Source organism: Brevibacillus sp. HD3.3A, from assembly GCF_013284375.2.
Taxonomy (GTDB): Bacteria; Bacillota; Bacilli; order Brevibacillales; family Brevibacillaceae; genus Brevibacillus; species Brevibacillus parabrevis.
This window is the reverse complement of sequence record NZ_CP085874.1, coordinates 2366609-2423732: the sequence shown is the minus strand read 5'-3', so window position 1 is coordinate 2423732 and position 57124 is coordinate 2366609. Positions and strand designations below refer to the sequence as shown.

The following is a 57124-nucleotide window of genomic DNA, read 5'->3' as shown; positions in this document are numbered from 1 at the left end:
TCGTGGAGAACGGCGCGTCCGCCTGTTGCCCGGCGCACAAAGCCAAGTCCGCGCCGCTGTACTTCCTCCAGGTTGATTTCCTTGATCGCCTTTTGAAAATATCCAATCGACAAAGTAGCCGGGTCCCACGTATAAAAACGAACGGTCGGCGGTACCTTGCCTTCGCTGTGCAGTTGCAAAATCGCTTCGTCTACAGCCATATTCATCGCCGGAGACATCGGCTCCGTTACGACATAGCGCCACTGTTCCATATGTATGTACCTCCTTCTCACAACGATTTCATTGTACGCTTCTCCCAAAAGGGCGGCAAGACTTGGATGCGCTGTTTCAATGAGCCGCTTCCTCGATGATCGCGACGACTTGCGCCAAGGCGTCTTTTGGTTTTCCGATCGCGGCGCGCTGCTTTTCCGCGATGGCGCTTCGCTTTTCGGCAAGGCTTTTCAACGCTTGCAAAAAGCTCGCCTCGTTCAGCGCCTCTTCCTGCAAGACGGCACAAAAGCCTTGCTGCTCAAATGAGCGTGCGTTCAACAACTGATCTCCCCTGCTGGCTGCAAGAGACAACGGCACAAGCAGCATCGGCTTTTGCAGTTCGAGAAACTCGTAAATCGCATTGGAACCCGCGCGCGAGACGACCAAATCCGTCATCGCCAAAAGGTCGGGAAGCTCCTCCTGGACGTACTCGAACTGCTTGTAGCCTTTCTTTTGCAAGCTTTCGTCCCGTTGGTTTTTGCCGCAAATATGTACGATGGAATACTGTTTGAGCAGCTCATCGAGCGTTCCCCTGATCACTTCGTTCAAACGTTTTGCCCCGAGACTCCCGCCCATGACGAGCAGCACAGGCTTCCCCGGAGAAAAATCACACAGGGCCAGCCCTTGCTCTTTTCGGCCTTTTTTCAGTTCCTCGCGCACGATGGCTCCTACGTGCATTCCCTTGCCTGCTGGCAGATGCTTCAATGTATCAGGAAAAGTCACGCATACTTTGTCGGCAAAAGGCAGCGACAGGCGATTGGCCAGTCCTGGCGTCAAATCAGACTCGTGCAGGACGACAGGCAGCCGATTCAGCCAGGCGCCGAACACAACCGGGACGGAGACGAAGCCGCCCTTGGAAAAGATTACGTTCGGCTTCCAGTCAGCGAGGAAGCGGTACGCCTGCCAAGCCCCTTTGCTCACACGTAGCGGGTCCGTGAAGTTTTTCCAAGCAAAATATCGGCGCAGCTTGCCTGTAGCAATCCCGATGTAGCGCACGCCGTCCAGCTTCTCGACCAGCTCCCGCTCAATCCCCTCTGTCGAGCCGATGTAGGCCACCTCCCAGCCCCGCTGCAAAAAATGCGGGATGAGGGCGAGGTTGAGCGTGACGTGCCCGGCAGACCCGCCGCCAGTAAATACAATTCGTTTGCTCATGTTTGTCTTCTCTCCCCGAAAGTCGGATCAACCCCATCTGTTCATGATAGCATCATTCGGAAAGAAAAACCGCCCTGTAAAAAGGCGGCTTTTCCCAAAGAGAGTTATTAAGCTTGTGGCTGATAGCGCAGGATCGGCTTGCGCGCCGCAGTCGCTTCATCCAGACGTTTTACCACGGTCGTGTGCGGAGCTTCCTGTACAAGCTCAGGTGTTTCTTCACACTCGCGGGCAATTTGCAGCATGACGTCGATGAACTCGTCGAGCGTTTCTTTTGTCTCGGTTTCAGTCGGCTCGATCATCAGGCACTCATCGACAATCAGCGGGAAGTAGATCGTTGGCGGATGGTAGCCGAAGTCGAGCAAACGTTTTGCGATATCCAGCGTGCGCACGCCGAGTTTCTTTTGATTCACGCCAGACAAGACAAATTCGTGCTTGCAGACGCGGTCAAACGGCAGGTTGTACGCCGTAGCGAGACGACGCATCATGTAGTTGGCGCTGAGCACCGCATTTTGCGAAACTTGCAGCAAACCTTCCGGACCCATCGTGCGGATGTAGCTGTAAGCGCGAACGAGAATGCCGAAGTTTCCGTTGTAGCCTTTTACGCGGCCGATCGATTCCGGACGGTTGCTGTCCCAGTAGAAGCTGCCGTCTTCTTTTTTCGCCACGATTGGCGTTGGCAAAAATGGTTCGAGAACCTTTTTCACGCCGACTGGTCCAGCACCTGGGCCGCCGCCGCCGTGTGGTCCGGTAAATGTTTTGTGCAAGTTGAGATGCACGACGTCAAAGCCCATGTCGCCTGGACGGGCAATGCCGAGGATCGCATTCGCATTGGCTCCATCGTAGTACAGCAAGCCGCCTGCTTCGTGGACGATTTTCGCCATCTCGACAATGTCTTCCTCGAACAGACCGAGTGTGTTCGGGTTGGTCAGCATGAGCGCTGCCGTGTCAGAGCCAACCGCATCGCGCAGAGCTTGAATGTCTACCAGACCGCGCTCGTCAGAAGCAATCGTAACGGTATCCAGACCTGCTACAGCCGCAGACGCCGGGTTTGTACCGTGCGCGGAGTTCGGCACGATTACTTTTGTACGGTGAGCTTCTCCACGGCTTTCATGGTAAGCGCGGATCATCATCAGACCCGTCCACTCGCCTGCCGCTCCGGCAGCCGGTTGCAGGGTAACGGCGTCCATTCCGGTGATTTCAGCCAGTTCTTCTTGCAGGTTGTACAAAAGCTCCAGTGCGCCTTGTACGGTTTCTTCCGGCTGGTACGGGTGAGTTTGCGCGAAGCCGGCATAGCGAGCCACGTCTTCGTTGATTTTCGGATTGTATTTCATCGTGCAAGAACCGAGCGGGTAGAAGCCGTTGTCTACCCCGTGGTTGCGACGGGACAACTCGGTGTAGTGGCGAACGAGTTGCAGCTCGGATACCTCTGGCAATTCAGCAGGGGTTTCACGAATGAGGTGCTTTGGCAAAAGGCTTGCGACCTCTACTTCCGGTACATCCAATGCCGGCAGATTGTAGCCCACACGGCCCGGTTTGCTCATTTCAAAAATCAGTGCTTTCTCCTGGTCGTTACGCACGTGTGATCGCCTCCAATTCAGCCGCCAATGTGTCGATTTCTTCCTTGGTCCGAAGCTCGGTTACTGCGAGCAAGGTGTGGCCTGCAAATTCTGGGTAATCCAGCCCCAGATCGTAGCCGCCGATGATTCCTGCCTGGAGCAGTTGCTTGTTGGCTTCTGCTACTGGCTTGGACAGCTTGACCACGAACTCGTTGAAGAACGGGGAAGTAAAGACGACTTCCAGCCCTTTGGCTTGCAGGGCTTGCTTCGCGTAATGCGCCTTTTGCAGGTTCATCATCGCCATTTCCTGTACGCCTTGTTTTCCGAGTCCAGTCAGGGTGATCGCAGCCGCCAGTGCCAACAGCGCCTGGTTGGAGCAAATGTTCGAAGTCGCTTTTTCACGACGGATATGCTGTTCACGAGCTTGCAGCGTTAGTACGAAACCGCGCTTGCCGTTCTCGTCTTTCGTTTGCCCGACGATGCGTCCTGGCATTTTGCGCATCAGCTTGCTCGTCGTCGCAAAATATCCGCAGTGCGGTCCGCCAAACGATGCCGGGATACCGAACGGTTGCATGTCGCCTACTACGATGTCAGCGCCCAGTTTGCCTGGCGCTTCCAATACGCCCAGTGCAAGCGGGTTGGAAGAAACGACGAACAGGGCGCCTTTGCCATGAGCAATCGGCTCAACTGCTGCCAAGTCTTCCACGTTTCCGAAGAAGTTAGGATATTGCACGATCACAGCCGCTGTGTTTTCGTCAATCAGCGCTTCCAGAGCTTGTGTGTCGGTTACGCCATCGCTGTTGATGCCGACTTCAACCAGCTCTACACCTTGACCGTACGCGTATGTTTTCAGAACGCCGCGCGCTTCCGGATGCACAGCGCGGGAAACGATGACGCGCTTTTTGCCAGTGTGACCAGCCGCCATCATAGCCGCTTCGGCCAAGGAAGTCGCTCCGTCGTACATGGAGGAGTTCGCTACTTCCATTCCTGTCAGTTCACACACCATTGTCTGAAATTCAAAAATCGCTTGCAGCTCGCCTTGGCTGATTTCAGGCTGGTAAGGCGTATAAGCCGTGAAAAATTCTCCGCGGAGCAGCATGTGGTTGACTGTGCTTGGCGCATAGTGCTGATAAACGCCAGCACCCAAAAAGTTGACGTGTGTGCTGAAGTTGACGTTTTTGTTAGCCAGGCGAGTGAAGTATTTGACCAGATCAGGCTCGGACAGAGCTTCTGGAATGTTCAGCGCACCTTTGAAACGCACCTCTTCCGGAATGTCTGCAAACAGTTCTTCTACACTGGAAATGCCCAGAGTTTCGAGCATTTCGCGCTTGTCCTGATCAGTTTGGGGCAGGTAGCGGTATTTCACGAACGTTGTCCTCCTCAAATAGGATGTATTGTGGGCTTATGCTTGGTTATTTCGCACGTTTATAAAAAGGAGCGGCAACAACAACAGCTTTCAGTCGTTTTCCGCGAATTTCCACTTCAACCTCTGTGCCAATCGCCGTGTGCTCGCTTTTGACCAGGGCCAGACCAACGTTTTTCTTCAAGGTCGGGGATTGTGTCCCTGTGGTCACTTCTCCTACCAGCTCTTCTCCGACATAGACCGGATAGTGCGTGCGCGGAATGCCGCGATCGATCATCTCGATCCCTACCAGCTTGCGAGGCGCGCCGTTTTCTTTTTGCGCTTTCAACACCTCTTGGCCGATGAACGGCACTGCTTTATCTACCTTCACCGCGAAGCCGATACCCGCTTCGATCGGTGTAATGTCCTTGCTCAGTTCCTGACCGTACAGTGGCAGCTTGGCTTCAAAGCGCAGCGTGTCACGCGCCCCCAGTCCGCAAGCAACCAGACCGTCTTCTTTGCCTGCTTCAAGCAGGGCGTCCCACAGCTCTGCCGCACGATCCGCAGCCAGGTAAATCTCGAAGCCATCTTCGCCCGTGTAGCCTGTACGGGATACCAATGCCGGAATACCGCTAACCTCTACATCGCGCTCAAAACGGAAAAAGCCGATTTGGGACAGATCCGTTTGGGTCAGCTTTTGCAAAATCGATTCAGCCAAAGGCCCCTGGATCGCAATCTGCGCCGTTTGCGGCGAGATATTTTCGATCGTGACGCCCGGAATCAGGTGCTCCTGCAGCCATGCATAGTCTTTGTCAATATTGCCAGCGTTGATGACAAGCAGGTAATGGTCGTCTGCGTATTTGTAAACGAGCAAATCGTCGACCGTACCGCCGTCCGGGTAGCAAAGCACGCTGTATTGAGCTTGTCCCACTGCCAGCTTGGAAACGTCGTTGGTTGTCACGCGCTGCAAGTATTCGAGCGCGCTCTCGCCTTTTACGTCCACCTCTCCCATGTGGGATACATCAAACAAACCTGCTTTCGTGCGAACAGCTTCATGCTCCTGACCAATGCTGGAAAACTGTACAGGCAGCTCCCAACCGCCGAAGTCGATTGTTTTGGCGCCGTATTTTGCATAGGAATCAAACAGTGGCGTTCTTTTCAGATTGGACATGTGTGGCACCTCCTAAAGGCAGATAGTCGGCATTTTTCCCCATGAAAAAACAGAGGCGAAAAAACGGGTACACCAAAAGAAAGGTGCCCATTTCTCCTCCTCTGTCCTTGGTACCTGAGAGTTACCTTGCCAATCAAGCTCGGCGGGGATCACCGGGCTTGCAAGTTTCCCCTTTGGTGGCTCGACATGCGAGCTCTCTCCAGAGTTGCGTCCAGTAGAGGTTCTTTTGCCTGAGAGATTCACCGTTACCGGCTTGCTCCTTCGGCGCTGCAGTGGTTCACGCAGTCTCTCCCTGCTACTATCATTCGCGTTGGTTAGATGGTCATACATAAGTTTTTGCTATGATTTCCATACTAATGAACGAACTTCCTCTATATCCTACCATGAGAGTCGACAGTTGAAAATATGCAAATTAACAGTCAGATCAAGAAATACTTAACAAAGTGATGAACATTACCCATAATGTTAAGTTTTTTGTTAAAACGCATGAAAGTTATGGCAGAGCTGTGTAAAGGAGTAACGTATATGCCGAATGTTCCTGTTTCATTTGACACGAGCTGGATATCGCCGCTGACCGAGCGGCTGCACGAAGATGGTCCATGGGACAAGTGGGAGCTGTTCAAGCTGGCGCTGGAAGCAGAAGAAGCGATGGCGGTTCGCGAGTTCGATTCTTTGCAATGCCTGAACTACTTGCCGCTGCTCTCGCCTTTTCCCCATCAGCTCCAGACGGCGGAACGCGTGCTGAATGACATGCGCGGCCGCGCGATTCTCGCGGATGAAGTCGGATTGGGCAAGACCATCGAGGCAGGGTTGATCATGAAAGAATACATGGTCAGAGGCTTGGCGAAAAAAATTCTCGTCCTCGTTCCCGCCTCTCTCGTCATTCAGTGGACAAAAGAACTGCAACAAAAATTCGGCATTCCTGCCGTCGCGCAAAAAAAAGAGTACATGTGGCGTCAGCACGAAGTCGTCGTCGCCTCCATCGACACGGCCAAACGCGACCCGCATCGCCGCCATGTGCTTGATATCGACTACGACATGCTCATTATCGACGAAGCGCACAAGCTCAAAAACAAGCGAACCCGAAACTATCAATTCGTGAAGGAAATTCGCAAAAAATACTGTTTGCTGCTCACCGCCACCCCTATCCAGAACGAGATGGACGAGCTGTACAACCTGATCAATTTGCTCAAACCGGGGCATCTGGGCCACTCGACGTCGTTTTCCACCAATTACGTCGAGGGAAAGCGCCAATCGAAAAACAGCGAAAAATTGCGCGAAGAAATCGAAAAGGTCATGATTCGCAACAAGCGAAGCGACGGCGGCATCCAGTTCACCAGCCGCCGCGTGCAGTCGATTCCCATCGAGCTGACGCAGGAGGAGATGGAGCTGTACGAGGGCGTCACGCGCTTTGTCCACGATCAGTACAAGACGGGAACCGGGCTGTTCAATTCGCTCGCTCTCATCACGCTCCAGCGCGAGGTTTGCTCCAGCAAGGAAGCCTCCTTCATGACGCTGTACAACATGCATCAACGCACCAGCGAGGAGTCTTTGCTGCGGGCGCAAATACTGGAACTGGTGGAGATGATCAAGCGGATCGAAACGCATTCCAAGGCCGCCAAAACGGTCGAGCTGATTCAGCAGATCAACGACAAAGTGATCGTTTTCACCGAATATCGGGCCACGCAAAATTACTTGCAAAAATATTTGCATGACCACGGAATTACCTCTGTGCCGTTTCGCGGCGGCTTCAAGCGCAGCAAAAAAGACTGGATGACCGATCTGTTTCAAAACCGCGCACAAGTGCTGATCGCGACAGAAGCAGGCGGCGAAGGGATCAACCTGCAATTTTGCAATCAGGTGATCAACTACGACATGCCGTGGAACCCGATGCGTGTCGAACAGCGAATCGGCCGCGTTCACCGTCTCGGGCAAAAGCGGGATGTGCACATTTACAATCTGTCCACGGTCGGGACGATCGAAGAACATATTCTCAAACTGCTGTACGAAAAAATCGATCTGTTTGAAATGGTCATCGGCGAACTCGATGATATCGTCGAACGCCTCAACCTGAGTTCCTCGCTGGAAGAAAACTTGACGCAAATTATTATGGACTCCGCATCCACGCGCGAAATGGCTTTGAAGCTGGACAACATGGGGCACGCGATTCGCGCAAGCCGCCAGCCGCACGTCGCCCCTGCTCTCTCGGAAGCCGCCGAGCAGTAGTCTGGATGCCCCCAACTAGCCAACAAGAAAAGAGGTTCCCTGATGCAAGCCAACCAGGTCAGGCAATTCGTAGAGCGCTATCTCGCGACTTTTTCTGCTCACATCGTCGAATCCCACCCCGACTACTTGACGGTCAAGCTGCCTGTCGAGGTCGACAAAGATATCGGCAACCGGCCTTTTTACTGGAGCTGGGTCGACAAAATGAATCTGGCGTACCAGCCGCTCGTGCTCACCTTCGCCTTTCATCCCGACCGCATGCCGGATGGGCTGCGTGCCGAACACCTGCACCTCGGCGCCGGGCGCATGCAGCAAATTTTTGCCTCGGCGAAAAAGCACGGTCAATTCGTCTGCATGTACGAGCAAAATACCGCTTCGCTCCCCGCCACGGGCAAACGCCGTTCTACGCCGCTCGTTCCGTGGCTGGGCATCAATCTAAAAGTGTCGTTTCTGTGCGACAAGCGGCGCGATCTCATGCTCTACCTCGGGGTCAACCTGCACCAGCCGCGGGTCGTGCACGACTTTTCGACGTACTTGTTTCAGTTGCCGCTCTCCCCGGCCATCCCGGACTATTTCTATACGCTTGATCGGAAAATTTCCGTAGAGGATGCGCTCCAGATGGCTCGCCAGGAAGCCGAAGCGGTCATCGCCAAGGAAGACCAGGCGTGGGCTGCCGAGGCAAAAGCCCGCTTGGCGGAAGAACTGGACATTCTCGCCGCCTACTACGAAGAACTGGCGAAGCGGGAGCCGCAAGCAGAGCAGGCTGATGCGGACGACGAAGAAGCGGAAAAAGCCGAGGAGCCGCAAGCAGCGCAAGCCATCGTTCCCCTCCCGCAAACAGAAGCTCCTCCTGTCGCGGAGCCTGTTGTCGAAGCAACGCAAACCATTGACGAATACCGCTCATCTGGCGGACGAATCCTCGACTTTTTACGTGCGAATGGCATTCAGGTGACACCACGGGAAGAAATCAATCAGGAAGAGTGGAAAAAAAGCACGCCGGAAGAAGAAAAACAGCGGCGAATGGACGAGCTGCGCTGGCAGTATGAACCCCGCATCGAGGTTCACTTCATTAACGGCGGGCTGTTTTACTTGCACTCGAACCCGCCTGTTCAAAAGCTTTCTGGCGCAAAAACAGTGCGCCATCTTCCCGCAAACGGGCGAATCATGTAAAAGATCAACGAGAAGTAGTGTGAGAGGAGTGACAAGTTGCAACAAATCTTTTTGTCATAGCTGGTTACAATAGGAATAGGATAGCCAGCGCAAAAGGTGGTGCATGTTTGTGACCAGACGATTTCTGCCCTTTCTCGGGGTCCTCTTGTCTTTCGTATTGATCTCCTGGCCCGTTCATGCCGAGGAGCAAGGCGGCTGGGAAAAAGCGTTTCAGGCTCAAATCCAGACCTGGATGAAAGAGCTCGCAAGCCGTGATCCGCAATTCAAAGAGTGGCAAAAAGCTGATACAGAAGTACAGACGCTCGGCCCGAACCAGCATCAATGGCTGGTCAGCATCAAAAAAGCCGACAAGCAAGTAGGCTATCTGGTCGTCGGAGAAACAGTCGAATCGAATGTCCCGGAAAAATTCGTCTTGCTCGAATACGGCGTCGGGGAATACATTTTGTTCGACGATGCCTTCGCTCCCCGGGAAATTGCCGCTGAGCCAGTCTACGACGGATTCGCTTCCCACTGGCTGATTGCCCGCCAGTCTTCGGCGCAAATGGTGAACGCCAAAACAGGCGAAGCTTATCCCGCTTCGTTTGCAGCCAACGAACCAACCGTGCTGCAAAATCTGGTGCAGACAGGACAAAAACTGACCCAGACCCGCACTTTGCAATCGGCGCAGACAGACCCGTTCGACCAGATCGGCTGGTTCAACCAAATGCAACGCGGCAGCGCCGTTACGTGGTCAGAGCTGTGGCAACAGCAAAACAACGCGTCAGTTACCCTCACTGTTTCCTTGTACCACGCCCAGGTGCTGGCTCCTTACGCTGTCGGCTCGCTCCATTTGTGGAACGACCAATCTGCCTATGTGGGGGTCTGGGATGAAGGACTGCGCTTTATCCCTTACGTCTACGCTGACAAGATCGGCAAATTTTACGTATCCAGCCCGCAGGTGCGGCCGCCTCAAAGCTGACACACGCTTCGCAATGTATCAAATGCATAAAAAACAAGCTCCCCTGCCAGCGTGCAGAAGAGCTTGTTTTTTCGTTGTTTGCGCCGTCGGACGCCATTTTTTCGATCAGTGATGATCTGTTGGAGAAAGGCGTTCATGCACGGCGTGGAAAACTTCCGCGGCTGTCATGCCCTCCGCATTGATTATCGGCGCACCCGTAATCGTCTTGTTTTGATCGCCAAGAACGTTCACATCCTGGCCAGTGATCACGATCGCATCGACCACTTGCTGCCAGTTTCCCAAATCAACCACATCGTAGCCGTTATCGCACAGCATTTTGCGAATTTGAGAAAGGGAGTTTTCTACCGCTACTCTCGCCATACGCACGCACCCTCCGTCCGCTTACCATGGTGTAGGATTATTTGCGCCACAACAGCCGGATCGCCATGGGAATTGCCCCAAACCAGCGTGCAGACCAAGGCTCACGTGGAGCCTTTCGCTGACGCCGTTCGTCTTTTGGAGTATCCATGTACTGCACAAACAATTTCGTCAGGTACTTCAAATATTCTTGAAAGGACATCGCACGTGACCTCCTTCGTACTCGCAGATGCACGCCGTCGTTCACCGGCAAAAGCGCTGTCCTTTTTATTGTTTCCCGTCTTCTGTGCTTTCAACCACGCGCTGCTTAATTTCCTCCACGATTGCTTCCAGGCTTTTTCCGGTCGTATCCACCTGAATCGGGGCAAAATCGTACGCTCCTGCGCGTTCTGCCATGAGCGCCGTCACCCGTTCTGCCACCCCTGTGGCAAGCAAAGGACGAGCTGTGTCGTTTTTCAGCCGTCGTATCAGTTCTTCTACGGTTGCATGCAGGGCGATGACGATTCCTCGTTCCAGCATGACTTTTACATTTTGCTCGCGCAGGACGACCCCTCCGCCCGTTGTCAGCACTTGCGGCCCTTCATTCAGCAGCCTGGACAGCTCAGCCGACTCCACATCGCGAAAATAAGTTTCTCCTCGCTCTTCGAAGAGCTTTGGGATCGAGCGGCCTTCCTTATCCACGATGGCGGTGTCCAGGTCTGTATGCGCAAGCCCCAAAGAAGCGGCCAGCGCAGCGCCAACGGTCGTCTTGCCTGTTCCCATAAAACCGACCAAAATCAGGTTTTTCATTTTGTTTCCGACACCTTTCCACTCGATCTGCGCGTTTGTATTTTGACTGTTCTCTCATCGGGATTGTACTGGGTATCAAATTCCAGAATCGTCGCGAAAAACGACAGCGGCACCATCGTCCGCTCCTTGATCTCCATCAGCGGATGGCCGAGATCGAGCTTCTTGCCGTCGCGAATGGCAAAACGCTCGCGTTCTTTTACGTACACCTCGTAGCCGTTGCCCGTGATGCGGATCATTTGTTTTTCCTTGTCCCAGCTAATGGCAAGCCCCATCTTTTCCCCCAGCTCGCGCAACGGGAAATACACCGTGCCGCCCGTTGCCCGCGCCGAAATGGACGGATAGTAGCTCATATTGTTGATGACAGTCGTAATATACGGCTCCAGCTGAACCGTTCCCATGCCCTCGCGGTTCGATTTTTTCGTTGCCGTGACGAAGTATGAAGCCTCGCCTTGCAACGTCTGGCCCAGCGCCTGATCCAGATGCTCTGCCCCGATCACGCTGCCGTGGTAATTTTGCTGGACACGGTGGAGAAAACGCTTGTAGGCGTCATCCCCGATCTGCTTGCGCAAATGGTCGAACAAAAGGGCACCTCGGGAGTACCACGTCCAATGAAATTCTTCTTCCGTGGCGAACTTCTGCAACGGCTTGTCCAGCTTGCCGTCCGGATAGCGCTCCTGCAAACGGCGGGCGTCATGACTGTACTCTTCCAGCAAGGTCGTTGCCGATTGCGCCCCGTACCGATTTTGCAAATAGTGGTACACGCTCAGCTCCACAAGCCCCTCGTCCAGCCAGCCGTGAGACGCTTCCAATGTCGCTACGCTGTTATACCACCACAGATGGGCAATCTCATGCGGAAGCCAGTGGTCAATCAGATTGCGCTGGTACATGTCGCGCTTGAACACGGCGAGATTGGCGTATTCCATCGCATAAGTTGTCCCCGTGCTCGTCTCCGCGATGGCAACATGCGGATAAGGAAGCGGCCCGTACCAGTCGGTGTACGTCGGAAAGACCGATCCGGCGATCGCCTTGATCCGCTCGATGTTTCCTTTGTCTACAGACGCGATATCAACAGACAGGTTTGGAGTAATCTGAACGGTTTCCACCTGGTACAGCGGACTGCCGATCAAGGCGAAATTCAACAGCTTTTTGCCCTCGTAATGAATTTGCTGCTTGCTGCCATCAATCGCTTTCGCATTTCCTCTGCCCCAGGAACTGACCCAGTTGTAGCCTTTTGGCGAGACAAAGGACACGTTGTAATCGGCGTAATGGTAGACAAACGGATCGCCAAAATCAACGCGTTGCGGCGGATCGTACCACTTTCCTTGCTGATTTTGGGCACCGAGCATCGGGTACCACGTCGTCAACGTCCAAATGTCATCCTTGACACCAAACCTGGTTCCTCTCCGCGGAACCGGATTTTCGAACTCAATGGCAATAGCTCCACGCAATTCCGAGCCTAGCGGGTTTGCCAGCTTGACGGTCGACAGCCCCCGCTCAAAGGCAAGCGGTTTGTCTTTATAGCGAATCGATTTGACTGCCAGCTTGTTCCACAAATAATCGTAGACGAAGAGGCGTACATCCGCTGTTCCCGGATTGTCAAATTCGATCGTCATTTTTCCGGTAATTTTTGCTTCCGACGTATGCAACTCGGCTTGAATGTTATACACGGGATGCAAGTCTTTCACAAGGGAAGGCAACGGCGGATCGTAGGAAAACGGATCGACCCCCGGCTGCTCTGCCACGGTCGCCTGGCTCGTTTGAAAAAAGCCCGAGATCTGCGGCCAGTAGCTGATGATCCCGATGGAGCCAAACATGACGAGAATGGTGATGCATACTAATAAGCTTGTTTTTTGCAAAGTCTTCATGACAGCCCCCAAAAATCGCTCGGCTGCAAGCGTGCGTTTTTTATCGTAATGGATAGGATAGACCGCTTGCGGGTCGACAAAACAGTCGTACCGTTTTGTTCCATTGTAGCAAATAACGGGCAGGGTGAGTAGAAATTCAGGAGATTCTGTCGAGAAAAAGCCGTCCGCCCTCGCAACAGCAAGGGTGAACGGCTCCGTGTGCTACCACGTCTCGTACATGATTTTTCCCGTTTGGGACAGGTCGTAGCCGCCAACTGCCTCAAGCTCCTTGGAAAAGGCAGCGGAGTGGAGAATATCCATGACCGTTTTCAGCAGCGCCTCGTTTTCCCCCGTTTTGAGAATGACGAGGTCGTATCGTTCCTTGATCAGCGGAACAAACTCAACGCCGACCATGCGAGCCGCTTTTTCAATGCCCACTCCCACATCCGCTTCCTTGCGTGCGACCACTCCCGCTACAGCCAGATGGCTGTTCTCCTCCCGCTCGTAGCCATTCACGTCCCGCCCTGTGATGGACGCCAGCCGAAACTGCTCCTCGATCAGCGTGCGTGCCCCCGATCCTTTTTCCCGGTTGACCATCCGCACCCCGGACTTGGTCAGATCGGTCCAGGACAAAAGCTGTTTCGGATTGCCAGGCTGCACATAAAAGCCGGCCCAACGAGCCAACATGTTAACGACGACAAAGCGATGGCCGGATAAAAGACGGCGGACGTAAGGAACGTTGTAATCCATCGTCTCGCCATCAAACAAATGGGTGCTGACGATATCGGCTTTGCCTGTATACATGGCGACCAGACTGTTCAGCGAGCCTTGGTAGGAGCGCAGCGGACGAAGCGCTGCATCGCTTTTTTCCAGATGGCTGGAAAGCAAGTCGAGGCTGACATCCTGACCGCTGATGATGACATTGCGTCCGGTTGTCGGCTGGGCTTGTCCCGGCGCCTGCTGCGCTTGCCCCGGCACAGGTAACGTGTACGCCACCGGCTGCGCAGCCGCACGGTATCCCCCTTTGGCGCGCGTTTTGTACGCCTCCAGGTCGCTTTCGTCCACGCGCATCTGTCTCCCGACCCGATAAGCCGGCAGTTCTCCTTTTTTAATCAGATCGTAAACGGTCAGTTTGGAGATGCGCAAAAGCTTGGCAATTTCTTCTGTTGTGTACGACTTTTCATGGCTCATGTCATGCCTCCGCTCGGTTCTTTCCTTTCATTTTCTTTCAATTCTCGTAAAATCGCAATTGATTATTCACATATAGGAACTATAATCTATTTATATCCAGTTATAATTAAATATAACGAAACATCACATTGGAGGTTAGTTTTGATGAAAAAGCAATGGCTCGCTTTATGCGCAGCATTTACCCTGATGCTCGGCGCGTGTTCGACTTCCCAAACAGCTCCGCAGGCAAATGAGCCTGCCAAAACAGAGAACAGCCAACAACAACAGGCTCCACAGGCAGAGCTGATGATTTCCGCAGCGGCAAGCTTGACAGATGCCCTGAACGAACTGAAAACGGGCTTTGAAGCAGAAAATCCGGGAACAACCCTTACTTTCAACTTCGGCAGCTCTGGCAAACTGGCGACACAAATTGCCCAAGGCGCTCCTTCCGACGTCTTCCTGTCCGCCAGCAAAAAAGACATGGACGGACTGGACGAAAAACAACTGATTGTCAAAGACACGCGCCAAGACTTTACGAAAAACTCGCTCGTCCTGATCGCGGGAAAAGACAGCTCGATCGCGATTACTTCTTTTGAAGAACTGAACAATCCAGACATCAAGCACATCGCTGTCGGTGAGCCTGAGTCGGTTCCAGCGGGACGTTACGCCAAAGAAACGCTGGACACGCTGAAAATGTGGGAGTCGTTGAACGGCCGCATGGTATTCGGCAGTGACGTTCGTCAGGTACTGACCTTCGTGGAATCGAAAAATGCGGAAGTCGGAATCGTCTATTCCAGCGACGCCGCGATCTCCAAAGACGTGAAGGTACTCGCTACAGCGAAGCCGGAATGGCACAAGCCAATCGTCTATCCAGGTGCGGTCATCAGCGCTTCCAAACATACAGATGCAGCAAAAGCTTTCCTCGCCTACTTGACAAGTGACAAAGGAAAAGCGATCTTACAGAAGTACGGATTCCAATAAGCAGCAAAAGTTTATGACCGTTTGTGATTCACACAAGCGGTCACATTCTATTTCATGAAAAACGTCGAGACGTTCTCGCAGAAAAAAGGTGGGTTAGCGATATGGAAACGAATCTGACACCTTTGATGCTGTCGTTAAAAGTGGCTGCGCTATCCACCTCCTTTGTTTTTGTGCTTGGCATGCTTGGCGCGCGCTGGATGACGCAAAAAGAATTTTGGGGCAAAAACGTGCTGGAGTCTTTTTTCCTGCTCCCGCTCGTCTTGCCCCCTACTGTTGTCGGCTTCGGTCTGCTGTTGCTGTTCGGAAAAAACGGATTTTTGGGCCAACTGCTTGAGCAGTGGTTCGGTATCCAGGTCGTCTTTACGCTGTCGGGAGCGGTGATCGCCTCGATCGTCGTCTCGTTTCCGCTAATGTACCAGAGCGCCGCCGCAGCTTTTACCGGAGTCGACCAACGCCTGGAAAATGCCGCACGCACGATGGGCGCATCCGAGTGGCGCGTTTTTTGGACCGTCGCTTTCCCGCTGGCTTGGCCAGGGCTTTTGGCAGGACTTGTGCTGTCGTTTGCCCGCGGCTTGGGAGAATTTGGGGCCACGCTGATGCTCGCAGGCTACATCCCGGGAAAAACGGACACGATTCCGGTCGCCATCTATTTTGCCGTGGAAGCCGGACAAATGGAAAAAGCGCTGTTTTGGGTCGTCATCATCGTATCGCTCGGCATGGGCACCACCCTATGGCTCAACTGGTGGAGCCGACGCAACGTGCGCAGGTACGCCAATCAAAAGTAAGGCAGGAGGGAGAGCGTCATGCTGGAAGTAGACATTCAGAAGCGCTTGCCAGATTTTGTGTTGGATGTCTCCTTTTCAACCGAACAGGAGATTGTCGTCCTCTTCGGCCCATCCGGTTCGGGCAAGACGACCATTTTGAACAGCATAGCCGGGCTTGTCCATCCCGATGGAGGGCACATTTCCTTGAACGGCCGCACGTTTTACAGCGCGGGGCAAAAACCGCTCGCCGTGCAGAAGCGCAACGTTGGCTACTTGTTTCAGGATTACGCCTTGTTCCCGCACATGACCGTTTCCCAAAACATTCGCTACGGTCTGCGAAAAGGGCACGAACTGCATCTGGAACCGCTTTTGACGACAGTCGGAATCGATCATCTTCTGGACAAGTACCCGCACCAGCTTTCGGGTGGGCAAAAGCAGCGTGTCGCGCTTGTGCGGGCACTCGCTACGGAGCCGGACATCTTGCTGCTGGATGAACCGCTTTCCGCGCTGGATACAGCCACGCGCAAGCAATGTCAGGACGAATTGCTCCGGCTTCACGAAATGTGGGGCATTCCGTTTCTGCTCGTCACCCACGACCGGGACGAAGCGGAAAAGCTCGGAGATACGATCCTTTTGATGGAAAACGGGAGAATCGTGGAAGCAAGCGCGCAAAAAAGCCATACAGCAACGTCGTCTTCCTGAATCGCAGGAGTTGGCGTTGCTGTATGGCTTTCTTTTATTACGGGATGGCTGCCAGTATGACTTTTACCGGGCAGTGATCGGCTCGATTTTCACATCGTTCTGCTTTGCCCATTTATGCACTTCCACCAAAAATTGCAGCACGTCGTGACTCTCATGATGGACGCAAAGCGTATCGGCTGCAAGCTCGATGACCTCGCCATTGACCGTCGTTACTTTTTGCTTGAGCACGAGCTGGCGCGTCTGCTCCATCCGCTCTTCCTTGCTGATGAGCACGCTGCCTTCCAACTCGCGCGGAGCCAGACGGCCATTCGGCATGTACGCCCGTTCCGCGAAAACTTCCTCGGCTACTTGCAGTCCATGCTCCAGCCCTGCTTCCACCAGCTTGCTGCCGGACAACGCGTACAGGATCAGCTCCTCGTCGATGTCGGCAATCGCCTGGACGACCGCCTCGGCAAGCTCGGGACGCTCTGCTGCTTCGTTGTAAAGCGCTCCGTGCAGCTTGACATGGTGCAGTTCTCCCCCCAAAGCGCGTGTCATGCCGGACAAAGCCGCTACCTGGTACAAAACAAGCTCATATACTTCGTTCACAGACAGGTTCATGGAGCGTCGTCCAAAGCCTTGTATGTCCGGGTATCCAGGGTGCGCTCCGATTTTTACATCGTGCTTGATCGCTGCCTCGATCGTTCTGCATATGAGATGCGGATCACCTGCGTGCAAACCGCAAGCAATGTTGACGGAGGTGATCCATTTCATAATTCCCAAATCCTCTGATTGTCGTCCTCGGCTGAAGCATTCGGCCATGTCGCAGTTAATGTCTAGATGAATCATGTATGTACGCCCCCACCTTTCCTCTCATGATCTATGTACGCGTATTGAAAGCGCATTCATCAGCGTTACTCCTGGAGTCTTCCTATTTATCTAGCATACCATGTACACTGCCTTGGCAAAAGGAAAAAAGCTGCCGAAAACTGGCAGCTTGTGAACAACTTATGTCGAACCGACCGTCGCTGGACTTCCCTCTTCTGCCGTCATTGTCTCGGCCAGCGCCATCACCTGGTTTTTTTCCTGTTTGTAATCGTATTCCTTCGCTTTGTCCGGCCTTGCATTGTTGTACTCCACCGGAATCTCGTGACGATGGGACCGCTCGATTTTGGTCACGAAATGCAGTTTCTCCATGATGCGGATCGTTTCGTCCAGCAGATTCGCATCTACGTACATGGAGACGTAGTTCAGCCGTTTGGAGATGTAATGAATGGTGCCAAATTTGCGTAAATTTTTGGCCGCTCGTGTGTTTTTTACCCACACGGCAACACCAAGACGTCGTTCTCTCATGTAACCGTTGGTCTCCTTTCCCTTCATGGTATAATCACCTGTAAACGCCCGATACAGAAAGGATTTGTGGTCATTATGCTGACTAGCTTTTATCGAAGCTTCGAGGAAGCGCTTCACCAGGAAGGCATCGTGACAAAAAGCGGCTGGCGCACGCATGCGGGCCAACGCTTCTTTTATGTAAGCAGCACACTCCCCGCTTCTCGCCTGACTGAACGGCTGATGGAAACGGGGGAGCGACTGACCACCCATACCAAATTAAAGCCCGAGTGCATTTATGTGCGCTCAGGCGACGACCAGCACGTCTACCGTTTTCGCTTTCTGGTGCCCAGCGAAAAGCAGTTTTGCTGCGGCAACCTGTGCGAGGACTGTTTTCTGTTGCGTGAAAAGTCCTCGCCACAGGCCGAAGCGTGACTGCCTGTCAGGAAAGCTTTTTCGTGCTGCAACCGCAGCTTCCCCCGGTCCCGCAGCCACTGCCCTGCGCTTCCAGAAACGGATTGTTGCTCGGCACCTTGATGGTGTCAGATACCGAGTGGGCAATCGTTCTGCTCACCTGATACAACAACTCATCCAGCGCGTCCTCAGCCCGCTTGAAAGCCTGCACGGAATCGCGAAGCTCAATCGTCCGCTTCAGCTCGCGCACTTCTTTTGATATATGGTTGTAATCGGGATGGTACTTCCCGAACCGTTGTACATCTTCATACTGCTCCTTCTTCTTTTCAAACAACTCCAGAAGGCGCTGTACTTCTTCGTCTGCCTCCATCCAACGCTTGGCCTCCAAATATTGCACGACCTCGCGCGATTGATTGATCATGGTGGACAGTTCATGCGACTCCATAATCAACTGGGCCATATCCACAGTCTCTACTGCTTCCATAGGGCGAGACCTCCTTTCACACTAAAGGCGTAAAGCTTTTAGTCCCTTCTGATTGTACCACGATCTACACCCTTAGTACAGATAATCAGGCACTACAATGCGCACTCGGCCCAGATCATCAAGCCTGTAGGAGCGCTTGCCGTGCGGACCGCTGATGGAGACGACCCAATAGCCCATGTCCAGTTTGACTTCCACAGGCAGTCCATGCAGCCGCTCCTGATCAGTCAACTGGATTTCTACTTCCAGTTGCAGCTCGGCCGCCCGCTTGAGCAAATCCCGCAGCGATTGCGGATGATACGACTGGAAATGCTGCGTCCACATTTTCGGCAATGTCGCCAGCTGCGGCATGGCTTCATCTTGGGCAGGAAACGTATTTTCGATCGCGTATCCATCCCAGGGCCGTTCGATCAGAAGCAGCCCCCTTGCAGCCACATCCGGTAACGTGTCTTCTTCCCCATCGACAGCGTCTGTTTGCATGACGACATGCGGCTCGTAGCCATAATGCTTGAGCAGGTCGATCAGCTGCCTTTTTTGCGAGAGTGGGATGAAAAATTCCGCCGGAGACAAAACGTGCTGCAAAAACGGCTGAAAGTCAGGAATTTGCCGCCATTCCTCCACAAATCCGCCATGTGCGGTACGGACGCGGTAAAACGGCTCCAATTGGATTTGCGTAGCCGCCTTCGCCCAATGCCCGATCACTTCGACCAGGCTATCCGGCAATGGATGGGCACAGCCGCTCCGCAGCTTTTCAATCACCTGCTCCTTAGTTCCCCCCGAAGCAAGATACGACTGGAGCTTTCCCGCTTGCAATTCGCCCCTGATCAACTGGCCTTCAAACGTCAGCTGACAAAATGCGCTGATCTCCCACACGTCACGCAGCGGCACGAGCGGCGGAATCGTCAGTGCTCCGGTCGGATCGACAAACCAGCCTTCTTCGGCCGTCAAATGCGGCAAGCTGTTCCATCGCCAGAAAAGGCGCTCCTCGTCATCGGCTCCGAGCTGAATCCAGCCCATGCCGAGCAAAATGTGCAGCCATTGCTCCACAATCGCTTTTTCGGCCTCCTCTGGCAAGACAAAACCCGCTGTCTCTAGCATGCGCAATTGCGCGTCCACGCAACACCACTGATCAAGCGGAACATGCCTCATCATCTGGGCAAAAGCATCCCACCAATCGCCATGCGGCAGCAGTTGGTCCGCAACCAACTGATACAGCTGTTCAAATCGCTCGGGAGAAGAATGGTTGAGCCACTGGCGAATTTGGTATGCGTCTGGGACAAGCTGTTTCTCTTTGCGCATCACTAGCCCCAGCCGGAAAGCCAGATCGAGGACAATCGTGAGCGCCAGGCCATCTCTCTGCTCTTTGTCCAGCGGAGCGAGGGCGATGCCTTGCACATGCTCGTCCGCAATGGACAGGAGCGGAAGCATTTTTTGCATTGCCCTGCGGTGAATGCTCCCTTTTTGCGTCACGGGCACTTGCTGATCGCGGACGAACAGCAGAAGCCCAAAAAGATCCAGATGTATCCCTCTGCCGGCTGATATATAATAAGGGAGCGTTTTTGACAAAGAAACATAGGCCGAAGTCAATTGTGGCAACAACTGCATGGTCAGCTGCTCACGAATTTCTTGCGGCATCACATAACCGATCTCACTCCACATTTTGCGTACAGTCAAAATCAGTCCCAGTCGTCGAAGCCTCGTCAGACCGATGGACAAGTGTCTGTGCTCTTTTGCCGTTTCCCGTTCCCAGGCCCGTTTGCTGAAAAAGCCGCGTGGCGCTTTGGTAAGAAACAGCTTGATGACGGTTCTTTCCAGTTCATCAGCCTCTTGCCAGACACGGCTGATAAACGCGCTATCCAACAGTCTGGACGACAAGTCCTGCTGTTCCTGGTCAAGGCGAAAACGCCTCGTCTGTTCGTTTAGAATCGCTTGTCTCGTTGCTTCGGACAGGTATTCCAGCGAATCGTTCACACGCACTCCTGTCACCTCAGTTTTCATGATCTCATCACGATTACTTTTACCAATTGGAAGGAGAATGATGATGAATATATTCCCTAGTTTGTTGCTCGCAGCTTCGCTTTGTGTCACAGGTGCCCAATCGGTTTCCCTATCCCATCCTACCGCATCTGCGCCCGCAGTAAAAGAGGTTGCGCCTTTCGCAGCCGAGTATGAAGCTGTAGCCGCTCCGTACCCGCCTGCTGTAACGGAAGCATTGAAAACCGTGCGAAAAAATGGCGGTCATACGGTCGTGCGCGCGAACGGCAAGGCGTATGTCGTCATCAGCGCAGGACAACGGCCAACGGGAGGGTACCGACTTGTAGCGGATCAGGTCAAGCGGACAGGCCCGCACGGCTTCACCGTCCACGTTCGCGTTCAGCCGCCAGCACCTGGTGCTCTGAAAACGCAAGCGATCTCGTATCCGACGCTCGTCATTGCCTTGCCTGACCAACAGGCGCAAGTCAAAGTGCAAATGCGCTAATGAAAAAAGCCGACAAATCGAGTGCCATTGGCGCTTTTCTGTCGGCTTTTTTCTATGGAGTCTGACCACTTAGGCTTGGACGCGAATCAAGGCTTGACCTCGATGTTGAAGCGCTCGGATACTCCATACGACTCGTGGTTGTTGTGGGCCAATTCGACCGTAATCTCGTGCTTTCCGCTCGGGATGTCTTTCAAGACATAGCTTGCTTCAAACACTTTTGCGATTTTTTTCCCATCCAGGTACAGATGGACATGGCCTTCTCCCTGCTTGTTTTCTTTTCCCATGTTCTCCAGAGAAAAGGTAAAGTTGGTGACAGCCAGCTTGAGTTCCAGGTCATCTTGCGTGAGCGTATGCGTAACCTGGAGCGTAGGCGCAGCCTGGTGAGCCTGCGGCTGTTCTACCATGACATTCGTCTGTGCATCGTTTTTCGCATAGACGAACCACTCGACGAGCGCCGCGATGGCAATCAGCAGGAACAAGCGGAAAATCAATCGTTTGGTTTTCACCGAAAACGGCTCCTTTCCAAATTCAGTCATCCCACATTGTGCCCTGAAACAGGCCATTTATTCGCCGCGCTCGGAACCCGGTGCTCTTTAGGGGATTGCCCGCAGCGATTAATGTTGCGGCTGGCTTCCGTATCCTTGTGTTTGTTGCTGCAAAGACAGCGGGACATTTGAGACGGGTTGATGGACAGACAGACCCGCCTGCCTGCAAATGTTGGCGATTTGCTGCATTTGTTGAATGGCGATGTCATGTCCTTGAAGTGCTGTCTGAATCATATGTGCCGCTTGATGCTCTCTTTGCGCAATTTGTTCGAGCGCCATTGCATTTTTTTGTTCTTGCTGCAAAAGCTGTTGATACTGGGCTGATGCTTGTTGTGTCTGCTGGATCAGTTGCGCAATGAGCTGCTCGCATTTGGCCAATTGTTGTGCGATTTGATTATTGTTTGCAAAGGGATTCATTGGAAGCCTCCATTCCACTGCTTTTGTTTATGGACAAACTTATCATGTTTTCCCTGGTCGATGTTTATTCTCCAAAATTGGCTTGATCCGGTACATAATCACTTTCCCCTTCGTGAAAAGGAAAGATGCGATGTTGATCTTGCCCGTTATCGTGGATGTTTAACAAAAAAAAGAGAGCATTTCGCTCTCTTTTGCGTTCTTAGTCGTCTTCCCGCTGGCTGTTTGCTTAAAAAATCGTCTTGCGGCCTTGTTCTTCCTTCAAAATCTCCACGGCTTCACGGAAGCGCAAGGAGTGGACGATTTCTCTTTCGCGCAAAAATTTCAGACTGTCCTGCAAATCCACATCGTCTGTCATGTCGATCAGCCATTGGTACGTGGCCCGCGCTTTTTCCTCTGCGGCGATATCTTCGTACAGGTCGGCGATCGGATCGCCCTTGGCCGCGATGTAGGTTGCCGTCCACGGCACGCCTGCCGCATTGTTGTAAAACAGCGCTCTGTCGTGGTTGGCGTAATGGGCGCCAAGCCCGGCTTCTTCCAACTGCTCGACGGTCGCGTCTTTGGTCAGCTTATACACCATCGTCGCAATCATTTCCAGGTGGGCAAACTCTTCCGTGGCAATGTCTGTCAAGAGACCGATTACTTTGTTCGGGATCGTGTAGCGCTGGTTCATGTAGCGCAGCGCTGCTGCCAGCTCTCCGTCTGCTCCGCCGTACTGCTCGGTCAAATATTTCGCCATTTTCACGTCGCACTTGCTGACGCGAACCGGATATTGCAGCTTTTTCTCATAAATCCACATCGGTTATTTTCCCCTCATTTCTACACTTGCCATGGCCAAGGCTCGTCATTCCACTGCCACGGATATCCGGAATAGCTGCGTCCGAACCCTTGCAAGGGGCCGTACAACTTTTCATACTCATTCGCCAGCGCCCAGCGCTTTTCCGTGAGCTGGTTGAACTGCTCTATCGCGTTCATATCGGTAGGATGCGTATCGAGATACAGATTCAGCTCGACCAGGACGAAATCGATCTCTTGCAGCCTTTGCAACAGAGCGTAGTATTCTTTTCCTCGTTGTTCAGGTGCCATGGGAACCCCCTCCCCCTCTTCCTAAGTGATCCATCCTCGGGTCGTACGGGCTGTACAGAGACGGCCACAATACACCCGTGCGCAAAGCTTCGGCTGGAGAATTTTGGGGCAAATCAGGGGGCTGGAATGTGATAAACAATTGTGGCGGCACCGAGTATGTTTTCACCCGAATCGGCGGGCAAGGATCGTATGGACTTACGTAGGGAAACCAGTTACGTGTTTGCGGGTACAAGCAGGATGCCCTCCTCCATGTGATTTTTCCGGTTTGTCATGAATACGATATGCCACCTACCCAGAAGGCGTGATAAATGTCCCGGAATGCAAAAAAACAGGAGCCTGTTGTCAGCTCCTGTTTTTGCTCGTCATGCGATCAGCTTTGTGGTCATGCCTGCAAAAGCCCTGCCGCTTTTACGCGAATCAACAAGGCATTCCCCGGCAAATACGCCAACGGGATGTCTTCCATATGAACGATTTCCAATGACTGCGGATCAGCTCCTGCGGCAATTGCCTCGCGAATCGCTCCGGCTTTTGCATCCGCCAGTGCTGCTTCTCTCGTCTGCTCGTCCAGCGCGTATATTTTTTCGATTTGCCCGCTGACTTGACCGAGCGCCGCTCCGATCGCATTCGCTGCGCCAAAATGTTTCGGCCTGATCACTTCCGAGACGCCTTTCATCTGATCAGGCAGCAAGACGCTGCCGCCGCCGACGAGAATGACAGGGACCGGAGTCGGGCTCGTCTTCATCCGATCAATCGCATCCTCCACGGCTGCGACCAATTGAGCGTCTACCTGCTGGCAAAAAGCCCGGTCGATGCCTGCTACTTTCGCCCCCGGCCAGTCCAAGCGGCCCATGACGACTGCTACATCTGTCGCGGTCATCGTATCCCCGCCGACGATCAATGCCCGATTGCGCAACTGGTAGCCTACGCTGTCCGGACCAAGCTTGATTTCCTCGCCGGATCGGCGAACAATCGTGCCGCCTCCGATTGCGACGGAGAGAATGTCCGGCATGCGGAAATTGGTACGAATCCCCCCGATGTCGACGGCAAGCGAAGACTGACGTGGGAAACCGTTGATCAGAACGCCGATATCCGTCGTAGTTCCGCCGACATCGACGACCAGCCCGTCTTTTCGCCCGGACAGATGAGCCGCGCCGCGGATCGAGTTCGTCGGACCGCAAGCGATCGTCAAAATCGGGTAGCGAATCGCATACACGAGCGACATCAATGTCCCGTCATTTTGTCCGAAAAAGATTCCCGCATGTTCAATCCCGTTTTTGCCGAGCGCCTCGCGGAAACCTTCTGCCACCATTTTTGCCGTCTGGATGAGGGCTGCGTTCAAGATCGTCGCATTTTCCCGTTCCAACAGGCCGATGCTGCCGATCTCATGCGACACGGAGATCGAGATAGATTCGCCCAGCTCTTCGCGGACGATGTGCGCCACCCGCTTTTCCTGATCCGCATTGGCCGGAGAAAAGACGCCGGAAATCGCAATCGTCTCCACGTCGCCTTTCATCGAGCGGCAGGCGCTGCGGATTTCTTCCTCGTCCAAAGGAACGATTGTCCGACCGTCGTATTCGTATCCGCCAGACACCATATGCCAGTTCTCGCCTACGGCGGCCCGCAAGTCTTCCGGCCAGCCCATCATCGGCCGAACGGCTGTCGTGGCTGGCTTTCCGATGCGGATGGTGCCCACGCGGTTTAAGCGCTTGCGTTCTACAATCGCATTGGTGCAATGCGTCGTTCCGAGCATGGCGTACCGAACATGCTGCGGATTGACTCCGCTTTCGGCCACAACGCGGCGCAGCGCTTCGTAAATACCCGAGCTGACATCTGCTGTGGTCGGCGATTTCACCTCGTGGACGACTTGCAGCTGTTCATCCAGCAGCACCGCGTCTGTATTCGTCCCGCCTACGTCAATTCCAATCCGGTAGCTCATGCCTTTTCCCCTCTCTTTGCAACCAGTTGTTCCACAGGCACATAGTCAAAATCGTACCCGAAGTAGCGCGGCCCCACTGTCTCGATGCCTTTGGCCGTCCGCCATTTGGCATGGCACGGGAATGCCACAATCGAGACGCGCGCGCCGTATTTCAAGCCTTCTGTCGTGATCGGCATGCCTGTCTCTTTGTCCAGGACAGCGAGCAAGTCAGGCGTGGTCGCAAGCGGTTGACCGTTTTCCAGCGCGACGAGGTGCTCGTTTTGAAAGCCGAGAATCATTTGGCGTCCGCGATCGTGGTCGATCCCGTCAAAAGTCGCCTGGCCTTTTGTAAAGCCGCTGTCTGTCCGGCGGCTAATGTCGACGGTTTTGCCCGCAAACAATTCAAATCCGCCAAGCTTGTCCAGAAGCATACGCACCGGGCTCGTCTCCTGGCTGCGCGCGGTGCGCAACAGGGCGCCGATCTCCTGCGCCAAGGTCAGCGTGCCTGGAATGGCGCTTTGTTTCACCTGTTTGCCCGACAGCGGATAGTCGCACATCGCCGCAGAGCCGCCCATCTGGATGGTCACGCTGCGCGCGAACCTCTCCGACATGACGCCGTCTACCGGATACATCACGATCCCGTTGCCGCGCTCATCTGTCATCGCGGTTGGAGCCGGAGCCAGTCCGTCCAGGTAAAAGGTGACCATTTGCGCCTCCGGAAAAGCTCTGCCCATCGCATCTGCATCGAGGACGGGGATGCCTTTTTCCGCCGCAACGACCAGCGGAATGATCGAGTTGACCCCGCCGACCTCAATCGGCATCGTTACCGCCACCTTTTTCCCCAACGCTTGCTCGATAAATTCGAGGGCTTGCGTCACCATGCCTTCCGCCGGAATTTTCTCCACCATGACCGTAGGTGCCCCGATCATGCTGGAAGGCACGACGAGCGCGTCGTCGTCCAGCTCATCTACCGTCATGAGCGGAATCGGGCCGTACTTTTCAATCGCCTGCAACGCCATCATTTTGCCGATGTACGGATCGCCGCCCCCTCCTGTTCCCAAAACGGCTGCGCCTGCTGCAATGTCCTCGATCGCTTGTGCGTCAATGTATCTCATGCGTATCTTCCTTTCTGCGTGTACGTGTGCATTATCCTTTTGTGGCTGCTTCCTCGGCTTGTTGCTTCCTGCGGCTGGCTACTCCAAAAGCAACCTGGAACAACACGCCGCACAAAAAGCCGTCGAGCGCCGGAACCGTCGTCAAATGAAACAACCCCAAGCCATCGGGAGCCGCCGTTGTGCAGTAAGCGATGAACGAAGCGAGCAGCCACGACACCAGCGAGCGGGCAATCAACATGCGATGCGCTTTGTCAAAAGCAAAAGCCGCACGGTTGACGAAGTAATATTCGGCGATGCAAATTCCCCCGACGGGCGCAATCAGCATCGTGATGAACGACAGGAACGTAATAAACCGATCGTAAATGCCCATGTAGGCAAGAGCCGTGGCAAACAGGCCGGCAATCAGCGTAATCCATACCTTGGGCGTTTTGCTGAAGACGACGGAAAAGCCGAGCGATGAGGAATACAGGTTGCTCGTATTCGTCGTCCACTGCGCGAGCGTGATGACCAAAATCGCGGGGATGCCCAACCCGAGCGCCAAAAAGATCGTCGTCAGGTCGCTCGTGCCCATCGCTTTCGACAAAATGATCGCCACGACGATCATGAAGCTGTTGCCGACAAAAAAACCGACGAACGAGGCGAGCATCGCATCTTTTCGCGTCCGCGCCCATCTGGCAACGTCAGGCGTGATAATCGTCCCGACGACGAAGATGCCGATTACGAGCGAGACAGCCATCCCGAAGGACAGCGGCTCTCCGGACAACCCAGTCTGCGCCATTTGCGAAAACGGATGATTTTGAATAGTCAAAACAATAGAAGTAACAATTAAGATGACCATTAGCGGAACAGCCCAGGAGCTGAGCTTTTCCAATGCTCGATAGCCGTATATGGCGGTAGACATCATGAGCAGTCCGCCAATGACCGAGAGAACTGCCTGGTCCATTTCAATGCCCAAAACGGAAGAAAGCGCTGTCTGGGCATTTTGGGCAAAAAATCCGGCCTGTACGCCAAACCAGCCCAGCAAGGAAATGCCGATGATGGCGGAAATCAGGCGCGCCCCGTACTCCCCGAAGGCGTAGCGGGTAATCATCGCAGTCGACAAGCCAGTGGCTGCGCCCATGTAAGCACATACGGCCCCCATGATCCCCAAAAGCAAGGAGCCGAGCATAACCGCCCAGATGGCGTCCCAAAAATTCATTCCAGAGCCAAGCTGCGCGCCGAGCAGCATTGATGAGATATCAATGCCGATGGCGATCCAGACGAGGCTGAGCGGAACCCACCCTTTTCGCAAGGCGAGTGGGACCGGCTCGCGTTCGTAGTCGTTTTTCTTGTTGTTCGCCTCTTCCATGTCATCTAACCCCCAGGTTCGGTATCTGTCTTTTTATGATCCGGCGATTCCACTCCAGAACAGCTTCCAGATGTTTTGCAGCTTGTGCTCAAACTTCGACTCGTCATAGTAGAGCAATTGCAAAAACAGTCCATCCATCAGGCACAAAAAGCCGTCCAACAGATCGTCAAGCGGACGGTCTGCGATTGCGCCCGCCGCGATTCCTTCCGCAAGCAAAGCGCGGATTTCCTGCGTCAGCATCTCCTCTGTCGCGCCGAAGCGTTCTTTCAGCTTGTCCTCAAGCGACGCAGGCGGAAACATCATCGCGCGTTTGTAAAAAATCGTCTCTTCTTCCTGGCTGACGTGATACGTAAAGGCGCCTCGCAAAATCTGGTACAGCCGCTCTTCCACGGTACCGTCCTGCGCTTGTTCAATCGCGCTTTTGACCGAGTGATAATGGTTGGACAAAACATCTTCGAAAATCGATAAAAACAAGTCTTCCTTGCTGCCAAAAAACGCGTACACGGCCGGAGTTGTCACCCCGACTTCTTTTGTAATCGCCGACAGCGGCGTCCCTTCATACCCGCCCTTGGCAAACTGGGTCAGGGCAACTGCCTTGATTTTGTCTCTCGTCGTCATGGATACCCCCCTTTTGTTTGTGTGACACTTTTACTTAATGATCGTTAATTAAGTGAATCTTATAGCGAATCGTCTGACAAGTCAATCCTTTTTCTCGGTGAAAAAACAACGCCTTTGCTCGCGGCGAAACCGATGAGCAAAGGCTTTTGGAAGCTTGTTACAGTTGAGGTAATACTTCGTTTACAACAGGGACGTTCCCCTCTTTGCGGACGATGTTGGCCAAGTAGCCCGCCATCTGTTTCGGACTGTTCGTGAAGGCATCGCGCGTACTGCCCGCCATGTGCGGTGTAATGGTCACATTGTCGAGATGCAACAACGGATCATCCGCTGCCAGCGGCTCATTGTCAAACACGTCCAAAGCGGCTCCGGCAATCCGGCCTGCTTGCAGGCATGCCACCAATGCTTTTTCATCAATCAGCCCGGAGCGCGCCGTATTGATCAGAACTGCATTCGGCTTCATTTGCGCAAGCTCGTGCTCCCCGATAAAATGCTGAGTCTTTTCTGTCAGCCGCAAATGCAAGGAAACGATATCGGCTTGCTGCAACAGTTCGTCGAGCGCCACTTTGCGATACGGAGCCGGCACTTGCTCGATGTACTCATCGTACACGAGAATCTCGCAGCCCATGGCGGTGAGAAATCCGGCGATCAACTGACCGACATTGCCGTATCCGATCAGGCCGACTTTTTTTGCAAACAGCTCGGGAATCGCTTCGCTGTTCGGAAAAGACTTTCGCCATTCCGCTTGCTTGAGCGCAGCGTGGGAACGGGCGATGTTGCGCACCTCGGAAAGAATCAGGCCAAGCGTAAACTCCGCTACGGCGCGGGCATTTCGGCCTGGCGTATTCAGGACGCTAACGCCGCGCTCTTTGGCAGCCTCAATCGCGACGTTCTCGGTGCCGCCGCGCAAAATTCCGATGACTTTCAGCTTGCTTGCCGCCGCGATCACTTTCGCAGAGACGGGGGCAAATTGAACGACAAGCACGTCATATTGCTCGATTCCGGCAAAGACGCTGTCTGGCATGGTCACCGCTTCCGGCCCGTGCAGCTCCACCGCCAGATTGTCTTTTTGCAATTCTTCCAGCGAGTTGTGCTGCCATTCCCGCACCTCTACCTGAAAACCGAGCTTTTCCAACTCTTGCAGTCCTTCTCCCATCTCGCGGGAAGGAATAAACCGATCGGCAATCGCCAAAACTTTCATCTCTCTCACTCCTATATCTCTTACGCTCTGCCCAGCGAACCTAGCATGCGAATTTTGTGTTCTACCGTTTGCTCCAGCTCCTGCTTGATCGGAAGGAACATCTCTTCCGGCAACGGGTCGATTCTGGTCATTTCAGCGGCAGCCCGCTTCACGCCTTTTGCCATCGCAATCCGGCAATCGGCGTACAAGTTTACTTTGCTGATTCCGTGTTTGACCACTGCTTGCACTTGGGCATCCGGCGTTCCCGAACCGCCGTGCAGGACGAGCGGAACCGGGCTTGCTTGGTTGATTTCCTGCATTCTTTCCACGTTCAGGTTCGGCTCTGCCGTGTAGACACCGTGCGCCGTCCCGATGGAGACAGCCAAGGCATCGACGCCTGTTCGCTCGACAAACTCGGTAACCTGATGCGGCTCTGTCAGTTTCGACTCTGTGCCGTACGCGCCGCCCAGCTCGTTTCCGCCCACATGTCCCAGCTCAGCCTCTACACTGATTCCGTGCGGGCGAGCCAAGTCTGTCACTTGCCTGGTCAGCGCGACATTGTCGGCAAACGGCAGACTCGACCCATCGATCATCACCGAAGTAAAGCCGTAGCGGATCGCTTCCTGGACGAGATCGACGTCCATCGCGTGATCCAGGTGCAAAACGATCGGGATGTTGTAAAAAGGGGCGACTGCCTTGATGTATTCCGCCAGGTAGACGAACCCTTTCGGCTCTCGCAGGTTGTGCTCCAGGCACATCAGGATGACGGGCGATTGCAGCCGCTCCGCCGTATCGAGAATGGTACGCACCATAATATCGCCTACGCAGTCAAAAGCCGGAACGGCGTATTGATTTTTTCGTGCATCGTTTGCTACTTCACGCAGTGTGGTCAACATCTTGCTTCCTCCTATCCTCTCTCGTGCTTCTATCTCATCAACATGCCGCCAGTGGCGTCCATCGTAGCTCCGGTGATGTAGTTCGCTTTCTCGGAGACGAGGAAAGCGGCGATATCCGCGATTTCTTCCGGCTTCGCCACCCGTCCCAGCGGAATCCGGCTGACGTAGTAGTCTTTTTTCTGTTCCAGATCGGCCTTGATCATATCCGTCTCCACAATGCCGAGCGCGAGCGCATTGACATTGATTCCTTGCTTCGCCACCTCGCGGGCAAGCGAAATCGTGAACGCAACCACTCCTGCTTTGCTGGCGGCGTAGTGCGCATGACCTGTCGTCGAGCCGTGGAAAGCAGCCTGCGAAGTCACATTCAAAATTTTTCCTCGGCGGTTTTCAGCGAGCAAATGATTGACGAAGCTTTGGCAGGTGAGAAACACCGACGTCAAATTGACATCCATCGTGTGATTCCATTCTTCCAGGGAAATGTCGGTCACCCAGTTTTTCGGCCATACGCCTGCATTGTTGATCAAAATATCCACGCTGCCAAATACGGCGGTCGCTTCAGTCATCAGTCGGTCGCAGTCTGCCTTTTGGCCGAGATCGGCCTGGATGGCGATGCACTCGCCGCCTTGTTCCCGGATCAGCTCCACTACCTCATTCGCACTGTCTGCGCTGCGGTTGTAATTGATGATGACTTTTGCGCCCTCTTCCGCCAACGCCAAGGCAATCGCCCGGCCTACGCCCCTTGAAGCTCCGGTAATAATCGCGCTTTTTCCTTTGATGCCAAAATCCATGTCTGCTCCATCCTTCACGAAAGTTTTTTCCACAACGGCTGCAATGCTTCCAGCACTTCCAAATACGCCTGGTACTTTTGCTCGTAGATGTCTCTATGTTGTTCTTGTGGCGTGTACGTTTTGCTGACTTTCACCATCGACTCTGCCGCTTGCGAGAACGAATCGAAGTGCTTCGTTGCCACCCCGGCGCAGATGGAAGCGCCAAGCGTTCCCTGCTCTGTGCCTTCGACCACCTCGACAGGCAGCTGCAAAACGTCAGCGAACATTTGCATCCACTCTTCCGACCTCGTGGCCCCTCCCGCCAGGCGCACCGCCTTTGGCCGGGAGCGGTGGACGAGCAGCTTGTCGATATGCTGGCGGTGACCGAACACGACTCCTTCGTACAAGGCTCTGACCATATGCGCTTTGGTGTGCCAGCCATTCAGGCCGATAAAGCACGCTTTGGCGTTGGCGTCCACGTTGGAGCCGAACAAAAACGGAAAGAAGACGATGTGGGAATCTTCCGGCTTCGTGCTGGCTACCATCTGGTTGCACAGCTCATACACGGTAATGCCCTGCTTGAGCGCCGCGTCGTGTTCCTGGCTGAAAAATTCGTTGGTGAACCACTCCAGATTGCTCGCCGAAGTCGGACTGCCCTCCAGCGTCAGCCAATAGCCGGGGATGCAATAGATGGACGTCATGAACAACGCTTTGTCGACGACTGGCTCTTTCGTGATGTATTCGTTGATGCTCCATGTGCCAGCTACGACGCACAATTTATCCTCATCGGTGACGCCAGAGGCAATCGCTGACGCATCGATGTCGAACAATCCCCCCGCTACAGGTGTCCCTACCGCCAGCCCGGTTTCTTTCGCCGCCTGCTCCGTCACATAGCCGCAAATGTCAGCGGAGTATTTGACGGGCGGCAGCTTTTCCGCGATGCCTTGCAAGCCAAATTCGGCGAGCAGTTCATCGTCGTAGGATACATCCTTGATGTTGAACAGGTTGGTGCCGGAGATGTCCGTCACCTCTGCGTACGCTTCGCCTGTCAGCCGATAGCGGATAAAGTCTTTGCACATCAAAATCCAGCGTGCCCTTTCCAGCGCTTCGCGTCTGTTCGCTTGCAGCCAACCCAAGAGCGCCACAGGCTGGCCTGCCCAGATCGATTGCATCGTCTTCGGCAGGACGCGTTCCGCCGTTCCGTCCTGATACCACTGCTCGACAAGGTGCTTGGCGCGGGTATCCGTCGAGACGATGCCGTTGCCAACCGGCTTTCCTGCTGCGTCGACGAGGTACAATCCGTTGCCGTGTCCCGTGACAGCCACGCCCGCCACTTCTTTAGGGTCGATGCCCGACTTTGCCAGCACCTCTTTTATGACGGACACATTCGCTTTCCACAGTTCTTCCATGTCTCTCTCGGTATGGCCAGGCTGCGGCATGATCATGACGGTCTTTCTGCTGGAAACCGCCAGCTCCCGTCCGTCCACCGTGTAGACAGCTGCTTTCGTGACTGTTCCTCCGTTGTCAATCCCAATCAAAAATGGTGCCACGTTCTCTCCCCCTTACTGGTTTCATGCAAAAATTGAAGCTAGTTTGATGAGAATCCAGCCGAGCGGAGTCGTTGCTCCCCCGACCAGGTTGGCCAACTCGGTTGTGGCGCTGACACCCTCAGGCAGCGAAACATGGACGAGATTCGCAGCGGTTGTGTACAGCGGCGCAATGCTTGTTCCCGCGTACAGCACGAACGCGACCATGACCAGCCCTGAGACGAACAGACGAACGAGATTCTTTTTCAAATACGGTGCCGCCATCGGGATCAAGAACACGAGCGAAGCCAGATCGACAAAAGGCAGCACTTTGTTGCCAGGCAACAAAATCGCGAGGACCAGCGCCCCGGGAATGAGCAGCAGCCCAGTAGCCAGCACAGCCGGATTGCCGATCAAGAGAGCCGTATCCAAGCCGATGTAAAATTCGCGGTCCGGGAAACGCTTTTTCAAAAACTGTTCCGCCGCCTGCCGCACGATCTCCAGCCCTTCGACCAGCACGTTGATCATCGCAGGCAAGAGAACCATCACCGCCGCTACTTGAATGCCGAGTGTCAAAATTTCCGCAATTCCGAACCCGGCAAGGATGCCGAGCAACACCCCGAGAATCGTACCAAGCGTGAGCGGTTCGCCCATCACGCCGTATTTTTTGGTGATTTCCTCCGGATCGGCCTTGATGTCCCGCAAACCGGGAATTTTCTCGATGATCCAGTTCACCGCGATGCCGATGGGCACGTAAATCGCCGATGTGGCATGGGCAAAGGAGACGCCTTTCAAGTCGAACTCTTTCTGGATTTTCGGCGCCGTGATGTCCGCAATCACAATCGCGATCAGGAAGTGAATGAGTGCAGCGATCGTACCAACTGCGATGCTGTTAGTTGCCGCATACACGACACCGCCTGTCAGCATGAAATGCCAGTAGTTGAAAATGTCGATGTTGACTGTCTTTGTCCATTTCAACATTAGCAACAAAATATTCAAGAGAACAGCACTGAAAACAACGATCGGGACAATCGGCGTCCCCCAGCCAATTGTCGCACCGACAGGCCAGCCCGGGTCAACGACCGTCAGCGACAGGCCAAAGCGACTTACCATCGCTTCTGCTGCCGGGCCCAGCGTTCCCAATAACAGGCCGATTACGAGGTTGATGCCGACAAATCCGATCCCTACCAGCATCGCTGCCTTGAAGCCTTGCCCGACCTTCACCCGAAAGATCATCGCCAAAATAAAGAAAATAATCGGCATCATAACAGATGGGCCCAACTGGATCAAAAACTGAATGACCGCCATTCGGTTGCCTCCTTTGATTTGTTTTTCGCTTTGCCCTTGCACGCTCGTTCGCTGCACCACCCCCTTTCCAAAACAAAAAACCCTACACAGAGCTAGCGCCTTTTCGCACTAACTCTCTGTAGGGTTTCGCATCTACACATAACCCGTTAACGTATTTTGTTGTCGCGTATGTTCCAAAGTTCACGCTTGCTTGTTGTCACACCGTTGATTCCGGCTGCGAACAGCTCGTGAACGACTTCTGCCGAATCGATAAAGCCACCTGCGAGAATCGGGACATTTTTCACGGCGCGGAACTGGTTCACAAACTGCTTGGCAAAAGGACCCGGGAGAATCTCAATCGCATCGAGATCGCTCATTTCCAGTCCTTTCAAACCATTTTCCAGCGAGCGTGAATCGAGGAGAAAAAATCGGTGAATCCCGATCAATCCTACGTTCTTCGCACGGTTGACAATTTTGGCACTCGGGGAAATGAGTCCATCTACCTGAAACAAGTCCTTGAGCAGCTTGATTCCCATTTGATCCTTGTTCAAGCCGCCGATCAGGTCCACGTGCACAATCACTTTTTTCTTGGCTTCGTGGCATTTTTGCGTCAAGCTTTTCAAATTTCCGATATGGACATCCGACAAGAGGATAACCGGAGCGTCGCTTTGCAGCGCGATCTGAAAATGGCGCAAGTCCCTGACAGAAGGAATCGTGACGTGGTTAGGAAAAAAATCAGTCGCCATCTTGAAACCCTCATTTGACATCTTGTTGGTAATTAAAGCGCTTTCGCCATTTATTTAATAACAGAACGAATCGTTTGTCAACTGCTCCTCACCGGAAATTCCGTTTTTTCAGATAAATCTTTTCCCCGTAAAAAAGGCCAACCCGGTGAGCGCGGGTTGACCTGCTGTGCCTCTATTCAAGGTGCTGCGCCTCGCGGGAAGGCATGATGAACATCGTCTCAACATCTGCCGCCGACAACGGGCTGGCGAAGTAATAGCCCTGAATTTTTTTGCAATCGTTTTCCGTCAAAATGTCCAGCTGGTCTTTTGTCTCGATGCCTTCGGCAATGACATCCAGCTTGAGGTTTTGCGCCATCGCAATGATTGTGGACACGATGGCCCGATCGTTGCGGTTTTGGGAGATATCGGTGATGAAGGAGCGGTCGATTTTCAGCTTGTGAATCGGAAATTTTTTCAGATAGCTGAGCGAGCTGTAGCCTGTCCCGAAGTCGTCCAGGCTGATGCGTGTGCCAAGCTTGTTCAGCTCCTCCAAAATGTGAATGGAGACAGCCGGGTCCATCATCATGCTCTCCGTGATCTCCAGCTCCAAATACTCCGGGGCAAGCCCCGTTTCTTGCAGGATATTTCGGATATACGTCACGAGGTTGGACTGATGAAACTGGTGGGAAGACAGGTTGACCGACACAGGAATGAGCGGTCCGCCTTCGTCATGCCAGCGTTTCATCTGGCGGCACGCCTCGCGCAAAACCCATGTTCCCAAGTCGTAGATCAAGCCGGTTTCTTCGGCTAGTGGAATAAACAGGCCAGGCGAGAGCAGTCCTCTTGTCGGGTGATTCCACCTGACGAGCGCTTCCACGCCAATCATCCGGTTGTATTCGGAATGAAACTGCGGCTGGTAGTAGACGACCAGTTCGTCTCGTTCGATCGCTTTGCGCAAATCGCTCTCCAGCTCGATGTGATCCAGCAGTTGGGCGTCGAGGTCATCCGTGTAGAACAGATGGCCGTTTTTCCCTTGTCGCTTGACCTTGTACATCGCCGCATCCGCTTTTTTCAGCAAGGAGACGGCATCTAACCCGTGCTCTGGAAAAAGGGCTGTCCCGATGCTCGCCGAAATGTAGAAGTCGCTGTCTTTCAGATGAAATGGCTGCTTCAATGTGTCGATGATTTTTTGGGCAAGTTCCGATGCTTCCCGGCCGTCTGGCTCGCATTTGCAAAGAATCGTAAACTCGTCGCCACCCATCCTGGCGATCGTGACCTCGCATCCAGCTGCACTCTGCAAAATCCGCTTGCTCACGCCCTGCAAAAACAAGTCTCCGTAGGTGTGCCCCAAAGAATCGTTGATCATCTTGAAGCGATCCACATCGAGCACCATGACGGCAAACGTTTTTTGCTCGGAAGCGCTGCGCTCGATCGCCTCCTCCAGCAGTTGATTGAACCTTCTGCGATTCGGCAAGCCCGTCAGTTCATCATGGTACGCCAAGTATTCGATTTTTTGTTTGGCTGCGTTTTCTTCTGTAATATCCTTGACGATGATGTGTGTACCGACGATTTCTCCCGCGATTTCCACAGGTACTTTCATCACGCTCAGCTTGATGACATCGCCACCGGGGTAGCTCCACGCTGTTTCAAAGCTGTTCAGATGCTGTGCCGTCGTCTCGTAGAACAAGCTTCTGGTCTGCTCTCTCTCTGCTCTCGGAATGTGCAATCCGATCTGGGCGACGTGGCGATTGATATATTGCTCGGTGATCAACCCGGTTATTTTTTGCACCGCCGGATTCATGTCGATGACCATGCCTGTCTTATCCAGAGAAATAATCCCGTACTCATTGTTTTTATACAAAGATCGATACCAGCTCTCGTTTTCCTCGATCTCGGAATCTTTTTGCGAAAAGCGCTTGTTGATGAACACGCCTATAAGCGTGACGCCCAATAGCAAAAACGTAGCAAACACAATGACGTACGCAAGCGTCTCCGGCTGCATCTGCATTTGCACATGCTCCCGCACAAGCGAGTCTGTGTGGAAGCTGGCGGCGACCATGCCCGTGTAATGCATGCCCGCGATGGCCGCTCCCATGATCAGGGCGCTGCCCAGCTTGTACAAGGACGCGTAGCGCGTCTGATCTTTGCGGAAGTAAAACAGCAGCCAGAGCGCTGCCACCGAAGCCGTACCTGCAATGATGACGGACAGGACGACCCACCAGCTGTCATACGTAATCCCGATGATCATCGCCGCCATTCCGGTGTAGTGCATGCCGGATATCCCCGCAGCCATGAAAGCTCCCGAGATGACGAGTTCCTTTGGCGTCAGCTCGTCTTTGGTCACGGTGTACAAAGCGATGCTGGAAACAAAAATAGCGAGTACGACAGACAAGATGACGTAGGCCATATCGTACATAACATGGATCGGCAAAGTCAGGGCCAGCATGCCGACAAAGTGCATGGACCAGATGCCCAGCCCCATGGATGTTGCTCCGAAAATCAGCCACAGCACGCGATGTTTTCCCCGACTGATTGTCACTCTGCCTGCCAGATCGAGAGCAGAGTAGGAAGCGGTGACGGCGATTAAATAAGATAAAACAACAAGAAAGCTATCATAAGTTCCGTGAAGTTGGTGTTGCACTCTCTTCCCCCCGCTTTCCTCTGATGACTTGCACAGCGTTACGCTATGCCCGCAGCCTCTTGAAGCGTTTCAGCCGAGATGACCACCTGTTGTGTGGCAACCCCAATTTCCTCCATGCTTTGTACCAGAACGCGCATGCCTGCCTCGACGTTTTCAACCTCGCCAAGACTGCGTGCCATCGACTGGACGATGTGCGCAAACGATTCTTCTGTCGCTTCGGATTCCGCCTTGCTCGCCTGCACGAGTTGATGAACTTCCTGAATCGCGCCCACGACCTCTTCGGTATATGTACGGGTTTGGACGATGTAGGAATTGATCTGTTCCACTGACAGCTTCGTTTGCTCGGACAGCTTGCGAACTTCCTGGGCCACCACAGCAAATCCTTTGCCATGCTCTTGCGCCCGTGCCGCTTCAATCGCCGAATTAAGCGCCAGCAAATTGGTTTGCCCTGCGATGTCCTGGACGATTTTGATGACCGTGCCAATCTCGCGTACGGATTGGTTCAACAGCTCCACGCTTTTTTCCATCGTATTCGTCCGGTTGAAAATCGCTTCGATCCGCCCTTCCAGCTCGCCCAGCTTCACTTTGCCCTGCGATGCCAGATGCTGCGTCTCTCTCGATGTCTGCGCTCCCGAGCGAACACTGCGGTTTACTTCGTTGCTGCTGGAGATCAGTTCTTGCATCGAAGCACTCGTCTGCTCGGCAATCGACGTCATCTGCTCGCAAACCGTAAAAATTTTCGCCTTCAGCTCTTCCTTGACCTGTTCATACTGCTTCTGTTTTTGGCGCAAATTTTCTTTTTCGTAAGCTTCCAGGACGATTTGCTGTTCAAAATTGAGGATTTTCGAAATCACTTTGCCAATTCGGACACTTTCCACTCGATTCTCAATATTTTCGTGGACGATATCGAGCAATGTACTTTGCAAGTTTTGAAAGGCCCCCATGTACCACTTCGGCTCCAGGCCGATTCGATAGTGCACTTCTGCTACACGAATCCGCTTTTGCAAAAACTCGCCGTCGATTTGCCCGCTGAACATCTCGATCAGATGCCGCTCCAACGTCTTTTGCAGCCGTTCCAGCGTGCTGTTGTCCAGGATGATTTGTTTCAGTTCTTCGACATTGGTAATCGTCTGGTAGAAAGCGGACACAATCTCGCGAATATGTGCCTGGATCAGTTTCTGGATCGAGCTTGCCAGCCGGATTTCCTCTATGGTCAAATCAATCATTTCCAGCTGCTTCAAGATCGTCGGATCGGTCACGTCAATCTTTGCTTTTGCGCGATCTTGCTGATCAAGCCACCTGGAATGCTCCATCGGCTTTTTCCGGCTTCCCCACAAACTGTGAAAAAACGAAAATGGACATTTGCTCATGCTCTTCTTCATCCCCTATTCCCAATTCAAACCAGCTACAAACATTGCTTCAGATGCAGTCCCCCAACTGCAACCTATTCTTTAGGCAAATAGACCCTCTTTATGATACAACATCCACCTGAAAGATTTTTGAAACCGTCGCACTTTTTTTGGAAAAAACCTATTTTTTCATGGAAACGCAATATTTATAGGCAAAAAATACTAAAAACAAAAATAGAAATAGGTTTTTTTCATCAAAAAATCCGACCTGTAAAAAGTCGGCTCTTCGTTATGATTTTTGTTTCCACTGCGCAAACCACGCTTGAACCGCCGGATGAGCCTGGGCGTCAAACTCAGTTCGTAGCATAGACACGAGCAAGTCGTATTGCTTTTCCACGGAAAAACGATCGCCAAGCTTGGCGTAAAGACGCATCAGTTCATAATAGAGTGCTTCTTCGGAAGGCAAGATTTTTTGGACGTGCAAATAATGCGAAACGGCCTGTGTCAACTGGTTGCGCTCTACGAAAAAGCGAAAAATGTCATGCGCATGCTGAAGAAATTTTCCGCGCAGTCGGATTCGTTCGGTTTCAGCCCACAAGTAATGATGGTCAGCCAAGTAATCTCCGCGGTACTGCTGTAATACGGACAGATGCACGTCCAATGTTTCCGGATCAAGCGGTGGCGCGGTGTTCAGGTTGGCTTCCCACTCCTGCACGTCCAGTCTCGTGCCATTCATCTCCAGCAAGTAGCCTTCGTCACAGTTGACGATCTGAACGCTCATTTTTTCTTCATTGATGACTTTTCTGATCTGATAAACGGTCGTATAAAGCTGCGTAATCCCTTTTTTCCAATCGATTCCCGGCCAAAACTGGTCGAGAAGAACTTGTTTTTTGACAACCGTTCCCCGGTGGTGTAGCAAAAAGGCGAAAATTTCTTGTGCTTTTACGGTTTTCCAGCGCAACGTCAGCGGCTTTTGGCCAGCCAGCTCTAGTTGCAAAGAGCGAAGGCTGTGGATCAATCCGTTTTCCGGATCAGCATTACGAGCTGCAACAGCCTCAAGCGGCGCTTGTTTGCCGAGTCGCTGAATCGTTTTTTGCAAGCGCTCATGTTGAATCGGCTTCAAAATGTAATCCAGCGCATTCAGCTCAAAAGCCTTGATTGCGTATTCGTCGTATGCCGTCACAAAAACGATCGCCATGTGCGGATACAGCTGCAAAATTCGCTCGGCTAACTCGATTCCGTTGACACCTGGCATCTGAATGTCCAGAAACACCGCATCCATTGGTTCCTGGGTGATTCGTTCGAGAGCCAACTGCGGGTTGCGGTATTGTCCCAAAATGTTCAGCCCGCCGATGCGTTCAAGCTCCTGTGCGAGATGGCGAAGGGCAAGCGGCTCGTCATCCACGATGATTACTTTCATACGAAATCCCTACCTTTTCCAGCGGCAGACGAATCAAAATCTCGGTTCCTGTCCCTTGTGCACTGTTGATCCGCAATCCTTGGCCGAACAGTTGCCTTAATCGCCGCTCGATATTTTTCAAGCCGATTCCACCAGACAATGAATCTGTAAATAAATGTTCGAGGACATCCGCAGCGATGCCAACGCCGTCATCCTCTACCGCGACGCACACATGCTCGTCTGTTCGGTAGACACGAATGAGCACATGTCCCCCTTCAGCCTGCTGCATAATGCCATGGCGAATCGCATTTTCCACCAGCGTTTGCAACGTCAGAGGCGGGATCAAAAAATCAGTCGTGGTGGAGATTTCAATCTGATAGGAGAGCCAATCTTCAAATCTGACCTTCTCGATGTGCAAGTAAGAACGAACCAGCGCCAATTCCCGTTCGAACGGAATGAGCGGCTCCGAGCTTTCAAACCGGAAGCTCTCCCGCAAATATTGCCCAAATTCATTTAACAAGGAAGCCATCCGGTCAGGTTCACTCCGACTCAGCGACGCAATGGAATTAAGCGTATTTTCATCCTGTTTCCCAGAATTTGCATAGCCTCCCGTCCATCCCGCGCTGTCGTCATCCACGACTAAAATTTCCGCTTCCGCCAATGCTCCCTCGCCGCTCGGCGCAACGCTGACACGATCGGCTCGCATCGTTGGCTTCGGCAGCACAGCTTCAACAAGCTTTCGCGAAACCTCTTGCTGTCCTGTATTCGCCAATGGAATAGCCAGGCGGTATACGACATCTTCAGGAGAATCAGCGTGAACCGTTATCACTCCGTCATTCCCTCGCCCTGCAACCGGATGGAAATGTCGGCAAACGGCTCCTTTACGCTCGCCTCAATGATGATTTTCCCGCGAATCACTTTCTTTTGAGCGTGGATCAAAATGCTCATGAGCAGCTGATCCATTCTCTCCTCATCCGCTAAAATGGGCGGAAACCCCAAAGGAATCTTGTTCTCGAACAAGACGCTGTGATCAAAATCGAGGTAGTACAGCCTCTCGATTCCTTCGTTAACTACTGAGCGAAAGTCAATCGGTCGAACTTGCAGTAGAATAGTTTTGTTGCGCAAGCGGGAAAAGTCGAGCAAGTCATTGACCATGCTTCTGATCGTCCAGCCTACAGAAGTGATAATCCGCAGGTCATGCCTCTGGTCAGGCGTCAGTTTGTCGTCCTCATGCAATCTCGCATCTGCAATGCTGATCATCGCATTGAGCGGCGTTACCATTTGCTCGGAAATGCTCGCCATAAATTCATTTTTGAACTTGTCGACAAGCAGCATTTCCTGTGTGATCTTCTCGGTCTTGCGGTAGGCGAGAATGACTTGTTGCAGGAACAAAAAAGAAATGACTACGAGGAAGCTGAAGTTTTGAAAGAAGTACCAGCCGCCTTGTTCCGTGATTCCAAAAATGATTAGCGCGTTCAACAAAGCTTCCGATGCAAACAGACAAAAAGCCAGAAACTCATACCAGGCCCCCTCCTCTTTGCTTCGCAAGCTCCAAATGAGCAGAACGAGTATGAAAATATACATCAAGGTAGAGACAAGATTCCACGCTGCTATGTACTGCGTCGCCTGGTCAGGCGGAAACACGAGGATCATGCGAATAAATGCGCAGCTTATAAGCAGTACCAACTTTTTGAGCCACTTGTCTACTCGCCGCTGGCAGCGACGATAGACGAATATGAACACACAGTAATTCTGTCCGATCCTGGCAATCCAGTATATCGTCACAGTTGCGTGAAAAGAAAGAAACGGCAGCAAGTAGGAAAGCCATTTGGTGCTATTCACCGATACAACAACCGCTAGAAAAAAGAAAAACAGGGAGAGCCACTCCCAGCTATTTTTCCGATCAAAAAAAATGGAGAAGTCCGAAATACAAGGTAAACAGCAAATATACTACGAGAATGGCAAAATCAAGTGCAGCGATTCGCTGGTGTTCCCCTACGATTGCAGCAACAGGCCCCATGCTGATCGGCTGAATGATGCCTCCGCTTACGGCATGGTCAAAGTTAACGACTTGAACGAAAATATCGAAGCGCTCTTTCGCGATTTTTTTCCACGCGACATACGGAACAGCTTGTCCAAAATATTGCGCCGGGTCTGGGACCACAATGCCTTTCGCGCCAATCTCCTGGCCATCAACGATTAACCGATGGGCAGAGCGAATCAGCGGTACGCGAAAAGCGATCTGCCCGGCTTGCTCGGCATCCATCACCACGGTTAACCGATACGTCCCGTAGCCTATGGCGCTGCGGGCATTGTCAGCATTCAAGCTTGGCCCCCAATTTCCGGGGGTCTGAATGTAGGGGAAGCTGGCAGGCTGATTTTCCGGTAGCCTCGAAAGGAGCTGGCCCGGATAAAACTCCCACTCTCCCTTGAGCTTGAGCGGCTTTGTTGCGCCTTCCGTCCACCCGCGCAAATCCATGACTCCTTGTTTGGCTACCGGATCGTGATCCCAGTCAAATAACGACAGCATATTGACGCAGATCACTGCTATTACAACGGCACTCAAAATCGCAATCCGCTTTATGTTCATGCCCTGCCCCCTAGCGCTTTACGGCTTGCCCAGACAAAGACTATCGTTTCGGAGCGCGAAACCCTGCTGCTTGCGCCTCTTCTTCTGTGGCAAACCACATTTCCGCCTTCGTTTGCTCGTAGCTGGCAGAGCCGGGAACATGGTAAATTTTCTCGCCTTTGGCGTTGATGTTGCCTTTGATCGCCTTGCCCTCTGGCGGGGTGTCGCTGTCCGCGGACTTGCTCGGCTGCGCTTTGGACTCATCCTTGGCTTTGTCCTTTTTGCCTGCCGCTTTTTTGTCTGCGTCCTTGGCGTCTGCACCCTGCTCGCCTACATCCAGCCCCCACAGCCCGCGGTTGCCTTCCCGCGCTTCCCGCTCTGCGGTCAAAAACAAATCGGCCTGGGCCACATTCGGCGGGATGGTCATAATCCGCGCATACCCTTCCCGCACCAGCTTTTCGTTGACGAACGTCCCGTCTTCCATGTACACGTAAGCGAGCAGCCGCTGGTATTTGTCGTACGGCTCTACATCGAACTTGAGCGTGACCTTTTTGCCCGTCAGCAGCTCTTTCGTGTAATTGCTCGCTTCTTTGCCGTACGGTTCGACGGGATGGTTAGGCTTGACCGTTTCCGGTGTATCGACTCCGATCATCCTCACCTTTTCCCCGCTCGCCAGCTCAAACGTATCTCCATCGACCACGCGTTTGACGGTCGCCGTCATTTCCCCGTTTGCCTTTGGTCCTTCTGTTGCGGAACAAGCCGCAAGCAAAAGCGCTACCGCGAACAGGTACATCACTAGCTTTTGTTTCATTTTGTCTTCTCCTCTTCCGCATTGCTTCTCGTTATGTACTGCTTTCGTAAAAACCGTCTGACACGCGAAAAAACTGACCCAGAACGTGTCAGTTTTACGCGATTGCGATTTTTATGATTTTATAATTCTCCCCCACAATTTTCAAGCAAAGCCCTGCCTGTTCTACTCTTCGATATAATCAGACAGCATATCTCGCTCCAGCGGAACGTAAACCAGGGAAGGGGCCGTCTCGCCCTTGATCCAGACGTAAGCCAATTGCAGGGGATGGCGCTCTACGTACTGTTTGGCGGCTTCGACAGCGCTTGCTTGCTGGTTTGGTTTGTGCGCAGCCTGCTCCTGTTTCGGCGGCGTCTTCTGAAACCCGACAACTTGACCAGTCGCTGCTTGGACCGTAACGGTGTAGACAGGCAAGGCAGCAGCGTCATTTGCTTTGGACAACGCTTGAAAATAAATGCGGTAAGCCAGTTTGTCCTGTTCGACTTCCATGACTTGCAAGCCCGTCACTTCCGCAGCGAGGTAATGTTGCAGGAACGAAGCCGCTGTCTGTGTCGCTGCCGCAGCATCTTTGGGAGCGGTTGTCCTGTCAGAAGCAGCCGGCAGACTTTTGTACTCCAGTTCCACGACCTCTCCCGTGGAGGAAACGGTTTTTAGCGCGATGCTGCCGCCGTTCTCCAAGCGCCACCGATAGTTGCGCGTGTCCAAAAAGTCGTTCTCCGCCCGCCAGAACGTTTTTTCCACCGTCAAGCCAAACTCGCTCGCCACCAACTGCACAGCCTCGTCTTCCGTCGTCACCTTCCAGCTTGTCCGCTCGGCATCCAGCTTGTACGTTTTGCCGCGCAACGAGTCGTGTGCCTTGTCAATGCCGATCAACTGCCCGCTTTGCGCATCGAGGAAGCCCATCAGAGCCGGAGCGTAGCCACTCGTTTGCGTCCCGGCAAAATAAGGCGTCAATGCTTGGACGAGAATCGTTTCGGCCTCCGCTTTTTCGATGGCAGCAGCCGGATCAGGGAAAAGCTGCTCGCTCCATTTGCCTCCTTGAATCTGCTTGGCCGCAATTGCCTTCCCGTTGTTGCGCTCATCCAACCCGACCGTGTAATGCTCGTTGAGAAACGGAAGCCCGTTTACTTGACGCACAAAGACGTGCTGGTTTTGCTTCGGATCGGCAAGCGATTCGACCAGCTTGTACTGACGCTGCTCGGCTCCGATCAACTGTTCCAAATAGGCCGCCGCCTTTTTGGTTGCGCTGCCATCGGCTGTTGCTGCATACGGCTCGGCTGGCGCGACGGTTTGACTCGTCGGCGGGACAGTCTGCTTTCTCGTTTCTGTTCGTGTCTCTGTCGCCTTTTGCTTAGTTGGCTTCGCCTGCTGTTCCTTTTCCTGAGCAGCTTTCCCGTCCTTTTCTCGTTCCAGCTGAGAAGTTTTCTGTGCAGACGGCGGATTCACGGTTTCGTAGGAGGGCTTCGCCTGCTCCGAATTGCCAGGCAGCTCCTGTTTCACGGAAGGAAACGCCAGAGAAGTGCCCCATACAGCCAGGGCAAAAAAAGCAGCCGTCTGCAGCGTCCAGCTTGCCGTCCTGCTCATTTTGCTGCGCCTGTCCATCTCGCGCGCCTGTTTGGACAACACCCCTTGCAGCCGCTTGATTTCTTCTGTTCGCGGTGCAGGTACATTTCCGCCTAGCCGTTTCATGCGTTCGTGCAGGAACTCGTCATCTTCCCAATACATGCTTTCCCCCCTCACCTGCTGTTCGCACGTTCAACTGTTTTTGAATCAGCTTGATCGCGCGATGATAGTCCACTTTTACTTTTGATTCGGATATGCCGAGAATTTCCGCTGTTTCTTTTATGCTGCACCCTTTGATGGAACGTAAAATAATAGCCAGACGATATTTGGGCGGAAGCGCGAGAATCGCCTGTTTCAGCTCTTGGTCCCGTTCTTTTTCTACAAACAGCTCTTCCGGCAAGCCATCCTTGGCTGGCAACTCGCTGAACCACCAATCCGCAAAAAAACGTTGAAATTTCCGGCGGCGATACAGGTCGATTGCCGCATGTTTCGCTATGGAAAAAATCCATGTTTTCATCCGGACTCTTCCGTCATACCGCGGCAATGCTTGCAACACTCGTATAAAGACTTCCTGGGTGATGTCCTCGGCGTCGCTCTGATTCCCGATAAAATGATAGAGGAAATAGAAGACATCCTGGTAGTACGTGTCGACCAGGTTCGCAATCCGCTCTTCGTACGTTTCGTTCATTGGGTTTCCTCCGTCTCCCCATCCCTAAAAGGTGCGCCTGCCCGCTTCCGCGAAAGGGCAGGCACATGCTCTATCCGTAAACTATTTCCAAGGGATACTGCTTCCTGTCACGGCATCCACATATTCCTGTACACTTTCACTCTTCGCAGACTTGTACACGAGCAGCGGGTTCGGCTGGCGCTTGCCACCCAATACTGGCTCCAGATAGACCAGGCTCAGCGGATGATGTTTCAAATACTCCTTGGCTGCTTGCTCGCGCGGAACGATGTTGGCCGGATCGGGGTAGGCCACATTTGCCGGTTTGGAAAATTCACCGAACAGTCCGATCACTTTGCCCGTTTCTTTGTCGATCGTCACCTGATAAGCATGGTTTAAGACGGGCAAACCGTTTTGCGTGCGGTAAAAAGTGAAGCGGTAAGCGTTCGGGTCTTTCAGATAGGAGCTTGCATCTAACGCTACCGCTTTCGTCTCTTTGTCCAAGTAGACTTGCAGCACCTGCACGGCTGCTTTCCTCGCTGCTTCCACGGTTACTTTCTGCTTTGGCTCCACATATTGGCTCGGTTCCAGACTCACATCGATGACTTGTCCGGTTGCTGCTTTAACGGATACGTTCGCAACGAATGTTCCCTTTTTCCAGACATAGTTTTGCACCTTGCCCTCTGGCGTATCTTCCGCAGCCCGCTCCACGTAAGTAGCGTCCTCTGTGTTGAAGCCGATGATCGTTTTCAGCAATGCCGCTGCTTCCGCTTTGTCTTTTGCCGTCAAAGTCTTGCCCTGCGGCGATACGGGAAGGAGGGCACCAGAAAGATCGGGTTCATAGTAAAACTGCGAGTGCTGCGTCTCTACCGATTGTCCGGTTTTGGCATCGAGCATGCCCGACCAGGACACATGATAGGTCAGCATCATGCTCTTGCCGTCTTTTTGCAAACGATACGCAGGTGTCATCCGCTCGGCAATTGCTTTCTCGGCTTGCGCTACAGAGATGGCCTCTTCTTTCTTCGGCAAGTTTGCGGAAGACAGCGGATTGCTTGCGGCATTCGCCATCAGCCCTGACACTTCGCCGTTTCCGTTCACGCTGACGAGCAAGTTGCGCTCAAAAAACGGAATGCCGTTTACCACGAGCTGATAACTTGGTGTTCCTAGTTCTTCGGACCGTTTGGCGTCGAACTGGTAGCCTTCCGCAGCATCACCGAGCAGCTCGCGCAAAAACACGTCCGCTTTTTTCTTCTGCTCGTCGGGCGACAGCTCTTCGTCGCCTGCATCATCTGCTGCATATTCAAAGCTCTGAATGCTGCCTGTTTGCTTGTTCAAATAAATGGTCATCGCCGCCTCTTTATCTTCTTCCAGCTTTCTGCGCTCGACGACGATGACGTCACTGTCCTCATCCAGACTCACTTTTTCAACGGGCAACTGCTCCATGTACGGCAGAAGCTTTTCCAGTTTCGCGATCGTTTGCTGCGCGGCTCCCTGGGCTTGTGCTGCCGTGCTGTCGGCTGACTTCGCGCTCGCTTGAACTGCCCATGCGGGGCTTGCTGCCAAAAGGGTTGCAGCGACAATTGACATGACGGCACTGTTCCATTTTTTCATTTTCCTTGCCTCCTGAATGGTGAATGTTGTTTTTTGTTGCTCACTGCGTTATTCGCATGAGTTTGGAAAAGGTTACAAATTTTCGCAGCTTGCTCGCAAAAGCTTGTCCCAGGCAAATTCTCTGCGCGCTTCCCAGCGTCTGTGCCCGGCAGATGCCAAACCGAAAAAAACGACCTTCCACAAGGTCGTTTTGTCTATACGTACAGACTTAGTCACGATCGGCGCTAAACAAAAACAGCAGAACAACCACGACAATGATAATCCACAGAAACTCATCGTTATCGCGATCAAAAAAGCCATCGAACAGACCCATAGTGGAGTCCTCCTTTCCTTCTCGTTACAGCCTATGCAGAAGGCTAGGCACGTGTCAGCGATTGGAAGAGCCCAAAAGTAAAGGAATGTTTTAGCGCAGTCTGGCGATGAGCAAATGCGTGTAGACGGTCAGTTGCTTCGCCTCGATTTGAAAGCCGAGAGCGTCAAGCTCTGCAAGCAACCGGGAGCGATCGGCGTAAAACCGATCGTGGATTTGCATGATCGCTTCGTCTTTGCCTTCTCTGGTCAGCTCAGCGATGTGCGCCTGCCTGTGCCCTTCATCCACAAACATGAAATCCGCAATCACCAGGCGCCCTGTCGGCTTCAGTACACGGCGGCACTCCGCCAAGGCGAGCAGCTTTTGCTCATCGTCGAGATGGTGCAGCGCGTAGCTCGTCGCCACAAAATCAAAGCGATTTTCCAGAAACGGGAAGGCGAAAAAGGTGCCGAGCTTCGTTTCCATGGCAGGCAGTTTGCTGCGGCAACGGTTCAGCATTTGCGGCGACTGGTCAAAGCCACTCATGATCGCTCCCTGGCTGACCAGCCGTTTGGCGAGATTGCCTGTACCCGTGCCTGCGTCCAGTCCGATCTCCCCGTGAATCGGGCCAAGTGCGGCGACGACCTCGTCCAGCACTGTCTCGTATGATTGGTGGGCGTTAAAGCTTTGCGATTCGCTGGTGACCCAGTCGTCGTAATAGTTGGCGATCTGGTTGAAATTCCAGCGATCCACCCAGTTGTCGCGGGACTGCCGCAACCGTTTGTTCGCCTCAGCCAGCTCGAACAACTCGGCTGGATCGATCGTTTGACTGTGTCCGATCCGCTCGATCATCGCTTCTGTCGTCTGGATGACTTTGGCCATTTCCACCCATCGCGTGTACATGAAAGAGCGCTGGAGATCCAGATAATGCAGCAGACTGCCTTCCTGCTCCTTCATTTGCGAGAGCAGCTCGCGTATATCGTCAATCGACATGCCGACCTCGCGCAGCGTGATGATCGTTTGCAATCGCCATACATCTTCTTCGGTAAAATGACGATACCCGGACTCATCTGCTTTGGCTGGCTTGATCAGCTCTTTTTCTTCATAATAACGAATCGCTCTTGGCGTAATTTGCAGCCTGCGCGCCATATCATTGATCAGCATGCATTTCTCTCCCTGTCAGCTTCTTATCGGTATCATATACCTTACCGTTGCGTCAATGTACAGGGAAAAACGAAAAAAAACTGCCTGTGCGGCAGCTTTTTCTTAGCTTGCTTCTCTTGTATCCGCCTGTTAGTGGCGGGCAGGCTCGGAAATTTCCTGAAGCGCATCGCTCGCCTCATCGTGGTGTACTTGGCGGATCGCCATGTCCGCAATCGCGACAATCCCGACCAGCTTGCCGTTTTCTACGACAGGCAGGCGACGAATTTGGTGCTCAGCCATGATTTTTGCTGCTTCATCGACCGTCATGCCCGGCTGGCCGAGAACGATGTCCTTGGTCATGACGACCTCTGTCGCCGTCGAGCCTTCATGCTTCTCGGCCAGGCCGCGAATGACGATATCGCGATCCGTAATTACCCCGATCACATCGTTCTTTTCATCGACAACCGGAATGACACCGACGTTCCAGTCGCGCATTTTGCAAGCTACTTCGTACACATTATCCTTAAGCGTCACCGTTGCGACATCTTTGGTCATAATTTCGCGCAGTGTGCGGTTTTCCACTTTCGCCATCTTGTTCTCCTCCTTTTGCTGTTTGCTAATGAACGGTTGTAGTGTGTCCTCTCTGCTCTCATTTCATGCGCTGCAAAAGGGTATGATAAGATCGTGGCGGAACAGAGTTATGCATTGCGCTTCTTCCAAAAACAGACTATCATTAATAAGTGAAAATCTCACCATTTGTAGGAGGAAAAAGAATGGTTATCAAGGACACGGGGATTGGCACGAAAGAAGTTTTTTTCGCTGATCTGGAACATTACATGAGCGAACTCGGCTTTGATCGTGGCGCCTGGGATTACAAGCACGCTACATACGATTATAAAATCCAAGATAAAGGAAACGTTTACTACTTGCGCATCGAAGCAAACGTGACCGAAGGCAAGCTGGAAGATTCCCACGCTGTCCTGAAATTGGATGAGCCGTACATGGGCAAACACCTTTTCCCACACGGATTGGACTACGACTATCCAATGCCTGATTCCGTTGTAAAAACTGCCAAGCTGAAACTGCAAATGCTCGGCGAAAAGCTTTCCTCGCACTAATTTCAAAATGAAAATGTCTTGCGATACAGAGAGGTATCCCCTCTCTGTTTCACGTAGAAGGGGGTATTACCGTGAAGACGAGGGGCGTACCTGACTTCCTGCTCCTGTTTTTAACTGCCCTGATTGTCGGGTTTGGTATTACCATGGTGCTTAGCTCAAGCTCCATTTTCGCCCTGACCAGCTTCACAGCCAATGGCTGCTCCTATTGCAACGGGGACGAGCTGTATTTCGTGAAGCGGCAAATTCGCTTCCTCCTGATCGGTGTCGTCGGCATGCTGGTCGCCATGAATATTCCCTTCTCCTTTTACAAACGCAATTTCCTGCTGATTGCGATGGTGAGCTTCTTCATGCTCGTGCTCGTACTGATTCCGGGAATCGGTGTCAATATCAAGGGAGCGCGGTCCTGGTTCCAAATCGGCTCATCCAACCTGCAACCAGCAGAGTTTGCCAAGCTTGGCCTGATCTTGTACCTGGCGGCCATTCTCTCGAAAAAAGGAGAAGGTGTACGCAAACTCAAGTCAGGTTTGCTGCCGCCGCTCATGGTCACAGGTTTGTTTTTTCTCCTGATTGTCGTGCAGCCCGATCTCGGGTCCGCCGCCATTTTGCTCGGGAGTGCTCTCGTTGTGATGATCTGCGGCGGGGCCAGACTTCGTCATCTGATCGGCCTCGGCGGTCCGGTTGTCACCGTCGCCTTGCTTGCCTACATCACGACGAAGTCTCACGCCTTGAACCGGATCAACTCTTACCTCAATCCTTGGAACGATCCAAGCGGAACCGGGTACAACATCATTCAGTCGTGGATCGCCATCGCTCACGGAGGATTGTCCGGGACTGGCTTCGGGAAGAGCATCCAAAAGTATTTGTACTTGCCCGAGATGCATACCGACTTTATTTTCTCGATCATTACTGAGGAGCTTGGCTTCATCGGCGCTTCCTTGTTTTTGCTGGTTTATTTGCTGTTTTTGTTGCGCGGCATCCATATTTGCCTGCGCGTCAAAGACACGTTTGCCAGCTTGGCCGGAATCGGTGTCGTCACGATGATTGCCTTGCAGGCGATCTTGAATATCGGTGGCGTAACCGGACTGATCCCGCTGACAGGCGTGCCGCTGCCTTTTATCAGCTACGGGGGGTCATCCCTGCTCGTTTGTCTGATCTCGACAGGCTTCTTGCTGAGCGTATCACGTGAGGTCAGCCGCCAAAAGCTGGAAGAACAGATGAAAAAACAGCCGTACTCGATGTAGGGCGCCTATTCGTCCAAAGAAAAAACGGCCTGCTGCTGCGCAGGTCGTTTTTATTTGCTGATATCGACGCTCTCCACATGCACGTTGACCGCATCCACAAACAGTCCGGTCAAGCTCTCCACCGCTTCTTTCACCTTTTCTTGCAGCGTGTGGCAAACGTGATGAATTTGCGATCCGTAACGGACCGATACCCGCATGTCAATGATGACCCTGTCCTCCGTTACCGCTACCGTGATTCCTTTTGCACCGCCATTCAGCTTTTTCGCCAAATCTTGATACAAACCGCCGGATCTCACCGAAATCTCCAATACATCCTCTACTGCCACAGCGGCAATGATCGCGATCACTTGATCGGCCACTCTGATCTCGCCCAGTCTTTCAGCCATCAGGATGCCCTCCTCTTTTGACCGAATGATAACGGCTGTTCCCGTGTTATCTGATTTTTCTTTCATTATAAACAAATCATGCTTGGGCTTGGAAGGGGATTTGTTTTTTTCTCTCGGTTAATGTCGGAGCGGTGCAATGAATGTCAAGCAGTGTCAAACGATTGCTGGCGAGCGCTTGCTGCAAAGCCGGCTCCAGCTCCGCAGCGCTGCGCACCGACACGGAGTCAGCCCCGCACGCCTTGGCCCACAGGCAAAAGTCTGGATTTGTCAGCCTCACGCCGAAGGAGCCGTAGCCTTCCTGCTTCATTTTCAACTCCTCCAAGCCGAGCGTCTGGTTGTTGACGACGATCAGCGTGATCGCAAGCTGCTGCTCCACCGCCGTCATCAGCTCCGCGAGGTTCATTTGCAGTCCGCCGTCGCCTGTCACACACACGACTTGTCTGTCGGGAAAAGCGAGCTTGGCCGCAATCGCGGCTGGCAGGCCGAAGCCCATCGTGCGCCACTTCCCGGAAAACAGCGGGTACTGCCTGACAGCGCGAAATGCGCGATTAAACCAGATCGTATGCTCTCCGGTATCGAGCGCCACAATCGCGTCCTCCGCCACCATTCGCCCTACTGTATGCAATAACAACTCCGGCTTCACCGCTTCGTCGGGCGATGACGCCTTGCTGATTTGCTCATTTTCCGCCCAAAGCTGCTCATGCCAGCTCTCTACTCTCTGTTCCCAAGCTTCGCCACGCTGACGATTTTTTAAACGGGCAAGCCACAGCGGCAATACGTCCAGCAGATCGGCAGTGACGGAAAGCAGCTTCGGCTGTGCATGCATAGACGTAGCAGCATGATCGACCTGAATAATCGGCAGATGCTTCGGAATAAACTCTTTCGGAAACCAGCTCGCCCCAAAAATGACGAGCAAATCCGCTTCGTCAAGCGCTTGCAGCACCCCCTCGCTTCCCCCTTCACCCAAGCCGCCCAGCACAAGTCGATGCGACTCGTCGATGGCCCCTTTTGCCCCCAAAGACAAAACAATCCCGGCCCCAAGCTGTTCAGCGAACCGCAAGCAAAGTGCCGCCGACTGCCGCGCGCCAATCCCGAGCAAAACGAGCGGCGCTTTGGCCTGCATGATCTGGTCAGCCGCCGATTCGATCTCTACGCGATCACCCAGCACGCGCGGGATGCGTGGCAATGACGGAAGGATTGTCGCTTGCGTTTTTTCGGCAAACACATTTTTGCAAATGGACAGATGCGCGACGTCTTTTTGCTGCGTGGCGGAAACAAAAGCGCGATGGAGCACCTCGCCCACGGCATCCGGTTCAGTCACCGTCGCCTGATAGCAGCTGATCGGGCGAATCATGTCTTCCTGCGCCACATACTGCTTGTAGCCGCCCCCGAGCTTGGCTGTCTCGACTTGTCCGGTAATGGCGATGACAGGAACGCGGTCTGTATGCGCGTCCGCCAATCCATTGAGCAGATTGACAAATCCCGGCCCCATCGTCGCGGTACATACCGCCGGCTTGCCAGTCAGCTTCGCTTCCGCACTCGCCATCATCGCGGCGGCAGACTCGTGTTTGCATGCGATATATCGCAGCTCTGACTGCTTCCCCAGTGAATCCAGCCAGGCAAAAATGCCATCCCCGGCCACTCCGTAAATGCGTTTGACTCCCCATTCGGCGAGCTGCTTGGAAAGATATTGCGCCACAAGCATCGTTACTCCTCCATTTCTTCGTTAGCGAAAAGTCAATGGTAGTGTACGCATTCTCCAATATTTTACTAGGGCCTGTTGTAGAAAGTTGGAGAACCTAACAATTATCATCAGCTGATAAGCACATTCCCAAAGGAGGATCAAAAATGAAGCAGCCTGTGAAATGGCTGATCGCACTGGCAGCAGTAGCAATCGTCGTCACCACCGCCGTCATGGCTTCCCCGCTGCGTTCTGACGCATTCAGCCAACAAGTCGTCAAAGTCGGCACAGAAGGAAGCGATGTTCGCGAAATGCAATACCGTCTCAAGCATTTAGGGTTTTACACCGGAACGGTTGACGGTATTTTCGGCTGGCGCTCTTACTGGGCACTCCGCAACTTTCAGTATGAGTTTGGTTTGCCCGTAGACGGCGTTTTGGGGCCGAAAACGAAAGTGAAGCTGTACAATGCCACCAAAAACTACAAGCCAACCGCTGCGGATTTGGGCGCGTCGCAGGCAGCTCCAAGCGCACCCGCGCCAAGCAATCCGAAAAAAGAGACGTACCGCGCCGCCAACATATCAGCCAACGACTTGCGGCTGATGGCAAATGCGGTATACGGCGAATCTCGCGGCGAGCCGTACATCGGTCAGGTAGCCGTTGCGGCGGTCATCTTGAACCGGACGAAAAACCCCGCCTTCCCGAACACGCCAGCCGGAGTAATCTTCGAGCCTCGCGCGTTCACTGCCGTAGCGGACGGACAAATTTGGCTGACCCCAAACGAGCAGTCCAAAAAAGCGGTCAACGATGCGCTGAAAGGCTGGGACCCAACCGGAGGAGCCATCTACTACTTCAACCCGGACACAGCCACATCCGGCTGGATTTGGAGCCGCCCGCAAATCAAAAAAATCGGCCGGCACATCTTCTGCCGATAAGCCCGAAACACGAAAACAGGCACTACAGTCAACAAGACTGCGTGCCTGTTCCCTTTTGTCCGCAGAAACTGCGTTCATTGCGAACGCTGGGTCTGCATATGCTCTGCCATTTTGACAAAGCGCTCTTCTGATTCCGTCGTGCCGCACACTCCACACTGGATCATGTATGAGTCGCCTTTATACGGCTGATGAAAAATGTCCAGCTCCTCGCTCGACAGTTGCTGAACTACCTCGCCTGTTTGCGGGTCGAGACGCATGTAGCGCGGTACTTGCTCAATAATCGTAAAGCGCATCCGGTTTGACTTGCATGTAGGACAAAGCATCGGCTTGGTCATAAAAGCACCTCCCTGTCTTGTTTCATCGTTTAGTTTCTGTCAGAAGAGGAACTCTATACCTATCTTCCTAATTCCGCGCAGGGACCAACTTTTTGGTACAAAAAGGAAGACAATGCTGGTATGATTCAATAGGTAGGTAAGTAATTTGATTCTGCATCTGAGGTGATCACATGAATTTACGACTTTTCTTTTCGCTCGTCGGAGCATCTGTGCTGCTGGCTGCCTTCGCGCACTACTTCACAGAAAACGAGTTTTTCCAATTTGCTACCTCCGCCCTGGCGATTATTTTTCTCGCTGCCTGGCTCGGCAAATCGACGGAAAGCGTCGCGCATTACGCCGGTGACCGGATCGGCGGGTTTTTGAACGCTACTTTTGGCAACGCCGCAGAACTTATCATTGCTTTTTTCCTCGTCAAGGAAGGCTTGTTCGACATGGTCAAGGCATCGATTACCGGGGCGATTATCGGCAACATGCTCCTCGTGCTCGGACTCAGCGTGTTGCTTGGCGGACTCAAGTACAAGGAGCAAAACTTCAACAGCAGACTCGCTGGTCACAACGCTTCGCTCATGACACTGGCAATCGTCGCACTGTTTATCCCCGCCGTCTTCATGAGAGAACTGCCGCCTGTGAAAATTGAGACGCTCAGCATCGTCATCGCGATTTTGCTCATCATCGCCTACGTTCTCTGGCTGATCTTCTCCATGATTACGCACAGCGACTTTTTGTCCGATATCGAGCCGCACGAAAGCGACGCGGTCTGGTCAAAAGGCGTCTCCATCCTGATGCTCGCCATCTCGACCGTGTTTGTCGCCGTCGTCTCCGAGTGGCTTGTGCACGGCGTCCAGCACGTCTCCCATTCGCTTGGCTGGTCCGAGCTGTTCGTCGGTGCGTTCGTCATCGCCATCATCGGAAACGCCGCCGAGCACAGTGCTGCCCTGTTGCTCGCCATGAAAGGACGGATCGGCGCTGCCGTGGAAATCGCCATCGGCTCCAGCCTGCAAATCGCGCTGTTCGTGGCGCCCACACTCGTTTTGGTCAGCCTGTTGCTCGGCAATCCGATGGACATCGTGTTTACGCCATTTGAACTGGCCGCCATCGGAGTCGCCACGTTCATTACGATCTCGATCACGAAAGACGGAGCGACCAACTGGTTCGAAGGGGTGCTTTTGCTTACGGTGTACATTATTTTGGGTACAGCCTTTTTCTTCGCTTGACGAGAGATCGCGCATAACGTTCGTCGTTCCCCGTAACGGGAATCTAGGAAAAGTCAGCTTCACTGAAAAAAGGAGTGCATGCGGCAGTTGACGCCGTTGCACTCCTTTTTCGTGAATGGATGTTACCAGATCCCGAGCATTTGCATGAACACCAGCACAATCGCCAGCGGGGAAACGTATTTCAACAGCAGCAGCCAGATGACAAACAATCGTTTGCTGAGCGGGGAATGGTCAGCCCGCAGCTCCTCGATCAGCACTTCCCGCTTCATTTTCAGCGGGACGAAAATCGCGATCAGCAAAGCCCCAAGCGGCATCAAAATGTTGCTGACGAGAAAATCGAACGCGTCGAAAATCGATTTGTCAAACAGCTTGATGTCGCTCCACACGCCAAACGACAAGGCGGAAGGCGCTCCGACGATGAAAATGAGCAGCCCGATGATCCAGGACAGCCGCTTTCTTTTTGCTTCGTTCCCTTTTGTCAGAGACGCGACGATGATCTCCAGCATGGAAAAAGCCGAGGTCAGCGTAGCAAACAGGAACAAGGCGAGGAAGATCAACAGGAAAAAGCCGCCGAACGTAATCTTTTCAAACACGGATGGCAAAACGATAAACAGCAGACCTGGCCCAGCCGTCGGCTCCATGCCGAGCGAGAAAACCGCAGGGAAAATCGCCAGTCCGGCAAACAGGGAGACGAAAAGGTTCAGGCCGACGATCGAGCCTGCGGAACGGACAAGGCTTTCGTTTTTCGCCAAATACGAGCTGTACGTCACCATCACGGATACCCCGACGCTGAGCGAGAAAAACGATTGGCCCAGCGCGTACAAGATCGATTCCGCACTCAGCTTGGAAAAGTCCGGACGGAGGAAGAACGACACGCCCTCCATCGCTCCCGGCAATGTCAGAGAACGGAACATCAGGACGAGAAAAAGAATAAACAAGGCCGGCATCATGTATTTGTTCGCGGATTCGATCCCGCTCTGCACGCCGCGCGCCACGACCCAGGCCGTGATCAGCATGAACACGAACTGGGCGGCAACAGAACCGAATGGAGCGGAAATGACTTCTCCGAAAAGTTGCTCGTACGAAGCACCCATCAGTTGCCCCGTCACCCCGCGCAGCAAGTAAGTAAGAATCCAGCCCCCGACGACACTGTAAAACGACAGCAGCAAAAAGCACGTCACGACTCCAAGCCGACCGATCCAATGCCACAAAGTACCCGGCGCAATCGCGCGATAGGCGCTGATCGCTTCTTTTTGCGTACTGCGGCCGATGACAAATTCACCGAGCAACAACGGCAAACCGATGACGAGCGTAAAAATCAGAAACAGACAAAAAAATGCTCCTCCCCCGCTCGTCCCTACCATGTACGGGAATTTCCAGATCGCCCCCAGCCCAATCGCCGAGCCAGCCGCGGCCAAAATAAAACCGAGGCGGCTCGTCCATTGCTCTGTTTGATTTTTCATGATCAATCACTCCTCAACTATACATACATCTTGTTCCAATGGAATAAAAAAAACCCGCCCCAAAAAGGGACGAGTTGTTCGTTCTCGCGGTACCACCCTAGTTAGGCATCGCCTTTTTTCCAAAAGACATGCCTCTCCTCGTCATTGATAACGGGTATGACCCGGACTCTCCTACTAGCGGCGCCATGC

At 53.2% G+C, this 57124-nt stretch carries 56 protein-coding genes, 1 pseudogene, 1 riboswitch and 1 other annotated feature (2 of these 59 cut by a window edge); of the genes and pseudogenes, 12 read left to right on the top strand and 45 right to left on the bottom strand.

The window, feature by feature from the left end; genetic code table 11:
• From HP435_RS11905 to gcvT, 5 genes are all read right to left on the bottom strand, one after another.
• Positions 1-251, bottom strand: the 5' portion of a protein-coding gene (locus tag HP435_RS11905) for a lipoate--protein ligase family protein (RefSeq protein ID WP_063226803.1). 580 nt of this gene lie to the left of the window's left edge; the window shows 251 of its 831 coding nt (coding positions 1-251); the start codon lies at positions 249-251; its stop codon lies off the left edge, out of view.
• A 76-nt stretch (positions 252-327) separates the two neighbouring features.
• A complete protein-coding gene (locus tag HP435_RS11900; protein WP_173599161.1) occupies positions 328-1401 on the bottom strand; it encodes an undecaprenyldiphospho-muramoylpentapeptide beta-N-acetylglucosaminyltransferase in 1074 nt (357 codons plus the stop codon).
• 107 nt (positions 1402-1508) lie between these two features.
• Complete coding sequence (gene gcvPB / locus HP435_RS11895) at positions 1509-2978, bottom strand: aminomethyl-transferring glycine dehydrogenase subunit GcvPB (protein WP_122965813.1); 1470 nt, start codon at positions 2976-2978, stop codon at positions 1509-1511.
• Positions 2971-4323, bottom strand: a complete 1353-nt coding sequence (gene gcvPA, locus HP435_RS11890; RefSeq protein ID WP_173595756.1) for an aminomethyl-transferring glycine dehydrogenase subunit GcvPA — start codon at positions 4321-4323, stop codon at positions 2971-2973. The genes gcvPB and gcvPA overlap by 8 nt, the downstream gene beginning before the upstream one ends.
• 46 nt (positions 4324-4369) lie before the next feature.
• Positions 4370-5470, bottom strand: a complete 1101-nt coding sequence (gene gcvT, locus HP435_RS11885) for a glycine cleavage system aminomethyltransferase GcvT (RefSeq protein ID WP_122965811.1) — start codon at positions 5468-5470, stop codon at positions 4370-4372.
• Between the two features lie 208 nt (positions 5471-5678).
• A riboswitch (glycine riboswitch) is annotated at positions 5679-5775 on the bottom strand.
• A gap of 220 nt (positions 5776-5995) precedes the next feature.
• Here gcvT and HP435_RS11880 point away from each other — a divergent pair.
• From HP435_RS11880 to HP435_RS11870, 3 genes are all read left to right on the top strand, one after another.
• On the top strand, positions 5996-7696 hold the full coding sequence (locus tag HP435_RS11880) for a DEAD/DEAH box helicase (RefSeq protein ID WP_173599162.1): 1701 nt from the start codon (positions 5996-5998) through the stop codon (positions 7694-7696).
• A 42-nt stretch (positions 7697-7738) separates the two neighbouring features.
• Positions 7739-8863, top strand: coding sequence for a YqhG family protein (locus HP435_RS11875; protein ID WP_173599163.1), 1125 nt, complete (start codon positions 7739-7741; stop codon positions 8861-8863).
• A 109-nt stretch (positions 8864-8972) separates the two neighbouring features.
• On the top strand, positions 8973-9821 hold the full coding sequence (locus HP435_RS11870; protein WP_173599164.1) for a hypothetical protein: 849 nt from the start codon (positions 8973-8975) through the stop codon (positions 9819-9821).
• A 105-nt stretch (positions 9822-9926) separates the two neighbouring features.
• Here HP435_RS11870 and HP435_RS11865 read toward each other — a convergent pair whose 3' ends face one another.
• The 5 genes from HP435_RS11865 to HP435_RS11845 all read right to left on the bottom strand — a co-directional run bounded on the left by HP435_RS11865 (position 9927) and on the right by HP435_RS11845 (position 14002).
• The gene (locus tag HP435_RS11865; protein ID WP_063230799.1) at positions 9927-10181 is read right to left on the bottom strand and encodes a YkuS family protein; all 255 of its coding nucleotides are present in this window, start codon (positions 10179-10181) and stop codon (positions 9927-9929) included.
• Between the two features lie 37 nt (positions 10182-10218).
• The gene (locus tag HP435_RS11860; RefSeq protein WP_083955784.1) at positions 10219-10380 is read right to left on the bottom strand and encodes a YqzE family protein; all 162 of its coding nucleotides are present in this window, start codon (positions 10378-10380) and stop codon (positions 10219-10221) included.
• Positions 10381-10445: 65 nt separating this feature from the next.
• Positions 10446-10967, bottom strand: a complete 522-nt coding sequence (locus HP435_RS11855) for a shikimate kinase (protein WP_173595753.1) — start codon at positions 10965-10967, stop codon at positions 10446-10448.
• Complete coding sequence (locus HP435_RS11850; protein WP_173595752.1) at positions 10964-12832, bottom strand: stalk domain-containing protein; 1869 nt, start codon at positions 12830-12832, stop codon at positions 10964-10966. The genes HP435_RS11855 and HP435_RS11850 overlap by 4 nt, the downstream gene beginning before the upstream one ends.
• A 201-nt stretch (positions 12833-13033) precedes the next feature.
• Positions 13034-14002, bottom strand: a complete 969-nt coding sequence (locus tag HP435_RS11845; protein ID WP_173595751.1) for a helix-turn-helix transcriptional regulator — start codon at positions 14000-14002, stop codon at positions 13034-13036.
• A gap of 144 nt (positions 14003-14146) precedes the next feature.
• On the opposite strand from HP435_RS11845, the gene modA reads away from it, so the two are divergent.
• From modA to HP435_RS11830, 3 genes are all read left to right on the top strand, one after another.
• Positions 14147-14962 carry a molybdate ABC transporter substrate-binding protein gene (modA, locus tag HP435_RS11840; protein WP_007785283.1) on the top strand — a complete coding sequence of 272 codons (816 nt, stop codon included), beginning with the start codon at positions 14147-14149 and terminating at the stop codon, positions 14960-14962.
• A 101-nt stretch (positions 14963-15063) separates the two neighbouring features.
• Entirely contained in the window at positions 15064-15747 is a 684-nt protein-coding gene (gene modB, locus HP435_RS11835) for a molybdate ABC transporter permease subunit (protein ID WP_007785281.1), read from the top strand.
• Between the two features lie 18 nt (positions 15748-15765).
• Positions 15766-16428: a sulfate/molybdate ABC transporter ATP-binding protein gene (locus tag HP435_RS11830; RefSeq protein ID WP_007785279.1), complete on the top strand. Its 663-nt coding sequence runs from the start codon at positions 15766-15768 to the stop codon at positions 16426-16428.
• A 63-nt stretch (positions 16429-16491) separates the two neighbouring features.
• Here the strand turns inward: HP435_RS11830 and HP435_RS11825 are convergent, their stop codons facing one another.
• Together HP435_RS11825 and HP435_RS11820 are read right to left on the bottom strand one after the other, a co-directional pair.
• On the bottom strand, positions 16492-17256 hold the full coding sequence (locus tag HP435_RS11825) for a 5-oxoprolinase subunit PxpA (protein ID WP_007785277.1): 765 nt from the start codon (positions 17254-17256) through the stop codon (positions 16492-16494).
• Between the two features lie 159 nt (positions 17257-17415).
• A complete protein-coding gene (locus tag HP435_RS11820; protein ID WP_007785275.1) occupies positions 17416-17760 on the bottom strand; it encodes a YlbG family protein in 345 nt (114 codons plus the stop codon).
• Positions 17761-17835: 75 nt separating this feature from the next.
• Between HP435_RS11820 and HP435_RS11815 the strand changes: the two genes are divergently transcribed.
• Positions 17836-18171: a hypothetical protein gene (locus tag HP435_RS11815; RefSeq protein ID WP_007785273.1), complete on the top strand. Its 336-nt coding sequence runs from the start codon at positions 17836-17838 to the stop codon at positions 18169-18171.
• A 7-nt stretch (positions 18172-18178) separates the two neighbouring features.
• Here HP435_RS11815 and HP435_RS11810 read toward each other — a convergent pair whose 3' ends face one another.
• Together HP435_RS11810 and HP435_RS11805 are read right to left on the bottom strand one after the other, a co-directional pair.
• Entirely contained in the window at positions 18179-18634 is a 456-nt protein-coding gene (locus tag HP435_RS11810) for a YlbF/YmcA family competence regulator (RefSeq protein WP_007785272.1), read from the bottom strand.
• A gap of 72 nt (positions 18635-18706) precedes the next feature.
• A complete protein-coding gene (locus tag HP435_RS11805) occupies positions 18707-20602 on the bottom strand; it encodes a hypothetical protein (RefSeq protein ID WP_229049900.1) in 1896 nt (631 codons plus the stop codon).
• A 67-nt stretch (positions 20603-20669) separates the two neighbouring features.
• On the opposite strand from HP435_RS11805, the gene HP435_RS11800 reads away from it, so the two are divergent.
• Entirely contained in the window at positions 20670-21110 is a 441-nt protein-coding gene (locus HP435_RS11800; RefSeq protein ID WP_035317423.1) for a protease complex subunit PrcB family protein, read from the top strand.
• 86 nt (positions 21111-21196) lie between these two features.
• Here the strand turns inward: HP435_RS11800 and HP435_RS11795 are convergent, their stop codons facing one another.
• The 27 genes from HP435_RS11795 to HP435_RS11665 all read right to left on the bottom strand — a co-directional run bounded on the left by HP435_RS11795 (position 21197) and on the right by HP435_RS11665 (position 49156).
• The gene (locus HP435_RS11795; protein ID WP_007785265.1) at positions 21197-21616 is read right to left on the bottom strand and encodes a hypothetical protein; all 420 of its coding nucleotides are present in this window, start codon (positions 21614-21616) and stop codon (positions 21197-21199) included.
• Positions 21617-21724: 108 nt separating this feature from the next.
• The gene (locus HP435_RS11790) at positions 21725-22072 is read right to left on the bottom strand and encodes an AMP-dependent synthetase and ligase (protein WP_122965803.1); all 348 of its coding nucleotides are present in this window, start codon (positions 22070-22072) and stop codon (positions 21725-21727) included.
• A 226-nt stretch (positions 22073-22298) separates the two neighbouring features.
• Positions 22299-22868 (bottom strand): manganese catalase family protein, encoded by a 570-nt coding sequence (locus tag HP435_RS11785; RefSeq protein WP_005827166.1) that lies wholly within the window; start codon positions 22866-22868, stop codon positions 22299-22301.
• Positions 22869-22888: 20 nt separating this feature from the next.
• The gene (locus tag HP435_RS11780; RefSeq protein ID WP_007785261.1) at positions 22889-23155 is read right to left on the bottom strand and encodes a spore coat protein CotJB; all 267 of its coding nucleotides are present in this window, start codon (positions 23153-23155) and stop codon (positions 22889-22891) included.
• The gene (locus HP435_RS11775) at positions 23145-23387 is read right to left on the bottom strand and encodes a spore coat associated protein CotJA (RefSeq protein ID WP_007785259.1); all 243 of its coding nucleotides are present in this window, start codon (positions 23385-23387) and stop codon (positions 23145-23147) included. The genes HP435_RS11780 and HP435_RS11775 overlap by 11 nt, the downstream gene beginning before the upstream one ends.
• 150 nt (positions 23388-23537) lie before the next feature.
• Positions 23538-25091, bottom strand: a complete 1554-nt coding sequence (locus tag HP435_RS11770; RefSeq protein WP_007785257.1) for a hydantoinase/oxoprolinase N-terminal domain-containing protein — start codon at positions 25089-25091, stop codon at positions 23538-23540.
• Positions 25088-26185, bottom strand: coding sequence for an S-methyl thiohydantoin desulfurase family protein (locus HP435_RS11765; RefSeq protein ID WP_007785255.1), 1098 nt, complete (start codon positions 26183-26185; stop codon positions 25088-25090). Before HP435_RS11765 ends, HP435_RS11770 begins: the two co-directional genes overlap by 4 nt.
• A 31-nt stretch (positions 26186-26216) precedes the next feature.
• On the bottom strand, positions 26217-27533 hold the full coding sequence (locus HP435_RS11760) for a cytosine permease (RefSeq protein WP_007785252.1): 1317 nt from the start codon (positions 27531-27533) through the stop codon (positions 26217-26219).
• Between the two features lie 33 nt (positions 27534-27566).
• Entirely contained in the window at positions 27567-28151 is a 585-nt protein-coding gene (locus HP435_RS11755) for a TetR/AcrR family transcriptional regulator (protein ID WP_173595748.1), read from the bottom strand.
• 157 nt (positions 28152-28308) lie between these two features.
• On the bottom strand, positions 28309-29349 hold the full coding sequence (locus tag HP435_RS11750) for a 2-hydroxyacid dehydrogenase (protein WP_173599165.1): 1041 nt from the start codon (positions 29347-29349) through the stop codon (positions 28309-28311).
• A 20-nt stretch (positions 29350-29369) separates the two neighbouring features.
• Complete coding sequence (locus HP435_RS11745; protein WP_173595746.1) at positions 29370-30224, bottom strand: class II fructose-bisphosphate aldolase; 855 nt, start codon at positions 30222-30224, stop codon at positions 29370-29372.
• Between the two features lie 29 nt (positions 30225-30253).
• Positions 30254-31012 carry an SDR family NAD(P)-dependent oxidoreductase gene (locus HP435_RS11740; RefSeq protein WP_173599166.1) on the bottom strand — a complete coding sequence of 253 codons (759 nt, stop codon included), beginning with the start codon at positions 31010-31012 and terminating at the stop codon, positions 30254-30256.
• 14 nt (positions 31013-31026) lie between these two features.
• Positions 31027-32541, bottom strand: a complete 1515-nt coding sequence (locus HP435_RS11735) for an FGGY-family carbohydrate kinase (RefSeq protein ID WP_173599167.1) — start codon at positions 32539-32541, stop codon at positions 31027-31029.
• Positions 32542-32562: 21 nt separating this feature from the next.
• Positions 32563-33825, bottom strand: a complete 1263-nt coding sequence (locus tag HP435_RS11730; protein ID WP_122965894.1) for a PTS galactitol transporter subunit IIC — start codon at positions 33823-33825, stop codon at positions 32563-32565.
• 146 nt (positions 33826-33971) lie between these two features.
• Positions 33972-34550, bottom strand: a complete 579-nt coding sequence (locus HP435_RS11725) for a glycerol-3-phosphate responsive antiterminator (RefSeq protein WP_122965794.1) — start codon at positions 34548-34550, stop codon at positions 33972-33974.
• A 172-nt stretch (positions 34551-34722) separates the two neighbouring features.
• On the bottom strand, positions 34723-37170 hold the full coding sequence (locus HP435_RS11720) for a bifunctional diguanylate cyclase/phosphodiesterase (RefSeq protein ID WP_173595743.1): 2448 nt from the start codon (positions 37168-37170) through the stop codon (positions 34723-34725).
• A gap of 38 nt (positions 37171-37208) precedes the next feature.
• Complete coding sequence (locus HP435_RS11715) at positions 37209-38540, bottom strand: globin-coupled sensor protein (RefSeq protein WP_173599168.1); 1332 nt, start codon at positions 38538-38540, stop codon at positions 37209-37211.
• Positions 38541-38808: 268 nt separating this feature from the next.
• Positions 38809-39939, bottom strand: a complete 1131-nt coding sequence (locus tag HP435_RS11710; protein ID WP_173599169.1) for a response regulator — start codon at positions 39937-39939, stop codon at positions 38809-38811.
• Positions 39917-40747, bottom strand: coding sequence for a sensor histidine kinase (locus HP435_RS11705; protein ID WP_173599170.1), 831 nt, complete (start codon positions 40745-40747; stop codon positions 39917-39919). The genes HP435_RS11710 and HP435_RS11705 overlap by 23 nt, the downstream gene beginning before the upstream one ends.
• Positions 40744-41793: a sensor histidine kinase gene (locus HP435_RS11700; RefSeq protein ID WP_229049949.1), complete on the bottom strand. Its 1050-nt coding sequence runs from the start codon at positions 41791-41793 to the stop codon at positions 40744-40746. The genes HP435_RS11705 and HP435_RS11700 overlap by 4 nt, the downstream gene beginning before the upstream one ends.
• Before the next feature lie 28 nt (positions 41794-41821).
• On the bottom strand, positions 41822-42508 hold the full coding sequence (locus tag HP435_RS11695) for a hypothetical protein (RefSeq protein WP_173599172.1): 687 nt from the start codon (positions 42506-42508) through the stop codon (positions 41822-41824).
• A gap of 40 nt (positions 42509-42548) precedes the next feature.
• Positions 42549-43298, bottom strand: coding sequence for a thermonuclease family protein (locus tag HP435_RS11690; protein ID WP_173599173.1), 750 nt, complete (start codon positions 43296-43298; stop codon positions 42549-42551).
• A 162-nt stretch (positions 43299-43460) separates the two neighbouring features.
• A complete protein-coding gene (locus HP435_RS11685; protein WP_173599174.1) occupies positions 43461-45020 on the bottom strand; it encodes a hypothetical protein in 1560 nt (519 codons plus the stop codon).
• Positions 45004-45546 (bottom strand): RNA polymerase sigma factor, encoded by a 543-nt coding sequence (locus HP435_RS11680; RefSeq protein ID WP_173599175.1) that lies wholly within the window; start codon positions 45544-45546, stop codon positions 45004-45006. Before HP435_RS11680 ends, HP435_RS11685 begins: the two co-directional genes overlap by 17 nt.
• A gap of 81 nt (positions 45547-45627) precedes the next feature.
• Positions 45628-47133: a YcdB/YcdC domain-containing protein gene (locus tag HP435_RS11675; RefSeq protein WP_173599176.1), complete on the bottom strand. Its 1506-nt coding sequence runs from the start codon at positions 47131-47133 to the stop codon at positions 45628-45630.
• 403 nt (positions 47134-47536) lie between these two features.
• Positions 47537-48586 carry a MerR family transcriptional regulator gene (locus HP435_RS11670; protein WP_122965783.1) on the bottom strand — a complete coding sequence of 350 codons (1050 nt, stop codon included), beginning with the start codon at positions 48584-48586 and terminating at the stop codon, positions 47537-47539.
• A gap of 129 nt (positions 48587-48715) precedes the next feature.
• Positions 48716-49156: a CBS domain-containing protein gene (locus HP435_RS11665; protein WP_063230771.1), complete on the bottom strand. Its 441-nt coding sequence runs from the start codon at positions 49154-49156 to the stop codon at positions 48716-48718.
• Between the two features lie 182 nt (positions 49157-49338).
• Between HP435_RS11665 and HP435_RS11660 the strand changes: the two genes are divergently transcribed.
• Both HP435_RS11660 and ftsW read left to right on the top strand, forming a co-directional pair.
• Positions 49339-49683, top strand: coding sequence for a YugN family protein (locus tag HP435_RS11660; protein WP_063230770.1), 345 nt, complete (start codon positions 49339-49341; stop codon positions 49681-49683).
• Between the two features lie 71 nt (positions 49684-49754).
• Positions 49755-50924, top strand: coding sequence for a putative lipid II flippase FtsW (gene ftsW, locus HP435_RS11655; protein ID WP_122965782.1), 1170 nt, complete (start codon positions 49755-49757; stop codon positions 50922-50924).
• A gap of 50 nt (positions 50925-50974) precedes the next feature.
• Here ftsW and HP435_RS11650 read toward each other — a convergent pair whose 3' ends face one another.
• Both HP435_RS11650 and HP435_RS11645 read right to left on the bottom strand, forming a co-directional pair.
• Entirely contained in the window at positions 50975-51310 is a 336-nt protein-coding gene (locus HP435_RS11650) for an Asp23/Gls24 family envelope stress response protein (RefSeq protein WP_122965781.1), read from the bottom strand.
• 76 nt (positions 51311-51386) lie between these two features.
• The gene (locus tag HP435_RS11645; RefSeq protein WP_173599177.1) at positions 51387-53015 is read right to left on the bottom strand and encodes a thiamine pyrophosphate-binding protein; all 1629 of its coding nucleotides are present in this window, start codon (positions 53013-53015) and stop codon (positions 51387-51389) included.
• Between the two features lie 257 nt (positions 53016-53272).
• Between HP435_RS11645 and sleB the strand changes: the two are divergent.
• Positions 53273-53923 (top strand): annotated as a pseudogene (gene sleB / locus HP435_RS11640) (spore cortex-lytic enzyme); the annotation flags it as partial.
• A gap of 74 nt (positions 53924-53997) precedes the next feature.
• On the opposite strand, the gene HP435_RS11635 reads toward sleB, so the two are convergent.
• Positions 53998-54258: a hypothetical protein gene (locus HP435_RS11635; RefSeq protein ID WP_122965778.1), complete on the bottom strand. Its 261-nt coding sequence runs from the start codon at positions 54256-54258 to the stop codon at positions 53998-54000.
• Positions 54259-54428: 170 nt separating this feature from the next.
• Here HP435_RS11635 and cax point away from each other — a divergent pair, with 170 nt between their 5' ends.
• Complete coding sequence (gene cax / locus HP435_RS11630) at positions 54429-55472, top strand: calcium/proton exchanger (RefSeq protein WP_063230764.1); 1044 nt, start codon at positions 54429-54431, stop codon at positions 55470-55472.
• A 122-nt stretch (positions 55473-55594) separates the two neighbouring features.
• Here the strand turns inward: cax and HP435_RS11625 are convergent, their stop codons facing one another.
• Positions 55595-56935 (bottom strand): sodium-dependent transporter, encoded by a 1341-nt coding sequence (locus tag HP435_RS11625; RefSeq protein ID WP_122965777.1) that lies wholly within the window; start codon positions 56933-56935, stop codon positions 55595-55597.
• A 62-nt stretch (positions 56936-56997) separates the two neighbouring features.
• Positions 56998-57124, bottom strand: a binding site (T-box leader) (it continues 121 nt past the right edge of the window).

Excerpts from the sequence above, each read along its gene's own strand:
- HP435_RS11900 (WP_173599161.1), bottom strand. The coding sequence starts at position 1,401 with ATGAGCAAACGAATTGTATTTACTGGCGGCGGGTCTGCCGGGCACGTC.
- gcvT (WP_122965811.1), bottom strand. The coding sequence starts at position 5,470 with ATGTCCAATCTGAAAAGAACGCCACTGTTTGATTCCTATGCAAAATAC.
- HP435_RS11880 (WP_173599162.1), top strand. The coding sequence starts at position 5,996 with ATGCCGAATGTTCCTGTTTCATTTGACACGAGCTGGATATCGCCGCTG.
- HP435_RS11875 (WP_173599163.1), top strand. The coding sequence starts at position 7,739 with ATGCAAGCCAACCAGGTCAGGCAATTCGTAGAGCGCTATCTCGCGACT.
- HP435_RS11865 (WP_063230799.1), bottom strand. The coding sequence starts at position 10,181 with ATGGCGAGAGTAGCGGTAGAAAACTCCCTTTCTCAAATTCGCAAAATG.
- HP435_RS11860 (WP_083955784.1), bottom strand. The coding sequence starts at position 10,380 with ATGTCCTTTCAAGAATATTTGAAGTACCTGACGAAATTGTTTGTGCAG.
- HP435_RS11855 (WP_173595753.1), bottom strand. The coding sequence starts at position 10,967 with ATGAAAAACCTGATTTTGGTCGGTTTTATGGGAACAGGCAAGACGACC.
- HP435_RS11850 (WP_173595752.1), bottom strand. The coding sequence starts at position 12,832 with ATGAAGACTTTGCAAAAAACAAGCTTATTAGTATGCATCACCATTCTC.
- HP435_RS11845 (WP_173595751.1), bottom strand. The coding sequence starts at position 14,002 with ATGAGCCATGAAAAGTCGTACACAACAGAAGAAATTGCCAAGCTTTTG.
- modA (WP_007785283.1), top strand. The coding sequence starts at position 14,147 with ATGAAAAAGCAATGGCTCGCTTTATGCGCAGCATTTACCCTGATGCTC.
- modB (WP_007785281.1), top strand. The coding sequence starts at position 15,064 with ATGGAAACGAATCTGACACCTTTGATGCTGTCGTTAAAAGTGGCTGCG.
- HP435_RS11830 (WP_007785279.1), top strand. The coding sequence starts at position 15,766 with ATGCTGGAAGTAGACATTCAGAAGCGCTTGCCAGATTTTGTGTTGGAT.
- HP435_RS11825 (WP_007785277.1), bottom strand. The coding sequence starts at position 17,256 with ATGATTCATCTAGACATTAACTGCGACATGGCCGAATGCTTCAGCCGA.
- HP435_RS11820 (WP_007785275.1), bottom strand. The coding sequence starts at position 17,760 with ATGAGAGAACGACGTCTTGGTGTTGCCGTGTGGGTAAAAAACACACGA.
- HP435_RS11815 (WP_007785273.1), top strand. The coding sequence starts at position 17,836 with ATGCTGACTAGCTTTTATCGAAGCTTCGAGGAAGCGCTTCACCAGGAA.
- HP435_RS11810 (WP_007785272.1), bottom strand. The coding sequence starts at position 18,634 with ATGGAAGCAGTAGAGACTGTGGATATGGCCCAGTTGATTATGGAGTCG.
- HP435_RS11800 (WP_035317423.1), top strand. The coding sequence starts at position 20,670 with ATGATGAATATATTCCCTAGTTTGTTGCTCGCAGCTTCGCTTTGTGTC.
- HP435_RS11790 (WP_122965803.1), bottom strand. The coding sequence starts at position 22,072 with ATGAATCCCTTTGCAAACAATAATCAAATCGCACAACAATTGGCCAAA.
- HP435_RS11785 (WP_005827166.1), bottom strand. The coding sequence starts at position 22,868 with ATGTGGATTTATGAGAAAAAGCTGCAATATCCGGTTCGCGTCAGCAAG.
- HP435_RS11780 (WP_007785261.1), bottom strand. The coding sequence starts at position 23,155 with ATGGCACCTGAACAACGAGGAAAAGAATACTACGCTCTGTTGCAAAGG.
- HP435_RS11770 (WP_007785257.1), bottom strand. The coding sequence starts at position 25,091 with ATGAGCTACCGGATTGGAATTGACGTAGGCGGGACGAATACAGACGCG.
- HP435_RS11765 (WP_007785255.1), bottom strand. The coding sequence starts at position 26,185 with ATGAGATACATTGACGCACAAGCGATCGAGGACATTGCAGCAGGCGCA.
- HP435_RS11760 (WP_007785252.1), bottom strand. The coding sequence starts at position 27,533 with ATGGAAGAGGCGAACAACAAGAAAAACGACTACGAACGCGAGCCGGTC.
- HP435_RS11755 (WP_173595748.1), bottom strand. The coding sequence starts at position 28,151 with ATGACGACGAGAGACAAAATCAAGGCAGTTGCCCTGACCCAGTTTGCC.
- HP435_RS11750 (WP_173599165.1), bottom strand. The coding sequence starts at position 29,349 with ATGAAAGTTTTGGCGATTGCCGATCGGTTTATTCCTTCCCGCGAGATG.
- HP435_RS11745 (WP_173595746.1), bottom strand. The coding sequence starts at position 30,224 with ATGTTGACCACACTGCGTGAAGTAGCAAACGATGCACGAAAAAATCAA.
- HP435_RS11740 (WP_173599166.1), bottom strand. The coding sequence starts at position 31,012 with ATGGATTTTGGCATCAAAGGAAAAAGCGCGATTATTACCGGAGCTTCA.
- HP435_RS11730 (WP_122965894.1), bottom strand. The coding sequence starts at position 33,825 with ATGGCGGTCATTCAGTTTTTGATCCAGTTGGGCCCATCTGTTATGATG.
- HP435_RS11725 (WP_122965794.1), bottom strand. The coding sequence starts at position 34,550 with ATGGCGACTGATTTTTTTCCTAACCACGTCACGATTCCTTCTGTCAGG.
- HP435_RS11715 (WP_173599168.1), bottom strand. The coding sequence starts at position 38,540 with ATGAGCAAATGTCCATTTTCGTTTTTTCACAGTTTGTGGGGAAGCCGG.
- HP435_RS11710 (WP_173599169.1), bottom strand. The coding sequence starts at position 39,939 with ATGAAAGTAATCATCGTGGATGACGAGCCGCTTGCCCTTCGCCATCTC.
- HP435_RS11695 (WP_173599172.1), bottom strand. The coding sequence starts at position 42,508 with ATGAACATAAAGCGGATTGCGATTTTGAGTGCCGTTGTAATAGCAGTG.
- HP435_RS11690 (WP_173599173.1), bottom strand. The coding sequence starts at position 43,298 with ATGAAACAAAAGCTAGTGATGTACCTGTTCGCGGTAGCGCTTTTGCTT.
- HP435_RS11685 (WP_173599174.1), bottom strand. The coding sequence starts at position 45,020 with ATGTATTGGGAAGATGACGAGTTCCTGCACGAACGCATGAAACGGCTA.
- HP435_RS11680 (WP_173599175.1), bottom strand. The coding sequence starts at position 45,546 with ATGAACGAAACGTACGAAGAGCGGATTGCGAACCTGGTCGACACGTAC.
- HP435_RS11675 (WP_173599176.1), bottom strand. The coding sequence starts at position 47,133 with ATGAAAAAATGGAACAGTGCCGTCATGTCAATTGTCGCTGCAACCCTT.
- HP435_RS11670 (WP_122965783.1), bottom strand. The coding sequence starts at position 48,586 with ATGCTGATCAATGATATGGCGCGCAGGCTGCAAATTACGCCAAGAGCG.
- HP435_RS11665 (WP_063230771.1), bottom strand. The coding sequence starts at position 49,156 with ATGGCGAAAGTGGAAAACCGCACACTGCGCGAAATTATGACCAAAGAT.
- HP435_RS11660 (WP_063230770.1), top strand. The coding sequence starts at position 49,339 with ATGGTTATCAAGGACACGGGGATTGGCACGAAAGAAGTTTTTTTCGCT.
- HP435_RS11650 (WP_122965781.1), bottom strand. The coding sequence starts at position 51,310 with ATGGCTGAAAGACTGGGCGAGATCAGAGTGGCCGATCAAGTGATCGCG.
- HP435_RS11645 (WP_173599177.1), bottom strand. The coding sequence starts at position 53,015 with ATGCTTGTGGCGCAATATCTTTCCAAGCAGCTCGCCGAATGGGGAGTC.
- HP435_RS11635 (WP_122965778.1), bottom strand. The coding sequence starts at position 54,258 with ATGACCAAGCCGATGCTTTGTCCTACATGCAAGTCAAACCGGATGCGC.
- cax (WP_063230764.1), top strand. The coding sequence starts at position 54,429 with ATGAATTTACGACTTTTCTTTTCGCTCGTCGGAGCATCTGTGCTGCTG.
- HP435_RS11625 (WP_122965777.1), bottom strand. The coding sequence starts at position 56,935 with ATGAAAAATCAAACAGAGCAATGGACGAGCCGCCTCGGTTTTATTTTG.